A 44,766-nucleotide genomic window follows, 5' to 3' on the forward strand; every position below is an offset into this window, starting at 1 on the left:
GCTGATCGATGACGGGCTGCGGCGTGCCGGCCGGGGCCATGAAGCCGAGCCAGATCGTCGCCTCGTATCCCTTCAGCCCGGCCTCCGCCGCGGTCGGCACGTCGGGCAGCAGCGCCGAGCGGCTGGCGCCGGTGGTGGCGAGCGCCCTGACCTGCCCGGCCGCGATGCTCGGCGCCATGGTGGTGACGGAGTCGATCATCATCTGGACATGGCCGCCGATGACGTTGGTTCGTGCCTCGCCGCTGCCGCGATGGGGCACATGCACGATGTCGGTGCCGCTCAGCGCCTTGAAGCTCTCGCCGGCGAGATGATAGGGCGTGCCCACGCCGGACGAGGCGTAGTTGAGCTGCTTGGGCTTCGACTTGGCGAGCGCAATGAACTCCTGCAGCGTCTTCGCCTCGACCGCGGGATTGACCACGATCACCAGATCAGCCTCGTTGACCGGTGCGACCGGCACCAGATCCTTGGTGAGATTGTAGCCCTTGCTCGGGATCAGCGTCTCGTTGGCAGTGTGGGTGTTCGACATCATCAGCAGCGTGTAGCCGTCGGGAGCGGCGCGGGCAGCCTCCGTCGTGCCGATAACGGCGCCGGCACCCGGCTTGTTCTCGATGGTGAAGGGTTGCTTCAGCGCATCCTGCAGTTGCTGGCCGACGGCTCTCGCGTAGATGTCGGCCGGGCCGCCCGCGCCGAAGGGCACGATCACCCGGACGCCGCGGCTCGGATAGGACTGCGCCAGGGCGGAGGTCGCGAGTGCGGCCGACGCCATGGCGGCGAGACAGAGAAGCTTGATCCTCGACACCGTTTCCTCCTCCTGATGGGCCGCTTTGGCGCGGCTCCCTTATGGTTTGATCGTCAGCCTCACGGATGTTCAGCCGACCGGGTTTTCGAGCACGCCGATCCCGTCGATCTCGATGCGCACGAGATCGCCGGCGACGAGGAATTTCGGCGGGTTGAAGCCGATGCCGACGCCGACGGGCGTGCCGGTGGCGATGATGTCGCCCGGCTCCAGCGTGATATAGGCCGAGATCGTGCTGATCAGCGTCGGGATGTCGAAGATCAGGTCCGCCACCGTCGCGTCCTGGCGCAGCTCGCCATTGACCCAGGTGCGCAGGCGCAGAGTGCGCGGGTCGGGCACCTCATCCGCCGTCAGCACGGCCGGACCCATCGGGCAGAAGCCGTCGATGCCCTTGCCGAGCACCCATTGGCGGTGCTTGTGCTGGAGTTGGCGCGAGGTGACGTCGTTGACGATGGTGTAGCCGAAGACATGGCCGAGCGCGTCGGCGGCGGCGATGCCGCGCCCGCCCTTGCCGATGACGACCGCGAGTTCCCCCTCGTAATCGACGGATTTCGTCGGATCGAGATGGCCGGGAATGGTCTCGCCCGGGCCGATGACCGCGGAAGGCGGCTTGGTGAAGACCACCGGCGCCTCGGGCACGACATCCTTGGTGCTGGCGTCGAAGCCGCTCTGGGCGAACTCCTTGGCATGCTCGTGATAGTTCTTGCCGACGCAGAAGACATTGCGGGCCGGGCGCGGGAAAGGTGCATGCAGCGTGACATCCGCAAGAGGCAGCGTCGGTGCCGCCTCGGCCATGCCGGCCAGCCGGGCCGCCGCATCCGCTCCGAGGGCGCAGCAGGCCGCCATCGTCGCGGGAGCGCCTTCGAGCCCGGACAGATCGGCGATGCGGTCGCCCTGGATAACCCCGAGGCGGCCCTGGGCGGCCGGCTCGTGGCCCTGCGTGAAGATGGCGAGTTTCATGAAGACGGCCCGATGCTGGCGCCCGTGCGGCGCGATGCCCCAGAGCTAGAGCAGGCCGCGGCAAGCTGTCAACCAATCAGACAGAATGACCTCATTTTCACCGTATTGGTCAACCAATATGGTGCTCAGCGCCCCAGCAGATTGCCGCGCACGCGTTCGAGATGGCCGAGCAGCGCGGCCTCGGCGGCACCGGCATCCCGCGCCTTCAGCGCCACGACGATGGCGTGATGCTCGCGGCGATAATGGTCGCGGCGCTCGACGCTGAGGCTGCGGCGCTTGAGTTCACCCCAGGCGGTGAGATCGCGGGCGCGCGTGATCATCGCATAGAGCTCGATGACGAGGCGGTTATGCGTCGACCGGGCGATCGCCTCATGAAGGGCGGCATCCCAATGCTCGAAGGCCTCGAAGTCCTCGGCCGCGTCGCCTTGCTGGATGCACTCGTCGAAGCGCGCGAAATCGTCCTGATCGGCGTTGATCGCGGCGAGCTCGGCTAGGCGGGGCTCGACCAGCAGGCGCGCCTCCATGATTTCGGCCGGGCTGGCCGAGGGCGGCGTCGGCTCTGCGGGCGGCGGCTCGCTCGCGGCCGCGCGGACATAGGTCCCGCTGCCGATGATCCTCGTGACGGCGCCGCCGCACTCCAGCACGGCGAGCGCATCCCGGACGGCCGATCGCGGCACCGCGAGCTGTTCCGACAGGGCCCGCTCGGTCGGCAGCTTGCTCCGTGCCCCATAGACGCCCGCGCGGATCCCATCGGTGATGAAATCGCGAACCCGCTGGGCGTGTCCCGTCGTCGTGCTCATCGTGCTCTCATCGCGTGCGCCAAACCTGATCATGGCCGTGATTTGGTTTACCAATTTTCGCGCCGCTGGCAAGACGCTGCCATTGGCGCAGCCGCCTCGCCGCGATTCCAGCCGGATCAGCCGCTGCGCGAAGCCTCGCTCGTCCCGCTAAAAAGCAGACCCAGCGCAATATACGCGGTCTTGGCAGCGTCCGGCGCTATGTTACCGTGTGTTCAGAGCGGATCCAAAAGCCGCCACCGGCTTCGCCGTCGGAACCTTCGGCGCGGCCAGCACGCAGGGAGGACTACGATGCGCAAGACGCTTGCGGCCGCTGTCGCGGCCTGTTTCGTCGCGGCTGTACCGGCCGCGCATGCCCAGGAAAAACTCAAGATCGGTGTGATGGCGACGCTGTCGGGCGCTTTGACGTCCGGCGGTGAAGACGGCGTCCGCGGCGTCCAGATCGCGGCCAAGGAACTCGGCAACAAGATGGCCGGGCGCGAGTTCGAGTTCATCATCACGGCGACCGACGCCAGCCCGGATTCCGCGCTCCGCGCGGCCCGCAAGCTGGTCGAGCAGGACAAGGTGCAGCTCATCATCGGGCCGCTCTCCGGCTCCGAAGGCATCGCCATGCGCGACTACAGCAAGACGGTGCCGAACCTCGTCATGGTCAACGGCTCGTCGGGAGCGCTCGAGACGACCTTCGTCAATCCCTCGCCGAATTTCTTCCGCTTCAACAGCGACGGCGCGATGTGGATGGCCGGCCTCGGCGAGTACGTGCTGAAGGACAAGGGCTTCAAGAAGATCTCGGTGATCGCGGAGGACTACTCCTTCCCCTACACACAGGTCTTCGGCTTCGCGATCGGCTATTGCCGCGCCGGGGGCGAGATCGTCCAGCGCCAGTGGGTGCCGCTCGGCACCAAGGATTTCGGCTCGGTGATCGCCAACATCCCCGATGATGTCGACGCCGTCTTCCTCGGGCTGGGCGGCGGCGACGCGGTCAACTTCCTGAACCAGTACAGCCAGACCGGCGGCAAGGCGAAGTTCATCGGCGGCTCGATCATGGTCGATCAGACCGTGCTCTCGTCGAAGGGCGCCGCCAAGCGCCTGCTGGTCGGCACGCCCTCCTCCGGCGGCGTCGCCGACGCCTGGGACGATCCGCGCTGGAAGGCTTGGGTGAAGACGTATCAGGAGGCTTTCCCGGCCGACAAGCGCTTCGCCAGCCCCTCGCTCTTCGCGACCAACTACTACAACGCCGTGATGGCGCTCTCGATCGCGATGGACAAGGTGAAGGGTGATCTCTCGGACGGCGGCGCCAAGCTGCGCGCCGAGTTGGCCAAGGTCGAGCTGAATGCGCCCAACGGCAAGATCCGGCTCGACGACAACCGTCAGGCGATCGCCACGACCTTCATCACCGAGGTCGCCGAGCTGCCGAATGGCGACCTGACCAACAAGTTCGTGCGCGCCGTGCCGGACGTGACGCAGACGCTGGGTCTCTCGCTGGAGGCGTTCAAGGCGATCGGCCTGCCGTCCCGCACCAATCCGGAATGCAAGAAATAGCGCGCCCGAGCGCTCGATGGAGGGGACCCGCATCGTGCGTGCCCCCTCCGCTTCCGTCACGTACCGACTCCCGGCGCCTGCGAGCGGATCTCGCGGTGCCAAGGCGGTGGCTTGCCTGACGAGGCCCAGCTTCCTGCGTCGGACCTACTTTCGCGAGGCATCATGAGTCGCGCAGTTGCGGTCTGCCACGGCCCCTTCGGCCGCGTCGCGATCTACGATCTCGACCGCCCGCTGGTGCTGCACGCCCACCGCGAGGCCCATCTGATCTTCTTCCTCGAAGGATCGCGCGGCCTCGTGACCGTGAATGGCCGCACCACCCTGGTCGACCCCTTCATGGGGGTGGCGATCAACCCCTGGGAGCCGCACAACTTCCAGCCGCTGCGGCCCGGCGCGCTCGGCCTCTTCCTCGTCGTCTATCTGAAGCCCGAATGGCTGGCGGCCCAGACCATGACGCCGCCCGGCGCGCTGGCCTTCCCCGCCTCCGAACTCGTGGTCACCCGCGAACTCGCCGCCTGGCGCGACGAGGCGGTCGAGATGCTGCTGTCGGCTCATCGCGATCTCAACCTCGCGCCCGTGCTGATGGCCTTGGCCCAGGCGTCGAGCGAGCCGATCGGCCAGGACCTCGCCTCCGCCCTGCTGCACGTCGCCCCGGGAAGCATGCTCGACCGGCGGGTGGCGCGGGCGCAGCGGCTGATCGAGGCCCATCCCGCCCATGAAGGCGCGCTCGCCCGCGTCGCCCGGGAGGCAGGACTGTCGCGAGCGCATTTCTTCAAGCTCTTCCGCGAACAGGTCGGCGTGACCCCGACCGTCTTCGCCAACACGGTCCGGCTCGACGCCGCCCTCGATCGCCTCGTGCTCTCGGGCGATCCGGTGACGCGGATCAGCCAGACGCTCGGCTTCTCCTGCCAGAGCGTCTTCACACGCTTCTTCACCGCCCATATGGGCATGGCGCCGCGTGATTATCGCCGCGTGCTGCGCCGTATCGGCCAGGGACCGCAGCTGTCCGGCCCGTCGCTGCGGACCTGCCATGTCTGATTTCGTTGCGCGCCGCCCGATCTGGTCGCTGATCATCCTGCTGGCGCTCGCCATCCTGGCCTGGCTCGTCTTCTCGATCTGGACGCCCGGGATGGAGGCGATGTTCGGGCGCAAGCGCGTCTTCCTCAGCGCGCTGTTCAACGGCATCACGCTGGGGGCGCTGTATTTCCTGGTCGCGAGCGGGTTCACGCTGATCTTCGGGCTGATGCGCAACGTCAACCTCGCGCATGGCTCGCTTTATCTGTTCGGCGGTTATGTCGGCTACAGCGTCGGCGAATGGTCGGGCTCCTGGCTGGTGGCCCTGCTCGCGGCGTTCCTCCTCGTCGCGATCGTCGGCATCCTGATGCAGCTGCTGCTGTTCCGCTGGATGGAGGGCCAGGATCTCCGCCAGACGCTCGTCACCATCGGGCTCTCGATCATCTTCGCCGACCTGCTGTTGTGGAGCTATGGCGGCGATACCTTCCAGGTCACGGCGCCGGAGTGGCTGTCGGGCCCTGTCACCCTGCCCTTCGCCGTGGCTTTGCGCAGCAATGGCGAGGCGGTGATGATGACCTATCCGCTGGTGCGCATCGCCATCTTGATCGGGGCGATCATCGTCGGCGTGCTGATGTGGCTGGCGCTCAACCGCACGCGGGTCGGCATGCTGGTGCGCGCCGGGGTGGACGACCGCGACATGCTGTCGGCGACGGGCGTGCGCGTGCAGCTCGTCTTCGTCATGGTCTTCGCCTTCGGGGCCGGGCTCGCCGGCCTCGCCGGCGTCGTCGGCGGCACCTTCCAGTCGCTGCAGCCGGGCGAGGATACGCGCATCCTGCTGTCCTCGCTCGTCGTCGTCATCGTCGGCGGCATGGGTTCGATCCCGGGCGCTGCGGTCGGGGCGCTGATCGTCGGCCTCGCCGAGCAGTTCGGCTCGGTCTACATGCCGACCTATGCGGTGATGCTGACCTTCCTGATCATGGTCGCGGTCCTGGCAGTCAGGCCCGAAGGCCTGGCGGCGAGGCGCTGACCATGGCTATCGCCGATCTCGAGCTGGAGCAGCGTGCCCGCCCCCAGGAGGGTTTCGGGGACTGGGTCGCGCGGCGGGGGACCGCCTTCTGGGTCGTCGCCGCCCTGCTGCTGGTCATGCCCGCCATCGCAAGCCCGTTCTGGCTCGTACAGATCATCGCCTATGCGATGATCCTGGGCATGATCGCGCTGAGCCTGATGTTCCTGGCCGGCTATGGCGGCATCGTCAGCCTGATCCAGATGACGGTGGCGGGCTTTGCCGGCTATCTGGTGGCGATCCTCGGCGGCAGCGCGATCACCCAGATCAGCCTGAACTGGCCGTGGTGGACGGCGGTGCCCGTCGCGATGCTGGTCGCGACGCTGTTCGGCACGCTGAGCGGGGCGCTCTCTGTTCGGACCGAGGGCATCTACACGATCATGATCACGCTCGCGATCGCCTCGGCCTTCTACTACCTGACGCTGCAGAACTACACGATCTTCAACGGTTTCAGCGGCTTCAACGGCATCCTGCCGCCGGTCTTCCTCGGGATAGACTGGGGGCAGAGCCTGCCCTTCTACTATTTGACGCTGGCCTGTGCGGCGCTGGCCTATGGCGCGGTGATCTACGTCTCGCGGGCCCCCTTCGGACTCGCCTTGCAGGGCACGCGCGACAACCCCCGCCGCATGGCGGCGCTCGGCTTCGACGTCGTCGCGCATCGCATCGCCGCCTATACCTTCGCCTCGCTGATCGCCGCCTCGGCCGGCGTGCTGCTGGTCTGGTACCAGCGTCAGATCTCGCCCGGCACGGCCGGCGTCGGGCCCGTCGTCGACATGCTGATCATCGCTGTCGTCGGGGGCCTGAGCCGCCCGATCGGCCCCTTCATCGGCGCGCTCGTCTATGTGCTGCTGCGCACCTTCGCGCTCGACGTGCTCGAGGGTGTCGGCCTCGACGGGCGGCGCTACCAGCTGCTGATCGGGCTCGGTTTCCTCGTGATCGTGCTGTTCTCGCCCGACGGGCTGATCGGCATCTTCCAACGCTTGCGCGAGCGCTATCGCCGCGGCCGCGACGCCCGCGACAGCCAGATGGGCACAGGCGGAGGCACGCCATGAGCGCCGTCGTCTCCCGCGAGCGGCTGACGGCAGCGGGCTCCGCCAATGCGCTGGAACTGCGCGGCGTCTCGCGGCTGTTCGGCGCGCTGGCGGCTCTGACCGACATCACGCTCTCGGTGAAGCCCGGCGAGCGGCGGGCGGTGCTGGGCTCGAACGGAGCCGGCAAGACGACGCTGTTCAACTGCGTGACGGGCGATTTCGCGCCGAGTTCGGGCGTGATCCGCTTCTTCGGCGAAGACGTCACCGCCTTTCCGCCGCAGGAGCGCATCCGACGGGGCCTGCGCCGGACCTACCAGATCTCATCGCTCTTCACCGGGCTTTCGGTGCTCGACAACGTCTATCTCGCCTGCCGGGGCGTCTCGCGGAACCGCTTCTCGCTGCTGCGCCCGCGCCGGGACGACGCACTGGTCCAGGCAGCTGAAACCCTGGTCGAGGCGGTGCATCTCTCCGCCGTCAAGGACAGGCTGGTCGGCGAACTCGCCTATGGCCAGCAGCGCCAGCTCGAGATCGCGCTCGCCTTGTCGGGCGCGCCGCGCTTCATTCTGTTCGACGAGCCGGCGGCGGGGCTGTCGCCGACCGAGCGGCGCGACCTCGTCCACATCCTGACCTCGCTGCCGAGCCATATCGGCTACATCATCATCGAGCACGACATGGATGTGGCGCTGCGCGTCGTCGAGAGCGTGACGATGATGCACAACGGCCGCATCTTCAAGGAGGGCGCGCCGCAGGAGATCGAGAGCGACCCGGAAGTCCAGGAGCTCTATCTCGGCGGCGGACATGTCGGAGGCGGGCATGGCTGAGCGCCTCAAGGCCCCGCCCGGCGTCGGCGTGCCGATCCTCCAGATCGCCGGCCTCAACGTGTTCTATGGGCGCTCCCATGCGCTGCAGGGCGTCGACCTCACCCTCCAGAGCGGCGTGCTCTCGGTGGTCGGCCGCAACGGCATGGGCAAGACGACCATGTGCAAGGCGATCATGGGGCTGGTGCCGGTCAGCTCCGGCTCGATCCGCTTCTTCGGCGAGGAGATCGCGGGGCGCAGCCCGGCCGAGATCGCGCGGCTCGGCATCGGCTATGTGCCGCAGGGGCGTCGGCTCTGGCGCTCGCTCACGGTCGACGAGCATCTGCGGCTGATGCAGCGCTCCAAGCGCGGGGCCTGGACGCCGGAACGGATCTACGAGGCCTTCCCGCGGCTGGCGGAGCGCCGCAACAATGGCGGCGCGCAGCTTTCGGGCGGCGAACAGCAGATGCTGGCGATCAGCCGGGCGCTGCTGATGAATCCGCGCCTGCTGATCATGGACGAGCCGACGGAGGGGCTCGCGCCGGTCATCGTCGCCCATGTCGAGGAGATGCTGGTGCGTCTCGCCGATCAGGGCGACGTGGCCATCCTCGTCATCGAACAGAATATCGGCGTCGCGACCGAAATGTCGGACCCGGTCGCCATCATGGTCAATGGCCGGATCAACCGCATCATCGCCTCCGCGACGCTGGCCGGCGACCGCGACCTGCAGCAGCGCCTGCTGGGCGTCGGCCGGCACAGCCACGACGAAACCGATGGCGCACCCGAACCCGCGGAGACGTCGGAGAGCGGGACGGTCCCTGCCCCGCCGAGCGGTCCGATGCGGGTCTACAACGCCAATCCGGTCATGCCGACGCGCTGGTCGCAGCCCGTCCCGGCGGCGCGGATCGAGGCGCAGGCGCGAACGATCTCGCGCCCGACGCTGGCGACGCGCGACGGCGCCCGGGTCGCGGACGGCCGGCGCCATGCGCCCTCGGGCAGCGGCGAGCCGCATGTCGTCGTCGTCGGCACGCTCGACACCAAGGGTGAAGAGCTGCGCTTCATCCGCGATCTCGTCCAGGCCGACGGCGTGCGTGCGCGGCTCGTCGACATCTCGACCTCGGGCCGCAGCGCCGGGGGCGACGTCACCCCGCAGGAGATCGCGCTCGCCCATCCGCGGGGCTCGACCGGCATCGCGTCCGGCGACCGCGGGGCGGCCGTGGCGGCGATGACGGAGGCGTTCAAGGCCTGGCTGCCGCGCCAGCAGGGCGTTCTCGGCGTGATCTCGGCCGGCGGCTCGGGGGCGACCGCGATGGTGACGCCCGCGATGCAGGCCCTGCCGATCGGCCTGCCGAAGCTGATGATCTCGACCATGGCTTCGGGCGATGTCGCTGCTTATGTCGGCGCCGCCGACATCACCATGATGCCTGCCGTCACCGATGTGCAGGGGATCAACCGGGTCTCGCGGCTGGTGCTCGGAAACGGGGCGCGGGCAATGGCCGCCATGGCCAAAGCGCGGCTGGCGGAGCTGACCAGGCCCGCGACGACGCGGCGCACCGAGCCCGAAAAGCCGCTCGTCGGGCTCACCATGTTCGGTGTGACGACGCCTTGCGTGCAGCAGGTCTCGCGGCTGCTGGAGGCCGACTGGGAGCCGCTCGTCTTCCATGCCACCGGCACGGGCGGGCGGGCGCTGGAGAAGCTGGTCGATTCCGGGCTGGTCGGCGCCATCATCGACGTTTCGACCACCGAGATCTGCGACATGATGATGGGCGGCTTCCTGCCGGCGACGGAGGACCGCTTCGGCGCGATCATCCGCACGCGCATCCCCAATGTCGGTTCCGTCGGCGCGCTCGACATGGTCAATTTCTTCGCGCCGGAGACGGTGCCGGAGCGCTATCGCGGCCGCAATCTCTACCCGCACAACCCGCAGATCACGCTGATGCGAACGACGGCGGACGAGAATGCGCGGATGGGGCGGTGGATCGGCGAGCGGCTGAACCTGATGGAGGGGCCGGTGCGCTTCCTCCTGCCCGAGCGCGGCGTGTCGGCGCTCGATGCGCCCGGCCAGCCGTTCCATGACCCCGCTGCCGACGCCGCCCTGTTCCAGGCGCTGGAGCAGACCGTGCGGCAGACGCCGACGCGGCGGCTGATCCGCTGTCCCCATCACATCAACGACCCGGCCTTCGCGGCCGCCCTCGTGCAGCAGTTCCGCACGCTGCATGCCGGGCGCCGGCGCGAGCGGGCCAATGGAGGCCGGGCATGAGCACCTCTGCAACCGTTCCGTCATTGCGAGCGCAGCGAAGCCAGCCAGGGGCGGCAGCGCTCGACGTCCCCCTGGATGGCTTCGCTGCGCTCGCAATGACGGCGAGACAATCGCGCCGCTTCATCGATGGGGAACCGAGCGCATGACGTTCGACAAGAAGAGCCTGCTGAAGCGCTTCCGGACGATGGTGAAGGCGGGCGAGCCGATCGTCGGCGGCGGCGCGGGCACCGGGCTTTCCGCAAAATGCGAGGAGGCCGGCGGGATCGACCTCATCGTCATCTACAATTCCGGCCGCTACCGCATGGCCGGCCGCGGCTCGCTGTCGGGCATGATGCCCTATGGCGACGCCAATGCGATCGTCATGGAGATGGCGGCGGAGGTGCTGCCCGTGGTGAAGGCCACCCCGGTGATCGCCGGTGTCTGCGGCACCGATCCGTTCCGCCGGATGGACGTCTTCCTCGACGAGGTCGCGCGGATCGGCTTCGCCGGCGTGCAGAACTTCCCGACCGTCGGGCTGATCGACGGCGTCTTCCGCAAGAACCTCGAAGAGACCGGCATGGGCTACGGCCTCGAGGTCGAGATGATCCGTCTCGCCAACGCCAAAGGCCTGCTGACGACGCCTTACGTCTTCTGCGAGGCGGATGCGCGCGCCATGGCCGAGGCCGGAGCCGACATCATCGTCTGCCATCTCGGGTTGACCATGGGCGGCGCGATCGGCGCCGAGACGGCGCTCAAGCTCGCCGACTGCCCGGCGCTGGTCGATGCCTGGGCCGCCGCCGCGCTCGCGGTCAAGAAGGACGCGCTCATCCTCGTGCATGGCGGCCCGGTCGCCGAGCCGGCGGATGCCGACTTCATCATGAAGCACACGCAGCACTGCCACGGCTTCTACGGGGCGTCCTCGATGGAGCGCCTGCCGGTCGAGGTCGCGATCCGCGACCAGACGCGGGCCTTCAAGCGCATAGGGCGGGCGGGTGGAGCCAGCAAGGCGAAGGCGACAAAGCCGGCGCGCAAGACCGGCAAGGCAGCAAAGCCATGAGAAGGCGGCCACCACTCTCAGCCCTCATCCTGAGGAGCCGCGAAGCGGCGTGTCGAAGGACGATCCAGGAGGCTCCGGAGATAGCTGGACCATCCTTCGAGACGCGCTCCTGCGGAGCGCTCCTCAGGATGAGGGCTCAGGGGCAGGCGCCGGCCGAGCGTGACACCGACGGGAGGATGAGGACATGACGGGACAGCTGATCGGATCGCTGATCCTCTGGCTGATCGTGGCGGTGATCGTCATCGCCATTGTCGTCTATCTGGTGAACTGGCTGTATCGGCGCTCGTCGAAGGAGGTCTCCTTCGTCCGTACCGGCCTGTTCGGCGAGCGGGTGGTGATCAATGGCGGCGCCTTCGTGCTGCCGATCATCCATGACGTCACGCCCGTCAACATGAACGTGCTGCAGCTCGCGGTGACGCGCGCCAGCAACGATGCGCTGATCACGCGCGACCGGATGCGCGTCGACATCGACGCGGAATTCTATGTCCGCGTGAAGCCGGAGCGGGATTCCGTCTCCATCGCCGCCGCGACGCTGGGCCGCCGCACGCTCCAGCCCGACCAGCTCCACGCGCTTCTCTCCGGCAAGTTCATCTCGGCGCTGCGCACCGTCGCCTCCGAAATGACGATGGAGGAGATGCATGAGCAGCGCGGGATGTATGTCCAGCGCGTCAAGGAAGCGGCCGCCGAAGCGCTCGATCAGAACGGCCTGCTGCTGGAGTCGGTCGCGCTCACCGACCTCGACCAGACCGACCTGCAGTATTTCAACCCGTCGAACCGCTTCGACGCCGCCGGCCTGACGCGGATCATCGAGGAGATCGAGGACAAGCGGAAGCTGCGCAACGACATCGAGCAGGACTCGATGATCCGCATCCGCACCCGCAATCTCGAGGCGGAGCGCCAGGCGCTCGACATCGAGCGCGACAGCGAGGCGGCGCGGCTCGAACAGCAGCGCGAGATCGAGATCAAGCGCGCCGTGCAGCGCGCCGAGGTGGCGCGCGAGCGCGCCGCGCGCGACACCGAAGCCGAGCAGGCGCAGATCCTCGCCCGCGAGGAGATCGAGAAGTCGCGCATCTCCAACGAGCGCGCGATCAGCGAGGCGCGCATCGCCTCCGAACGCGACATCCGCCAGCAGGAGATCGCGCGCACGCAGGCCGTGGAAGAGGCCGAGATCGCCTCGCGCGAGCTGATCGAGAAGGCCCGCATCGCCAATGAGCAGGCGATCAGCGCGGCGCGAATCGCCTCCGAGCGCGACATCCGCCAGAAGGAAATCGAGCGCGCGCAGACGCTCGAAGCCGCCGAGATCGCGGCGCGGGAGGCGACCGAGAAGGCGCGCATCCTGCAGGAAACCGCGATCAGCGCCGAGCGCATCATCCGTGAGCAGGAGATCCGCAACCGCGAGATCGAACGCACCCGCATGCTCGACCAGGAGGACATCGCCGCGCGGGAGGCGGTCGACACCGCCCGCATCGGCCAGGAGGAGCGCGTCCGCGCCCTCGGCATCGCCCGCAACCGCGCCCTCGACGAGGCCGAGATCGCCGCCCGAGAGGCGGTCGAGAAGGCCCGCATCGCCCAGGAGAACGTGCTGACGGCCGAGCGCATCGCGCTCGATCAGCGCAAGCGCCTGCTGGAGATCGAGCAGACCGAAACGATCGAGGCGGCCGAGATCGCGGCGCGCGAGAGCGTCGAGAAGGCGCGCATCAGCCAGGAGCGGACGGTCGCCAGCGAGCGCATCCGCCGCGACGAAGAGGTCCGCAATCTCGAGATCGCCCGCAACCAGGCGATCGATACCGCCGAGATCGCCGCCCGAGAGGCAACGGAAGCCGCGCGCATCGCCCAGGAGAAGGTCGTCGCCGCCGAACGGATCGCGGCGGAACTCGCCACGAAGGAGCTGGAGATCCGCCGCAACGCCGATCTCGACTCAGCCGAGCTGAAGCGCCGCGACACCGTCGAGCGCCAGCGCATCGCCACCGAACTCAAACTGGACGAGGAGCGCATCGACGCGGTCAAGTCGCGCGAGATGCTGCAGATCGCCCAGAAGAAGGCGGTCGAGGTCGCGGAAGAAGATCGCGCCATCGTGCTCGCCGCCAAGCGGGTCGAGCGCACCGACGCCGACAGCGCGCTGCGCCAGGCCGAGATCGCCGCGAAGCAGCAGGTCGAGTCCGTCGACATCGTCCGCGAGCAGGCGCTCGAGGCCGCCCGGATCGAGCGCCGGCGTGCGCTGGAGCAGCTCGAGATCGCCCGGACGCAGGCGCTGCAGGAAGCGCAGATCGCCTCCAACGAGGAGGTCGAGCGGGCGCGCATCTCGTCGGACCGCGGGCTCGACGAAGCCCGTGTCGGGCGCCAGCGCGAGCTGCGCAAGCTGGAGATCGCCCGCGAGCGCGATGTCGAGGCGGCCGCCATGGACAAGGCGATCGCGCTCTACACCAAGTCCCTGGAGGAATCCGCCGCCCAGGCCAATGCCGAGAGCGCCCGCGCCAAGGCTGTCGAGGCCGAGGAACAGGTCAAGACCATCCGAGAGAGCGAAGGCGCCAAGCGTCGCAAGACGGTCGAGGTGTTGCTCGCCGAGAAGGCGGCGGAGGAATCCAACATCGCCGCCGCGGCCGACAAGGTGCGCCGCACCGTCGAGGCCGAGGCCCAGAAGCTGCTCTACGAGGCCGAGAACGTGCTCAGCGACGGCGCCCGCTACGGGCTGTTCCGGCGCCGCCTGCTCGACAAGATCGAGGGCATTGTGCGCGAGAGCGTCAAGCCGATGGAGAAGATCGAGGGCATCCGCATCCTCCATGTCGACGGGCTCGCCGGGATCGGTGGCAGTGGCGGCGGGGTCGGCGGTGCCGCCCGCTCGCCGACCGACGAGGTCATCGAGTCGGCGCTGCGCTACCGCGTCCAGGCGCCGATGATCGACCAGGTGCTGAAGGAGATCGGCATCGAGGGCGGCAACCTCGCCAAGATGGGCGGGCTGATGCGCGAGGCTTCCGACATGCAGCGCGTCGCCAAGGATGCCCAGCCGGCGAAGCCGAAGGGCAGCGGCGATACGAAGGCCGGTGGTGAGGGCCCTGCCCCCGAAGCCGGCCCCGGCAAGACCTCCTGAGGCTTAAAGCTCATGGCCCGCGTCTACGTCTCCAGCGTCATCTCCGCCCCCGCCGCCAAGGTCTGGGCCCGCGTGCGCGATTTCAACGGCCTGCCGAACTGGCATCCGCGCATCGCCGAAAGCCGGATCGAAAACGGCGAGCCCGCCGACAAGGTCGGCTGCATCCGCGCCTTCTCGCTGCGCAGCGGCGATCGCCTGCGCGAGCAGCTGCTGGGTCTCTCCGACTACGACATGTTCTGCACCTATTCGATCCTGGATTCGCCGATGCCGCTGACGAACTACGTCGCGACGCTGCGGCTGACGCCGATCACCGACCAGGAGCGCACCTTCATCGAATGGTCGGCCGATTTCGACTGCGCGCCGGAGCGCGAGGCGGAACTGGTCGAGGGCATCGGCACCAACGTCTTCCAGGGCGGATTCGACGCCCTCAAGCGCGCATTCGGGGGATGAGGCATGCCTCACGTCGTCCGCAGCACGATCATCGACGCGCCCGTCGACCTGCTCTGGTCGGTGCTGCGCGACTTCAACGGCCATGACCGCTGGCACCCGATCGTCGCGAGGAGCGAGATCGAGCGCGGCCACCCGTCCGACAGGATCGGCTGCGTGCGCCGGTTCTGGCTGCAGGACGGTAGTGAATTGCGCGAGCAGCTCCTCACGCTCTCGGACCTCGAAATGACCTTCAGCTACTGCCTGCTGGACACGCCGATCCCGCTCTTCAACTACGTCGCCCATGTCCGGCTTTTACCGGTGACCGACGGCAACCGCGCCTTCTGGCACTGGGAGAGCCGCTTCACCACGCCGCGAGGCCGCGAGGCGGAACTGGCGCGCATCGTCGGCGACGAGGTCTACACCAACGGCATCGAGGCGGTTCGCCGCCTGCCGGAACTCGCGCGGGAGGCGGTCTGACATGCTGGCTGTGAGAAGCTGCGCGACGCTGTCAGAAGCCGCCAGCATCCTGTCCGGAGACCGGCAGGCGGTGCTGGTCGGCGGCGGCACGCTGGTGATGCGCGACGTCAATGAGGGCCGGCTGACCGAGGGCACGCTGCTGCGCGTCACCGATCCGGCCTTCCGGCGGATCGAGGCCCATGGGGCCCGCATCGAGCTCGGCGGCGGAGTCACGATGGGTCAGATCCTGGCCAGCCGCGAGCTCGCCTTCCTGCACGCTCCAGCGCGTGCGATCGGCGGCCCCGCCGTGCGCAACATGGCGAGCGTCGGCGGCAATCTCTTCGCACCCACGCCTTACGGCGATTTCACCGTGGCGCTGCTCGCGCTCGATGCGCAGGTCGTGGTGCAGTCCGGCTTCGGCAGCGGGCGGGCAACGCCGCTGGAGGAGTTCCTGGCGGCCCGAGAACGGATGGGGTCGGCGCTGGTCGGCGCGATCCAGTTTTCGCGACCGCCCAATCCGGCCGATTTCCACTTCCGCAAGATCAGCCGGATCAAGCCGAAGGGGATTTCGGTGCTGTCGATCGCAGCGCATCTTCCGCTGGCCGGCGGGCGGGTGAGCCAGGCGCGGGTGGCTTATGGCGCGATGGCGCCGATGCCGGTCCGCGCGCGCGGCGTCGAGCGGGTGCTGGACGGCAAGGCGCTCGATGCCGCGGCCATCGCCGCGGCGAAACAGGCGGCGCTCGAAGGCTGCCGTCCCGCGACCGATGCGATCGCCAGCGAATGGTATCGCCGCGAGGTGCTGCCCGTTCATCTCGGCCGGCTGCTTGCCGGCGAGCCCCGCTGAGGAGCGCGCCATGGCCAAGATTCCCGTCCAGTTTCGCCTCAACGGCACCGACCGCGCTGCCTTCGTCGATGCGCCGGAGACGCTGCTCAACACGCTGCGCCGGAGCCTGGGCGACTTCGCCCCGAAATATGGCTGCGGCCAGGGCGCCTGCGGCGTCTGCACCGTGCTGATCGACGGCGAGCCGTATCTCTCCTGCCTGACCCTCTCAGTGGCCTGCGAGGGCCGGCAGGTCGAGACGGCCTCGGGCATGGCCGATGGACCCGATCTGCACCCTTTGCAGGCGCAGTTCATGGAGCATTTCGCCGCGCAGTGCGGGTTCTGCACGCCGGGCATGCTGACCGCGGGGCGCGCGCTGCTCGACCGGAACCCCAACCCCACCCGCGACGAGGTGATCGAGGCGATCAGCGGCAACATCTGTCGCTGCACCGGCTACGAGCCCATCGTCGCCGCAATCCTCGCCGCCGCCGGCCCTCAAAGCGTGAGACGGGCATGACGATGACACCTCAGGTCTCATGCGCGCCGTCATCCCGGCCAAGCCGCCCCCGGGTCCTGCCTTCGGCAGGCCCGAGGACAGGCTCCACGGCGCAGAGCCGGGATCCATGCCTGAGCCGTTCCGGAATGGATCCCGGGTCTTCGCTTCGCTGCGCCCGGGATGACGGCGCGGTTGGGGCGAACGGACCAAGGAGAACCCGGCTATGCTAGAACTCCGCAAGGACCTCTTCGCCGATGAGCGCGACGACAACCTCAACGTCGTCGGCAAAGGCATCCAGCGTCAGGATATGCCCGGCCACGTCACCGGGCTGACGCGTTATTTCGACGACCATGCGTTCGACGGCATGCTGCATCTCAAGGTGGTGCGCAGCCCCCATGCCAGCGCCCGCATCCGCTCGATCGACGTCGCGGCCGCAGCGCGCGCGCCGGGCGTCAAGCGCGTGCTGCGCGCCGCCGACGTGCCGGTGAACAAGAATACGCTGCTCAGCCTGATCAATTTCGGCAAGGACGACGAGCCCTCGCTGGCGGTCGACAAGGTCCACTATGTGGGCGAGCCGGTCGTCGCGATCATTGCCGAAAGCGAGGCGCAGGCGCTGGCCGCCAAGGCGCTGGTGCGCATCGACTATGAACCGATGCCGGCCGTCTTCGATGTCGAGGAGGCGCTGAAGCCCGGCGCGCCGGTCGTCAACGAGACCTATCCGGCGAATTATTTCGAATACCACGAGCGCTTCGACCACCAGAAGCTGCGCTTCGGCGATGTCGAGCGCGCCTTCGGCTCGGCCGACATGGTGCTGGAGCACCGCTACCAGATGTCGCCGATCGAGCATGCGCCGACCGAGACCAACGGCTCGATCGCCGCACCCGAGCAGAACGGCCGCTTCGTCGTCCATTCCTGCGCGCAGGGGCTGTTCTTCGCGCTCGGCACGACGGCGAAGATCGTCGCGGTCGAGTCCAACCGCCTGCATTTCATCGGCGGCACGGTCGGCGGCGGCTTCGGCGGCAAGGTCGACTCGCTGACCGAGCCGCTGGCCGTGCTGGGCGCGATGGTGACGGGGCGGCCCGTCCGCTTCGTGCTCGATCGCGAGGAGGAGATGCTCTACGGCTCGCCGCGCGGAGCCGAGCGCATCTACATCAAGGACGGGCTGATGCGCGACGGGCGCATCGTCGCCCGCCAGATCCGCAGCTATTTCGACGCCGGCGCCTATACGCGGCTGTCGAGCTACGCCGCGATCAAGTGCACCGCGCATCTGCCGGGACCGTACTGGATCCCCAACGTCGCCTCCGACGTCCATGTCGCCTACACCAATCGCTGCCCCTCGACCGCCATGCGCGGCTTCGGCATTACGGCGGTGGATTTCGCGCTGGAGGTCCAGATGGACCGGCTCGCCGAAGCGGCCGCCATGGACCCGATGGAGTTCCGGATCCTCAACGCCTATCGCGACGGGGATATGAAGCCGCATCGGCGCAAGGCCTCGAACACGGCGCTGATCGAATGCGTCCAGGTCGCAGCCGGGAAGGCGAACTGGCCGATCTCGGAGCAGGGCAAGCGGCAATCCTCGCTGACAGGCGGCGGCGACGGCGAGCGGGGGCAGATTCCGGCGACCGTGCTCGATGCGCGCGGCCAGATCGGACGGCCCGACACACGGCAATCCGGCCCGACACAGACCCTGCCGGCCGGCACCTCGCGCATCGCGCCGAGCAAGCAGCCGGTGATGGAGGGCGCCCGCGATGGCCGCGCAACGCCGACGCAGGTGCCGCGCTACGAGGCGGCCCGGCCGACGGCGCAGCCGCTGGCACCTGCGGCGTATGCTCCGCCGCCCTCGCCCTACCAGCCGGTGGCGGGCCAACAGCCCCCGCCCTATCAGCCGCCCCCGGCGCCGCCCTCGCCCGCCCCGTCGACTCCGACCCAGACCCAGCATGGCGCGGTGCGCTTCTCATCCGTCTTCGGCACGAGGAGGCGCTGACATGGCCCGTCACGAAGGTCGCGGCATGGCGTCGGTGAACTACCCGATCGGGATGAATCTCGGGGGTGATCCGAGCCAGGCGCTGATCCATTCAAACCCCGACGGCAAGTTCACCGTCGCGCTCTCGGCGATCGATCTCGGCCAGGGCATGAAGCAGGTCTCGCGGCAGATCGCGGCGGAGACGCTCGGCGTGCCGGTCGAGGACGTCTATGTCGACACCGCCGACAGCGACACCGGCCCCCATGACATGGGCTCGTTTGCCTCGCGCGGCACGCATCGCATGGGCAACGCCATCATCGTCGCGGCGCGCGAGGCGCGCGGCGTGCTGCTGGAGGCTGCGGCCGAGGAGCTCGAGGTCGATGCCGGCGACCTCGTCACCGATGGGCGCGGCAACATCCATGTCCGCGGTGCGCCCTCGCGCTCGATCACGGTCAAGGCCACCGCCCAGGCGGCGCAGTTCAAGCAGGGCAAGACCATTGCCGGGCGCGGCATCTTCCTGATCCCGCTTTCGGCCGTCGATGCCGAGACCGGCGAGATGAACCCCAACACCGCCTTCGCTCATGCCTGCCTCGTGGCCGATGTCGCGGTGGACGACGAGACCGGCGAGGTCGAGGTGCTCCGAATGACCAGCGCCTATGAGCTCGGCCGGGTGATCAATCCGCGCATGGTCGAGCAGCAACTCGTTGGCGGGGCCTGGATGGGCATGAGCCACGCGCTCTACGAAACGCCCGAGCCCTATTACCCAGACCCGGCCCACGGCCCGCGCGACTTCAACGAGTATCTGATGCCGGGGCCGGGCGAGATCGCGCCCTATCATGTCACGGTGCTGGAGCGCCCGGCGCCGGACGGACCCTATGGCGGCAAAGGGCCCGGCGAGATGTGCGCCAATCCGGTCCTGCCGGCGATTGCCAACGCCGTCTACAACGCGGTCGGCGTGCGCGTCGACGAGCTGCCGATCACGCCCGAGAAGATTCTGCGCGGTCTCAAGGCCAATGGCGGGGTCAAGCCCGGCCCGCGCCGCGGCGGCCCCGTGAACTGGCGGTGATCGCATGGCGCTGCGCACCACCGTCGCCGGAATCTCGAGCCCCGAGGACCTCGCGCAGGCCCTCACGGGCGCGATGTATCTCGCCGATGACGGCATCGCTACCGCCGGCTATCTTTCGCTCGCGCTCGGCAAGCCGCTGCTGCTCGAGGGCGCGCCCGGCGTCGGCAAGACCGAGGCCGCCAAGGCGATCGCCGGGATCCTCGGGCGCCAGCTGATCCGGCTGCAATGCTTCGAGGGCATCGACGCGTCAGCCGCGCTCTACGAGTGGAACTATCCGCGCCAGATGTTGGCCATCAGGCAAGCCCGCGAAGGGGAAACGCTCGACATCTATCGCGACGATTTCCTGATCGAGCGGCCGATGCTGACGGCGCTGCGGCGGCCAGAGTCGACCGTGCTGCTGATCGACGAAATCGACCGCTCGGACCATGAATTCGAGGCCTTCCTGCTCGAATTCCTGTCCGATTTCTCGATCTCGATCCCCGAGCGCGGCACCCTGCGCGCCGCCGAGCGGCCGGTCGTGGTGCTGACATCCAACCGCACCCGCGAGCTGCACGAGGCGCTGCGGCGCCGCTGCGTCTATCACTACATCCCCTATCCGGAGCCCGAGCGGGAGGCGCAGATCATCATGCTGCGTTCTTCCGCCGTCGCGGAGGGCACGGCGCGCGCCGTCGTGCACGCTATCGGGCTCCTGCGGCAGGAGCCGCTGGCCAAGCCACCGGGCGTAGCGGAAGCCGTCGACTGGGCGGAGGCCGCGACCGCTCTCGCCCAGGCCGGCGCGCCCTGGCCGGAGGCGTTCCGCCGGTCGCTAGGCGCTGCGATCAAGGACGAGGAGGATTTCGTCCACCTACGCCCCCGCCTGCCGCTGATCATTCCGGGGCTGGCGGCATGAGGCGGCTCGTCCAACCCTCAGTCCTCATCCTGAGGAGCGCCGCAGGCGCGTCTCGAAGGATGGTCCAGGAGGTTCCAGCGTCCGCTGGAGCATCCTTCGAGACGCCGCTGGCGCGGCTCCTCAGGATGAGGGCGGAGTGTGAGCCGGAGGGTTGGCCATGATCGCCCCCCTCCCCGCCGCCGCGCGCCTGTTCGTCGCCTTCCCGACGCTGATGCGTGGGCATGGCTTCTCGGTCGCGCCCGAGCAGACGACGAGCTTCTTGATGGCGGTCGAGCTGCTGGGTCCGCGCAGCATCGAGCACATCCGCAAGGCTGCGGTGGCGACGCTCGCGCCCCATCCCGAACAGCGCGAGCTGTTCGATGCGCTGTTCGACCTGCACTTCCTCGGTGCCATCGCAGAGCCCGGCGACGAGGATTTCGCGCCCGACGAGGAGATGGCGGTGCAGGAGGATTCCGGCTCGCGCGAGATCCTGGTCGGCGAAGAGGTCAACGAGACCGGACAGGCCGCGACCGGGGCGGAAGCGCTGTCCGTTCGCGCCCTGCAACCGCTGGACGAGAGCGAGACCCTGCGGCGCTTCGCCCGGGCGCTGCCGGCCGCCCTGCCCCGCCGCCGCGGCTATCGCCATCGCGGCGCGAGGCGCGGGCCCAGCGTCGATCTCGCCCGCAGCCTGCGCGCCGCGATCCGCCATGACGGCGAGGTGATGAGCCTGAAGAAGCTCAGGCGTGTGACGCGGCCGCGCCCCATCCTGCTGATGATCGACGTCTCCGGCTCGATGAAGCAGCGCAGCGATGCCAATCTCGCCCTCGCGCATGCGATCGTGCAGGCGACGCCGCGGGTCGAGGTCTTCACCTTCGGCACACGGCTGACGCGGGTGACGCGCGCGCTGCGCCGCAAGCGCCGCGAACAGGCGCTGGCCGAGGCGTCGGGGCTCGTCGCCGACTGGGATGGCGGCACCCGGATCGGTGACGCACTGCAGGCCTTCCTCGCCGTGCCGCGCTTCGCCTCCTATGCGCGCGGCGCGGTCGTCGTGGTGCTGTCGGACGGGCTGGAGCGCGGCGATCCGGCGGCGCTGGTCTCGGCGGTCGCAAGGCTGGCCGCCCGGGCCCACCGTCTCGACTGGCTGACGCCGCTCGCCGCCGAACCCGGCTACCGACCCGAAACCGAGGCGCTGCGGCTGATCGCGCCGCAACTCGCCAGCCTCGGCAACGGCGCCAGCACGGCGCGGATCTGCCGGCACATCCTTTCGCTCGGAGGCTCGACCGCGGCATGAAACCCATCGTCGATTCGCATTTCCATATCTGGCGCCAGGCCGACCTGCCCTGGCTCGTCGGCCCGATGCAGCCGCGCATCTTCGGCCCCTATGAGCCGATCCGGCGCGACTATCCGGTTTCCGAGTACCTCGCGGATTGCCGCCCCTGCGGCGTGACCGAGGCCGTCTATGTCCAGGCCAACTGGGCTCCGGCGCGCCATCTCAACGAGGTCGCCTTCGTCTCGCAGGCCTCCGACGAATCCGGCTTCCCGATCGCCATCGTCGCCTATGCCGACATGCTGGCTGAGGACGTCCGGCCGCAGCTCGACGCGTTGGCTCAGAACCCGCGGGTGCGCGGCGTGCGGATGCAGTTGCACTGGCATGATAACCCACTCTATCGCTTCGCCAGCGGCCCAGATCTCTGTCGCGACGCCAGGCTGCAGGCCAATGTCGCGCGGCTGGCGGATTACGGCTTCAGCTTCGACCTGCAGGTCTTCGCCCCGCAGATGGACGGGGCGGCCGAACTCGCATTCAACTGCCCGAAGGTGACCTTCGTGCTGCAGCATGCCGGGATGCTGGAGGACCTCTCGCCGGACGGCGTCGAGCAGTGGCGCGACGGCATGCGGGCGCTTGCCGGCCAGCCCAACATCGTCAGCAAGCTCTCTGGACTCGGCACCTTTCTGCGCCGCAACGACCCGCAGCACATCGCCTTCATCGTGACGGAAACGCTCGCGCTGTTCGGCGCGGAGCGCTGCCTGTTCGGCTCCAATTTTCCGATCGAGAAGCTCTGGACCTCCTATCCCGAGCTGATCGACGCCCATCGCGCCGCCGTGCCGGACGGCGCGGCGGCCTCTGTTTTCAGCCAAACCGCGCGGCGGGTCTACCGCCTCGCCCAGCCCTGACGGGAGAGACTCCATGGCGCTCGAAATCAAGATCCTCGACTATGGCGACATCGAGCTGGAATCGAGCTTCCTCGTGCTCGGCCGCGATTGCGGCCGCACCCGCCGCGTCCCGACCTACGGCTTCCTGATCCTCGGCGGCCCCTGGCCGGTCGTCGTCGACACCGGCTACCGCCACAACCAGATCATGGAGACGCTGGGGATGCGCGGTCTCCAGTTCCACGAGAACATGATCGAGAACCAGCTCGCCAAATACGGCGTCCGGATGGGCGATGTGCGCTACGTGATGCACACCCATCTCCATATCGACCATGCCGGGAAGGACGAGCTCTTCCCGATGAACACGACGGTGATCGTCAACCGGCGCGAGCTGGAATATTCGGTTTCCGGCCTGATGCATCCGCAGTATCCGGCGCCCGACATCAAGCACCTGATCGACCGGCTGCATACGCGCGACGCGCTGCGCTTCGAGGATCTGGAGCTGTCGGGGATGATCGAGCTGTTCCCCGGCTGTTATCTGGAAGCCGCCGGCGCCCATACCGAGGGCTCGATGAACGTGCATGTCGACACGGTCGAGGGTCGCGCCATCATCTGCGGCGACGTGATCTACGATTTCAACGACCAGATCGTGACGCCCTTCCACGAGATCAGCGCCAACGAACCGCGCACCACCGGCAATCACGGCGTCTCCAAGCGCGAGGAAAAGGCCGCGATCAAGAAGCTGCTCTCGGTTGGCAAGTTCCTGCTGCCGGTCCACGACAAGCCGGCCAAGATCGCCCACGGCCAGGTCGTCGGCCGCATGGACATGGCGGTTCCCGGCCCGGTCGTGCAGTCGCTGCCGCCGCGCAACTGGTTTGCGGCTTAAGGGCCTGCCGCCATGACAACACACGTCGCCGTCCGCCCCGCCTTCGCCGACCTCGTCGATCTCTGGGCGCCGGTGCGCCAGCTCGGCACCGGCTTCGAATTCTGCGAAGGTCCGATCTGGCATCCGCGCGAGCAGCATCTGCTGTTCTCCGACATGCCGGGGGATGTGCGCCGACGCTGGGACGCATCCGGCGTGCGCGAGGTCCGGCGGCCGGCGAACAAATGCAACGGCATGACCTATGACGCGGACCTCGACCTGATCGTCTGCGAGCACGCGACCTCGTCGCTGATCCGCGAGCGGCCGGATGGCCGACGCGAGGTGCTGGCCTCGCATTTCGAGGGGCAGGAGCTCAACAGCCCCAACGATGTCGTGGTGAAGTCGGACGGGGCGATCTATTTCTCCGACCCCTGGTATGGCCGGATGCCGGTTTTCGGCGTCGAGCGGCCGCGGCAGCTGGGTTTCCAGGGCGTCTACCGGATACCTCCGGGTCGGGGCGAGCCGCAGCTCCTGGTCGACCGCTATCTCTTCGACCAGCCCAACGGACTGTGCTTCTGCCCGACCGAGGACCGGCTTTTCGTCAACGACACCGTGCAGCACAATATCCGCGTCTTTCCGATCCTGCCCGACGGGCGGCTCGGACCGGGCCGTGTCTTCGCCTCCGGCATCGTCTCGGCGAGCGAGCCCGGCGTGCCCGACGGCATGAAATGCGATGCGCAGGGCAATCTCTGGGTCTGCGGCCCCGGCGGCGTCTGGGTCTACACGATCAGGGGCGAGCTGATCGGCAAGCTGCGCGTGCCGGAACTCGTCGGCAACCTCACCTGGGGCGGGCCGGACTGGCGCACGCTGTTCCTGACCGCGACGCACTCGCTCTATGCCGTCGAGACCAAGGTCGGCCCGCAGATGGAGCCGTACATGAAGGCTGGCGGCCAGGCCGGTCGCACTGCCCAAAGCGGCTCTTCGCCGCCGCCTGTCTCGGGCGTCACGCCGGCCGCAACGATCGCCGCCAGCGGCGCGAAGAAGGCCGCATCAGGCTACCGGCTCGATCCGGCGCGCTGCGCGCTGATCATTCAGGACATGCAGAACGACGTCGTGATGGAGGGCGGCGCCTTCGCCTCGTCGGGCTCGCCGGAGCATTGCAAGCAGCAGAACGCGATCGCCAACGCGTCGAAGCTCGCGCAGGCGGCCCGGGCGCGCGGCATCCCGGTGATCCATGTCTGGTTTGTGGTCGAGCCGGGAGCGCCGGGCATGACCATGAATGCGCCGCTGTTCGAGGGGCTGGCCGACGCCAAAGCCCTGGTGCGCGGGACCTGGGGCTGCGCCGCCGTACCGGGCCTCGAGGCGCAGGCCGGCGACCATGTCGTCGAGAAATGCCGCATGAGCGCCTGGGAGGGAACGCGGCTGGAAACCGTGCTCAAGGCGCTCGGCCGCGACGTCGTCATCGTCACCGGAGCCTGGACCAACATGTCGATCGAGCACACGGCGCGCACCGGCGCCGACAAGGGCTACTTCATGCTCGTGCCGGAGGACGCCTGTTCGACCATGAACGCCGAATGGCACACGGCCTCGGTGAACTACGCGCTCCAGAACGTCGCGGTGGTCACCGATGTCGATGCGGTCATAGCGGCCACGACCTGACCGAGGGGCGGTCCTATTCCCCGGGGCCCGATACGACGAAACCGGGCGACCTCGGGCTGATGCGGCAGGCTTCGCGCGGCTGTATGGCGCCGGCGATGGGGCTCGGACCCGCCACATCCCGCGTGATAGGCCGGAAGCGGCCTCGTATCGCTCCGATGACTGCGCCGACCGCTGCCCTATGGTCCCCGCCGGCTTCGCTCAGATCTCCCTGTTGTCCAAGGCGCGATACAGCGGCAGCGCCAGCGGGGCGATGCGGCGGATGAGGCCACGCATCGGCTGGGCCTTCGGCTCCGACAGCGGCAGGCCGAGCGTCTGCAACGGCGCCCCTTGCGTCGCCCGCGCCAGTTCCCGCCCGAGCGAGACCGACAGCGCCACCGCCCGGCCATTGCAACCGACCCAGCCGAAGGCGTCCGGCCCCAGCCGGTGGATGCGCGGATAGCCCGGCACCTGGGGTTTCAGCACGTCGTCCGGCGTCATCCCGATATAGCCGGACCAGACATAGTCGAAGGAGACTTCGCCCAGCTGCGGCCACAGGCGCATCAACCGCTCGGCCACCGGCTTGCGCAGATTGTCGCCGCCGGCACCGGGAAACACTGCCGCGCCGCCCGTCACCAGTCGGTTGCGCGCGTCCCAGCGGGCGAAATAGAGCTCGCGATGGGTGTCGGACATGGCCTGGCGGTCGGGAATGACCGTCTTGGCGATGTTGTCGCTGATCGGCTTGGTCGCCATCTGCCAGGACAGGACGGGGACCACTTCGGCAGCGATCTCCGGAGCGAGACCGCTCTCGAATTCGTCCGTATAGGCGTTGGTCGCCAGCACCAGCGCCCGGGCCGTGACCGAGCCCCTGGCAGTCTTCACCAGCCAGCGGTCGCCCTGCCGCGTCATGCTGGCGACGGGGGAGCGGGCATAGATCACGGCGCCCAGCTTGAGCGCGACCACGGCGAGCCCCCGCGCCAGCGCGAGCGGGTTGATATGGCCGCCTGTGCGGTTCCAGAACCCTCCGAACCAGGCCTCCGAGCCCGTCATCCGCGCGGTCGCGGCCTTGTCGAGCAATTCGACCGGCGCGCCGATCGAAGACCATTCGCGCACCCGCTTCTCGGCCAGCTTGAAACGGCCCGGCGAATGCACCGGCTGGACCCAGCCCGCCTGCTCGGCTTCGGCGGGAATCTCGTATTTCCGGACGGTGTCGAACAGATATTGCGCGCTGTCGCGCAGCACAGCGTTGAAGCGCTCGCCGGCCTCGCCATGGCGCGCGACCATGGCGGAGGGATCGTGCCCCGCGAGCGTGGGAATGACCTGGCCGTTGTTGCGGCCCGAGGCGCCCCAGCCCGGCTCGGCCGCCTCGACCACCACGACCTCGACACCGGCCTCGCGCAGATGAATCGCCGTCGACAGGCCGGTGAAGCCGGCGCCGATCACCACCACATCGGCCTGAACATCGCCGTCCAGCGCGGAGAGCACCGGGCCGGCGGGCGCGGTCGCCGCCCAGAGCGAGGGCGGCCAGGTGACGGGGGCGGAGGCGGACATGGGCTGAACTTCCCGAGGCGGCGACAGGGGCGCCGAGCCGGCGCCTCGAGCCATCCTTGCCATCTCGCGGCGCGGGCGCAAGGGGCGCCTTCTCGCGTCGAGAACAAGTGGAGTTGGATTTTCTCCTGAAGCGCGGCCTGGCGAATACATTGTTCTAAAATTATCGATATATCATTCCGAGCTTGGAATATTCATCCACGTCTCGCTATGTTTGCAGCGCAGCAGGGGGCTGTCGGGACGAAGCGACCAGGCGATTGCGCCTCGACCGCGCTTCGGCTGAACTCTCGCCCCTGTCGGCTTTCGTCCAAGGGTTCCCCATGTCGCTTCAGCACATCCTCGGCCTCGACCATGTCGTGGTCACCGTCCGCGATCTCGACGCCGCTGCCGCGCAATGGCGCGCGCTCGGCTTCACCGTCTCGCCGCGCGGCACGCATTCGCCGATCCTCGGCACCGGCAACTACACGATCATGTTCGGCGAGGATTATGTCGAACTGCTCGGTATCCTGACCGAAACCGAGCAGAACAAGCCGACGCGCGACTATCTCGCCAAGCGCGAGGGCGTGGAGCGCGCCGCCTTCACCACGGATGATGCCGCCGCCGGCGCCGAGGAGTTGAAGAGCCGCGGCATCGAAGCGCTGGGACCGATCCATTTCGGCCGCCCGGTCGAACTGCCGGGAGGCGGCACGGGCGAGGCGCGCTTCAACGTCTTCCGCTGGCCGCTCGGCGAGCAGCCCGGAGGCCTGCGCATCTTCGCCTGCCAGCATCTCACCCGCGAGACGGTCTGGATCCCCGAGTTGCTGGAGCACGCCAACGGCGCACAGCGGATCATCCGTCTCGAAGTGCTGGCTGCCGATCCCTCGGCGGCCGCCGCCCATCTCGGCCGTCTGATCGACGAGCCAGCCCGCGCCGAGGGCGATGCCTGGCTGGTGCCGAGCGGCGGCAAGCGGGCCGACATCCTGTTCTACGATGCGTCAGCCTTCGCCAAGCGCTACCCGCAGGCCGTCCGTGACGGCGCTGCTCCGGAGGGCGCGGTGGCGCTGGTCGTGGCAACGACGGACATCGCCGCGGCGCAGGCCAGCCTCGGCGGAACCGCCACGGCCCATGACGGCGCGCTCAGCGTCCCGGCCAGCGCCGCCAACGGCATCGTCGTCAGCTTCCGCGCGCACTAGCCCACCGGCCGCTGCCGGGAGCGGCGCCGTTGACGCCCGCTTCCCCCGCGCCCATCGTTTCCCTTCCATGACCGCAGGACCGAGGATCTTCCCATGGACATGACCCGCCGCGCCGCGCTTCTGACCAGCGCCGCCATCGCCTCCAGCGTCGCCTTCCCGATGCGCTCGCTGTTCGCGCAGGAGACGCCGCGCAAGGGCGGGGTCTTTACCGTCCATTACGGCGCCGAGCAGCGCCAGCTGAACCCGAGCCTCCAGGCCTCGACCGGCGTCTACATCATCGGCGGCAAGATCCAGGAGCAGCTCGTCGATCTCGACGCCGCCGGCAACCCGGTCGGTGTGCTCGCCACCAGCTGGGAGGCCGCGCCCGACGGCAAGACCATCACCTTCAAGCTGCGCGACGGCGTGAAGTGGCATGACGGCCGCCCCTTCACCTCCGCGGACGTGCAGTTCACTGCGATGGAGATGTGGAAGAAGATCCTCAACTACGGGACGACGCTGCAGCTCTTCCTCACCGCCGTCGACACGCCCGACCCGCTGACGGCGGTCTTCCGCTATGAGCGGCCGATGCCGCTGAACCTGCTGCTGCGCGCCCTGCCCGATCTCGGCTACATCTCGCCGCGCCATATCTACGAGGGCAAGGGCGACATCCGCCAGAATCCGGCCAATCTCGCGCCGATCGGCACCGGCCCGTTCAAATTCGTCACCTATGAGCGCGGCCAGCACGTCATCGCCGACCGCAATGCCGACTACTGGCGCCCGAATGCGCCCCATCTCGACCGCATCGTCTGGCGGGTCGTCACCGACCGCGCCGCCGCGGCCGCCCAGATGGAGGCCGGCCAGATCCATTACAGCCCCTTCTCGGGCCTGACGATCTCGGACGCGGCCCGGCTCGGCAAGGACCCGCGCTTCATCGTCTCGACCAAGGGCAACGAGGGCAACGCCCGCACCAACACGATCGAGTTCAACTTCCGCCGCAAGGAGCTGGCCGACATCCGGGTGCGCCGCGCCATCGCGCATGCGCTCGACATCCCCTTCTTCATCGAGAATTTCCTCGGCGACTTCGCCAAGCGCGGCACGGGCCCGGTGCCCTCGGTCTCGACGGATTTCTACCCGGCCGACAACGGCCCGCAGTACCCCTTCGACAAGAAGCGCGCCGCAGCCCTGCTCGACGAGGCCGGCTTCAAGGCCGGCGCCGGCGGCACCCGCTTCTCCTTACGCCTGCTGCCGGCGCCTTGGGGCGAGGACATCACCCTGTTTGCCACCTTCATCCAGCAGTCGCTGGCCGATGTCGGCATCCGGGTCGAGGTCGTCAGGACCGATGGCGGTGGCTACCTGAAGCAGGTCTATGACGACCATGCCTTCGACCTCGCCACCGGCTGGCACCAGTACCGCAACGACCCGGCCGTCTCGACCACGGTCTGGTACCGCTCGGGCCAGCCCAAGGGTGCGCCCTGGACCAACCAGTGGGGTTGGGCCAACCCGCAGATGGACAAGATCATCGACGACGCGGCCACCGAGGTCGACGTCGCCAAGCGCAAGGCGCTCTATGGCGACTTCGTCCGCCTGGCCAACACCGAGATCCCGATCTGGACGCCGATCGAGCAGATCTTCCTGACCGCGATCAGCGCAAAGGCGCGCAACCACTCCAATACTCCGCGATGGGGCTCGAGCTCCTGGCACGATCTGTGGTTGGCAGAGTGAGAACCACGCCGTCATCCCGGGCTTGACCCGGGATCCATCGAAGGCCTCCGGAGCTCTACGATGGATCCCGGATCGGCGCGGCTCCGCCGCTTGTCCGGGATGACTCAGTGTTTCTGCGACAAATCGGAAAGCTGTAGGCTCCGCGAAATGAACTTCACGCCATGCGTATCCTGACCCTTGCGGGGCGGCGTCTGGCCGCCTCGATCCCGACGCTGCTGCTGATCCTGATCGGGGTCTTCGTACTGCTGCAATTCGCGCCGGGCGACACGGTCGATGCGCTGATGGCGCAGATGGGCGGCGGCGATGCCGAGACCGCCAAGCAGCTGCGCCAGTATTACGGGCTCGACGTCTCGGCCTGGGCGCAACTCGGCAACTATCTCTGGCGGCTGGTGCGGCTCGATCTCGGCTTCTCCGCGATCTACGGCAAGCCCGTCGCGACCGTCATCGCCGAGCGCCTGCCGGCGACGATCCTGCTGATGACGGCGTCGCTCTCGCTCGCCTTCTTCTTCGGGCTGATCTTCGGCGTCATCGCCGCGCGCGGCGTCAACCGCTGGCCCGACACGCTGATCTCGACGCTCGGCCTCGTGTTCTACGCCATGCCGACCTTCTGGTTCGGGCTCATGGCGATCGTCGTGTTCGCGATCTACCTGCAATGGCTGCCCGCCGGCGGCTTCGAGGATATCACGGTGGGTCTGACGGGCTTTGCGCGCACGCTCGACATCGCCCGCCATCTCGTGCTGCCGACGCTGACGCTCGGCCTGTTCTACATGGCGATCTACCTGCGCATCATGCGCGGCTCGATGCTGGAGGTGCTGACGCTCGATTTCGTCCGCACGGCGCGCGCCAAGGGCATGGACGAAACGCGCGTCGTCGTACGCCATGTCCTGCGCAACGCGCTCCTGCCGATGGTGACGCTGATCGGCCTGCAGGCCGGCACGATGCTCGGTGGCTCGGTCGTCGTCGAGAGCGTGTTCTCGCTGCCGGGGCTCGGCCGCCTCGCCTATGAATCGGTGATCCAGCGCGACCTCAACACGCTGCTCGGCATCGTCTTCGTCTCCGCGCTGCTGGTCATCACCGTCAATTTCATCGTCGACCTGCTCTACGCCCGGCTCGACCCGCGCATCACGACGGGGAGCTGACGCGATGTCCTTCCTGAAGCTCTATTTTCGCAGCCCGCCGGCGGTCATTGGCCTCCTACTCCTGATTTTCGTGCTCGCCATGGCCGTCAGCGCAGACTGGCTCTATCCGCGCGACCCGCTGGCGCTCGCCGGGCGGCCGCTGATCTGGCCGTTCGCCAATCCCCGCTTCCTGCTCGGCACCGACAATTCCGGCCGCGACATCGCCGCGCAGATCTTCCACGGCGCGCGCATCTCGCTGCTGATCGGCCTGGTCGCGACGATCATCTCCGTCATGATCGGCATCACCATCGGCGCCGTCGCCGGCTATTACGGCGACTGGGTCGACACCGTGCTGATGCGCGTCACGGAGGCCTTCCAGACCCTGCCGAACTTCATCCTGCTGCTGGTCCTCGTCGCCGTCTTCGGCTCCACCATCACCACGGTCACGGTCGCGATCGGCATCGTCTCCTGGCCGGCCTCGGCAAGGTTGACGCGGGCCGAATTCCTGTCGCTGCGCAACCGCGAATTCGTCCAGGCCGGCCGCACGCTCGGCTTGCGCGACGTGAAACTGATCTTCGGCGAAATCCTGCCCAACGCCCTGCCCCCCGTCATCGTCTATGCCAGCGTCGTCATGGCGATCGCGATCCTGCTCGAAAGCGCGCTCGCCTTCCTCAAGCTGTCTGACCCCAATGTCGCCTCCTGGGGCAATCTGATCGGCGCCGGGCGCGACGTCTTGCGGGTGCAATGGTACGTCTCCGCCATTCCCGGGGTCGCCATCCTCGTCACCGTGCTCGCCGTCTCGCTCGTCGGGCAGGGGCTGAACGATGCGCTGAACCCGAGGCTGAAGGGCCGATGAGCGCGATTCTCACCCTCGACGCCGTCAGCGTCAGCCTGCCCAGGAACGCCGACCGCCCCCATGCGATGAGCGAGGTCTCGCTCGCGCTCAACCCCAACGAGATCCTCTGCGTCGTCGGGGAATCCGGCTCCGGGAAGTCGATGACGGCCAATGCCGTGATGCGCCTGCTGCCGCCGGGCGTCGCCATCGATGGCGGGCGGATCCTGTTCGAGGGCCGCGATCTCGCGGGCCTGAGCGAGCCGGACATGCGCAAAATCCGCGGCGCCGGCATCGCCATGATCTTCCAGGAGCCGATGACGGCGCTGAATCCGCTGATCACCATCGGCGACCAGATCGGCGAGTTGTTTTCGCTCCATACCGATCTCGGCAAGGCGCAGATCAGGGACAAGGTTCAGGCCCTGCTCGAGGAGGTGCGGATTCCCGACCCCGTCGCGGCCGCGAAGGCCTATCCGCATGAGCTCTCCGGCGGGCAGCGCCAGCGCGCCATGATCGCGATGGCGCTGGCGCTCGACCCAAGAGTGCTGATCGCCGACGAGCCGACGACGGCGCTGGACGTGACCACCCAGGCCCAGATCCTCGAACTCATCCGCGACCTGCAGAAGCGCAAGGGCACCGCGGTCCTGTTCATCACCCATGATTTCGGCGTCGTCGCCGAGATCGCCGACCGCGTCGCGGTGATGAGCCAGGGCCGCGTCGTCGAGCAGGGCACGGCGGAAGCGATCCTCGGCAGCCCGCAGCATCCCTATACGAAGCAACTCCTCGCCGCGGTCCCGCCCCTTGACGCCCCACCCCCGCGTGAACTCAGCCCCGATGCGATCCTGACGATCGAGCATGTCTCGAAGACCTATCGCACCGGCGGTTTCCTCGGGCGCGGCCAGCGTGTCACGCATGCCGTGCGCGATGTCTCACTGGTCCTGCCCCGCGGCGCGACGCTCGGCATCGTCGGCGAATCCGGCTCTGGCAAATCGACGCTGGCGCGCTGCCTGGTGCGCCTGATCGATCCCGACAGCGGCGCAATCCGCATCGGCGGCACCGATCTCGCGAGCCTCTCCAAATCCGAACTGCGCGCCGAGACGCGCCATATCCAGATGGTCTTCCAGGACCCCTTCGCCTCGCTGAACCCGCGCCGCAAGGCCGGCGATGCGGTCGCCCAGGGGCTGATCGTCCACGGCACGCCGCGCGCCGAGGCGCGGGCGCGATCGCAGGAGCTCTTCGGGCTGGTCGGGCTCGACCCGGCGGCGACCGAGCGCTACCCGCACGAGTTCTCGGGCGGCCAGCGCCAGCGCATCGGACTGGCGCGCGCGCTCGCCCTGGAGCCGCGCGTGCTGGTCGCCGACGAGCCGGTCTCGGCGCTCGACGTCTCCGTCCAGGCGCAGGTGCTGAAGCTGCTCGCGGATCTGCGCGTGCGGCTGGGGCTGTCGATCGTCTTCATCACCCATGACCTGCGCGTCGCGGCGCAGGTCTGCGATCTCGTCGCCGTGATGAAGGATGGCGAGGTGGTCGAATCCGGACCGATCGGTCAGGTGTTCGGCGATCCGCAGCACCCGTACACGAGAGCACTGCTCGCCGCGATTCCCGGGCGGGGTTTCGGATCGCCCGTGTCTGCTTCCGCCGGCTGAGGGCACCGACGCGAGAGGCTGACGGGCAGCAGGCCGATTTGCGGTTCGCGCGATGCGCAAGCCGCACAATGTCCCGGCTTCCTCGTCGCCGCACGTTTCGATCGTCCTCGACCCTAGCCAAGACGTTCTTCGGGCGGCTGTGCGCCGGCGACGGACGCAACGGACTTGCCCGAAAACCACCTTCCTGCATCGACGGTTTCTCGAACGCGTCTCAAGACCACTGCTTCAATCGGCATTTGCCACAGCTTGCAGGACGAGGCGCGTTTGAGCGATTGCGCCGCTTTCGACTTGGCGATTGAATGGAGGTTTGTGAATCCAACGCTTGAGAAACGTGTCCGATTTGATCGATCCGAAGGGTGGCGCCCTTGTCATCGCCAACGCCCGCACGCCGAATGGGATGCCGCTCGATCTGTGTCTCGAAGGGGGGCTGATCTCTTCGTTCGCCCCCCGCGACGATCAGGGTTCCCCAGGCGTGGAGCGCCTCGACGCCGGCGGGCGTATCGCATTGCCTGGCCTGATCGAGGCTCACACCCATCTCGACAAGAATTTCATCGGCCTGCCCTGGGTCCGCAATGAAACGACTTCCGTGCGGGCCGAGCGGATCGTCAATGAGCGCAGGCTCAAGCGCGAACTGGGGGTCGACGCAGGTCTTCAGGCCGAACGTCAGCTCGCCTTGGCCCTCGCCCATGGCACGACGCATGTCCGCAGCCATGTCGATGTCGATCCCGAGGTCGGGCTCGAGAGCATCAAGGGGGTGATCGCGGCACGCGAGGCTTTCCGGGGCCGTGTCGATGTCGAGATCGTCGCCTTCCCGCAAAGCGGCTGCCTGGTCTGGCCCGGCGTGGCAGCGCTGATGGAGGAGGCTCTGAGGCTCGGGGCAGACGTCGTCGGGGGCATCGACCCCGGCACGATCGACCGTGATCCCGTCGCCCATCTCGATCTCGTCTTCGGCCTCGCCGCTCGCCATGGCAAGCCAGTCGACATTCATCTCCACGAGCCCGACGAACTCGGCGCCTTCTGCCTCGAACTGATGGCCGAGCGAACCAGGGCGCTCGGCATGCAGGGCCGCGTGATGGCGAGCCATGCCTATTGCCTGGGTGCGCTCCCAGAGAAGCGGCTCGCAACTCTGCTCGACACGATGGCACAGGCCGGTGTCGCGGTGATGACCGCCGGCCCTCCCGGCATGCCCGCCCCTTCCGTGCAGCGGCTGCGTGCAGCAGGCGTCGGGGTCTGCGTCGGCACCGACGCGGTCCGCGGCTTCTTCGTGCCCTATGGCAGCGGCGACATGATCGAACGGCTGGCGCGCGTCACCGAGCGCAACGGCATGAGCCGCGACGAGGATCTCGAAGCCGCCTTCGGCCTGATCACGACCGAGTCGGCTGCGGCGCTGGGCGTTCCCGATTACGGCCTGCATGTCGGCGCGAAGGCCGATCTCGTCCTTCTCGAGGCCGAAACCCTGGCGCAGGCTCTGATCGAGCCGCCGCGCGATCGCATCGTGATCAAGGGTGGTGCAATCGTTGCAGGGACGCCGGCATGAGCTTGGCTGCACCCTCAAACGGTCGGACGCTCGTCAGCGGCCGCTGGGTCGTCGGCCATCGCGGCGGCCGGCATGTGCTGATCGAGCGGGGCGAGGTCGTGTTCGAAGGCGGCGAGATCGTCTTCGTCGGGCACGGCTTCCCCGGAGAGGTAACCCGCCGCATCGAGCGGCCCGACGCCCTAATCGCGCCGGGCTTCATCGATCTCGATGCGGTCTGCGACCTCGACACCGCCGTGCTGAGCCTCGACAACACACCCTCCTGGCGCAAGGGCCGGATCTGGCCGACGAGCTATGTCGCGCGTGGCCCCTACGAGATGTACGGCCCCGAGGAACTCGCCTTCCAGAAGCGCTACGGGCTGGCGCAGCTGCTGCGCAACGGCATCACCACGGCGTTGCCCATCGCCTCCCTGTTCTATCGCGAATGGGGCGAGACCTCTGCGGAGTTCGCCGCAGCGGCGCAGGCGGCGGAGGAGCTCGGGCTGCGCGTCTATCTCGGCCCGGCCTATCGCAGTGGCCACACCCAGGTCGACGAGGCCGGCACGGTCAGCCTGTTCATGGACGAAGCGCGCGGGCTCGCCGGGCTCGACGAGGCGATCCGCTTCTGCCGCGACATGGAAGGTCGTGCCGGCGGGCGGGTCCGGACCATGCTGGCGCCGGACCGGATCGAGAGCTGCACGCCCGAGCTTCTGCGCCGCACCGCGGCCGCAGCGCGCGATCTCGACGTGCCGCTGCGGCTGCACTGCCACCAGTCGCGCTTCGAAGTCGAGACGGTGATGCGGCTGCACGGGCTCTCGCCGACCGCCTGGCTCGCCAGCCTCGCCGTGCTGGGGCCGCATGTGCTGCTGCCGCATTTCACCGATTTCCCGAGCGTCGGCGGGGTCTCGACGCGCGAAGCGGACCTCGCGACGCTCCTCGCCGCCGATGCGACGGTCGTCCATTGCCCGGTGGTGATGGCGCGCAACGGCGCGGCGCTCGCCGGGCTGTCGGATCTCGTTGCGCGGGGCCTGCGCATCGGGCTCGGCACCGACACCTGGCCGCCCGACATGATCCTCAACATGCAGGTCGGCCTGATGCTGGGGCGGGTGGTGGCCGGCTCGGTCAGCCAGCCGAGCAGCGCGCAACTGTTCGATGCTGCGACTTCGGCCGGGGCTGACGCGCTCGGCCGCCCCGATCTCGGGCGGCTGATGCCCGGCGCACGGGCCGATCTGATCGCGATCGATTTCGGGCATGACCGCATCGGGCAGGTGATCGACCCGATCCAGACCTTGATGCAGTCCAGCGCGGGGCGCGACGTCACAGATGCCTTCGTGGAGGGGCGCCATGTGCTGGTGGCGGGCGAACTCCCAGGCTTCGATGCGGCTGCCGGCCATCTCCGGGCCCAGCAGCAGTTCGACGGCCTGATCGCGAAGTACCCGGAGAGGACCTGGGGGCATCCGCCGGTCTCGGAGATCTTCCAGCCGACCTACCCCGTCGTGCCCGCGCCGTGACGGCGGCTGCGGCCACGATCCTCGGCAATGCCGTCGTGATCCCCGTCGACGGACGCCGCCGTATCCTCGACCGTGGCCATGTCGTCGTCGCCGATGGCGTGATCGGGGACGTGGCTGAGGGCCGCTGGCCGGAGATGGTGCCCGCCGACGCCGAGCGCATCGATTGCAACGGCGCTATCCTGATTCCCGGCCTGATCGACCTGCATCTGCATGCCGGGCACGGCCTGACGAAGAATCTCGGCGGCGGCGTCGACAACTGGATGGCCACCGTCGGCAACGTCTATGCGCTGCATTCGGACCTCGCCTTCTGGACCGCGGACGCCGAGCTGCAGGCGCTGGAGCGGCTGATGGGCGGAACGACGCTGGCCGTGCCCTTCTTCGGCGGCGGCGACAACGTCATGCGCAGCGAGGACCCCGCCTTCGCGGAGGCCCATCTCGCCGCCGTGGCGGCCAGCGGGCTGCGCGAGATCCTGGTGATGGGCATCGACCGCCCGCCCTTCCCCAAGCGCCGGCGCGACTGGGACCGTGGCGGGACCGGGCGCGCCATCGGGCTCGCGGACCAGCTTGCGACCATCGAGGCCGTCGCTGCGTCCTGGCGGGGCGCTGCCGGGGGCCGCATCGATGTCGCCGTCTCGGCGCCGGTCGTCAGCGCGGCCGATTTCGCAGCCGCCGATCCGCAGGCGCAGCGCGCCATCGCCGACAGTGTCATCGCCGCCTGGGACCTCGCGCGGCGCAGCGGCAGCCGCTTCGTGCAGGACGGCCATCGCAACGGCTCGGTCGCCTTCATGAAGGAGCGGTTTGGCGTGTTCGACGAACGCTCGGTGCTGGCCCATTGCATCGATCTCACCGAATCCGACATCGCGACGATGGTCGCGCGCGGCTGCGCGGCCGCCTACACGCCGAGTTCGCTGATGGCGGTGTTCGGCTACTGCCCGGCGCCCGCCATGCTCGCTGCGGGGCTGCGCGTCGGGCTCGGCACCGACGGACCGGCGCCCGACCGCTCGCTCGACCTGTTCCGGACGATGTTCATGGCCAATCGGCATCAGGCGATCCGCTGGAAAGACCCAGCCGCGATCGACGCCTGGACGATCCTCGAGATAGCGACCCGGGGCGGTGCCGCCGCGCTCGGTCTCGGCGACCGCCTCGGCTCGATCGAGCCCGGAAAGCGGGCCGATCTCGTTGTCGTGTCGCGCCGGGGCGCGCATCTCCACCCCGCCGATCTGCCGGTGGAACGGCTGGTTTTCTTCGCCAATGCGACCGATGTCAGCCATGTCATGGTCGACGGTCGGCTGCTGCTGCGCGACCGGGTGCCGCTTACTCTCGATGCCGACGCGGTTCTCGACCGGGCGGGCGCCGCCTATGCGCTGATGAAAGAACGGGCAGGAATCTGAGCGGCGCTCGGAATCGTCGCTTGACGCGATTGTATGCAGTTTGTCTATGATACGGCATGCAGTGATCTGCGCATGAAGGAGTGTCGGATGAACCGGGTCGTTACGCTTCTGGCCGCCGCTTCGGCGGTCGCTCTCGCCGCCACGGCAGCCGGCGCCAAGACGGTGCGCTGGTCCGCTCCGACCGACATCGCCACGCTCGACCCCTATGCCCAGACCGAGAGCTTCACCACGGCGATGCTCCACCACGTCTTCGATCCGCTGGTGCGGCGCGGCCGGACCATGCAGCTCGAGCCGGCGCTGGCGACGAGCTGGAAGACGGTGAAGCCCGACACCTGGCGCTTCGAGCTGCGCAAGGGCGTGAAGTTCCACAACGGCAACGCCTTCACCGCCGACGACGTCGTCGCCTCGGTCACCCGCCTGCTGGACCCCGGCGCACGGGCCCGCGGCAACCTCTCGCAGGTGATCCGGGCGGAGAAGGTCGACGACTTCACCGTCGATCTCGTCACCAAAGGCCCGTACCCGCTGCTGCTGAACGACCTCGCCGGCATCTACATCCTCGACAAGGAATGGATGGAGCAGACCGGTTCGCTCAAGCCCGGCAACATCGCCACCGGCGTCAGCACCGCCGCCTCCACCACCGCCATCGGTACGGGCCCGTTCAAGCTCGAATCCTTCAAGCCCGATGCCGGCACGACCATGGTCGTGAACCCGGACTGGTGGGACAAGCCCGAGCACAACGTCAGCCGGATCGAGTTCAAGCCGATCAAGTCGGACGCCACGCGCGTCGCCGCGCTGCTCTCGGGCGAACTCGACCTGATCGCGCCCGCGCCGCTGCAGGATCTCGGCCGGATCGGCGCCAACAGTTCCTTCAAGGTGATCGAGGAGCCGTCGCTGCGGCTGATTTTCCTGGGCCTCAGCCAGCGCGACGAACTCAAGTCGATGCCGGGGCAGAAGAACCCACTCAAGGAGCTGAAGGTCCGCCAGGCGCTCTGGCAGGGCATCGATCTCGACGCGATCCAGAAGCGCGTCATGCGCGGCAAGTCGCAGAACACCGGCACGCTCGTGGCGCCGCCGGTGCCGGGCTACGACAAGGCCAATGACACCCTGCCCGGCTACAGTGCCGACAAGGCCAAGGCGTTGCTCACCGAAGCGGGCTATCCCAACGGCTTCAAGCTCGGACTGAACTGCCCCAACGACCGCTACATCAACGACGAGGCCATCTGCGTCGCCATCGCCGCGATGTGGAGCCGCATCGGTGTGCAGACCGAGGTCAAGACGGAATCGCGCGCGACCTATTTCCCGAAGCAGGACCGCGGCGAGTTCGACTCCTTCATGCTGGGCTGGGCGACCCTGCCGCCGATGGACGGGTTCAGCGTGCTCTCGGCCCTGCTGACCGCGCCGAAGGACGGCTTCGGCGGTTCGAACCCGATGGGTTACACCAACCCCGAGATCGAGCGCCTGACGCGGGAGGCGGCGGTCGAGCTCGACGAGCCCAAGCGCCGCGCGATGATGGTGGAAGCGCTGAAGGTCGCGAAGGACACGATCGCCTATATCCCCCTGCATCTGCAGCCGGTCGCCTGGGCCTCGCGCCAGGGCCTCGATGTGCCGCAGTTCCCGGACGAATATGTCCGCCTCTGGTTCGCGCAGGTGAAGTGACGCGCTGACCGAGGCCGGACAGGCTGCCATGCTGGCTCTTCTGATCGCCCGTCTGGGACAGGCCGTGCTCGTGATGCTTGCGGTCTCGGCCGTCGCCTTCGGCATGTTCCGCTTCGTCGGCGACCCGGTCTCGGCGCTGTCGCGCGAGAACGCGACGGTGGAGGAAAAGCAGGAGTTGCGGGAGGCGCTCGGGCTCGAACGTCCGGTTCTGGTGCAATATGCCGGCTTTCTCGGCCGCATCGTCCAAGGCGATTTCGGGATCAGCTATCGCAACCAGCGCCCCGTTGCGGCGCTGATCGCGGAGCGGCTGCCGGCGACGCTTGAACTGGTGCTGGTCGCGACGGTCCTGTCGCTGGCGCTGGGCATCCCGCTCGGCGTGCTCTGTGCGCTGAAGCCGGACGGGATCGCGGCCCGGCTTGTCCAGGCGGTCTCGCTGATCGGGATCTCGACGCCGACCTTCGTCACCGGAATCGTCCTGATCCTCACCTTCGCGGTGACACTGGGCCTCCTGCCTTCCTTCGGCCGGGGCGAGACGGTGCAGATCGGCCCGTGGTCGACGGGCCTGCTGACGCTGAGCGGGCTGAAGGCGCTGATCCTGCCCTCGATCACGCTGGCGCTCTACCAGCTCACCCTGATCATGCGGCTCGTCCGCTCGGAGCTGATCGACGTGCTCTCCAGCGACTACATCCGCTTCGCCCGGGCGCGCGGGCTGTCCACGCGGCACATCCATTTCACGCTGGCGCTGCGCAACGCACTGATGCCGGTGATCACTGTCACGGGCCTGCAGATCGGCTCGCTGATCGCCTTCGCCATTGTCACCGAGACCGTCTTCCAGTGGCCCGGCATGGGGCTGCTCTTCATCCAGGCGGTCAGCTTCTCGGACGTGCCGGTGATGGCGGCCTATCTGCTGTTCGTCGGGCTGCTCTTCGTGCTTATCAACACCGCCGTCGACCTGCTCTATGCGCTGGTCGATCCGCGCCTGCGCGTGAGGAGCTGAGCGTGGCCGCTTCCCTGTCCCGGCGGCTGCGGCGTGTCCCCCTTTCGGTCTGGCTCGCGGGCCTGCTGGCGCTCGCGATCATCGTCGCGGCGGCGCTGGCCCCGTTGATCGCGCCCTTCGACCCCACCGACCTGACCAGCTTCAACCTGATCGACGCGGAGCTGCCGCCGCGCTTCTCGCCCGATGGCGACCCGCGCTTCCTGCTCGGCACCGACAACCAGGGCCGCGACCTGCTCTCGGCCATGCTCTATGGCGCGCGGGTTTCGATCCTGATCGGCGGCGGGGCGGTGATGGTGGCGGCCGTGGTCGGCGTCGGACTCGGCCTGATCGCCGGCTATTTCGGCGGCTGGGTCGATGCCGCGATCATGCGCTTCGGCGACGTCATCCTGAGCTTTCCGACCATCCTGCTCGCCCTGCTCGTCGCCGGCGTGGCGCGGATGCTGTTCCCGGCCGCGAGTTCGGCCGAATGGGCGCCGTTCATCCTGGTCGGCGCCATCGCGATCCATGAATGGGTGCAGTATGCGCGCACCGTGCGGGCCGCCACCATGGTCGAGAGCGCGCGCGACTATGTCCGCGCGGTCAAGGTCATCGGCCTGCCCTCCCGCCAGATCATGCTGCGGCACATCCTGCCCAATGTGATGGGGCCGGTGCTGGTGATCGCGACGATCAACCTCGCGGCTGCCGTACTGACGGAAGCCACCCTCTCCTTCCTCGGCGTCGGCATGCCGCCGACCTACCCTTCGCTCGGCACGCTGATCCGTATCGGCAACGAATTCGTCTTCTCCGGTGTCTGGTGGATCGCGCTGTTTCCGGCGCTGCTGCTGGTGCTGCTGGTTCTCGGCGTCAACATCGTCGGCGACTGGCTGCGCGACCTGTTCAACCCCAAGCTGCGGGGGCGCGGATGAGCGCGCCTGCCCCCATCCTCGCCATCGACCGGCTGCGGATCGAATACCCGCTGGCCGATGGCGGCGTTCTGACGGCCGTCGAGGGCGCCACGCTCTCGATCGCGCCGGGCGAGATTCATGCGCTGGTCGGCGAATCCGGCGCGGGCAAGACGACGATCGGCAATGCGGTGCTCGGCCTGCTCGAAAAGCCCGGCCGGATCGCCTCGGGCACGATCGCGCTCGACGGCCAACCCTTCGACCCGCAGAAGCCCGGCGCGGTCCGGCTCGGCCGCGACATCGGCGCGGTCTTTCAGGACCCGATGACGAGCCTGAACCCGCTCTTCACGGTCGAAAGCCAGATCGTCGAGACGCTGCGGGCGCATCTGCCGCTCGACCGAGCAGCGGCGCGGGCGCGGGCGCTGGAACTGCTCAAGGCGGTGGGCATTCCCGAGCCGGAGCGCAGGCTGTCGGCCTATCCGCACCAGCTCTCCGGCGGGCAGCGGCAGCGCGTCGTCATCGCCTGCGCGCTCGCCTGCGAGCCGCGGCTGCTCGTGGCCGATGAGCCGACGACGGCACTCGACGTCTCGATCCAGGCGCAGATCCTCGATCTGCTGCGCGGGCTGGCGGATGAGCGCGGCATCGGCATCCTGCTCGTCACCCACAATATGGGCGTGGTCGCGCAGATCGCCGATACGGTGACGATCATGCATCGCGGCCACATCGTCGAGAGCGGGCCGGTGGCGCAGGTCCTGCGCAATCCCCAGGCGGACTATGCCAAGGCCCTGATCGGCGCCGTGCCGCGCATCGACATCAGGCTCGACCGCTTTCCGATGCTCGACGGCGCGAACCAGGCCGAGGCCGGCGCCGCCCGGGACCAGCTTCGGGCGAAGGCCCTGGCCGTGGGGGACCCGTCGCCGGGTCGCGACGTCCCCCTGCTCAGCGTCGACGATCTCTGCGTCGACTATGGGGCGGGCTTCCTCGCCGGCCGTGGCGCCTGCGCCTTCCGGGCCGTCGGCGGGGTGAGCTTCGAGATCCGCCGGGGCGAGGTCTTCGGCCTCGTCGGCGAGTCCGGCTGCGGCAAGACCACCATCGCCAATGTGGTGGCGGGCCTGCGGGCGCCAACCGGCGGGACCATCCGCTTCGACGGCCAAGTGATTGCCGGTGCGGAGGCGGCTCCACGCAAAGGCAAGGCCCGGCGCGCGATCCAGATGATCTTCCAGGACCCCTATTCCTCGCTGAACGCGCGGATGCGGGTCGGCCGCATCCTGGCCGAGCCGATCCTGTTCTACGAACTGGCCCGCACGCGGGCCGAGGCCGAGGCCGATGTCGGTCTGCTGATCGAGGCCGTCGGCCTGCCGGCTGAAGCCGCGCAGCGCTTCCCGCACGCCTTCTCCGGTGGCCAGCGCCAGCGGCTCTCGATTGCGCGGGCGCTGGGCGCGCGGCCGCGGCTGATCGTCTGCGACGAGCCGACCTCCTCGCTCGACGTCTCCGTCCAGGCGCAGATCCTCAACCTGCTCAAGGATCTGCGCGACGCGACCGGACTGACGCTGCTGCTGATCAGCCACGACCTCGCGGTCATCCGCCAGATGTGCGACCGGGTCGCGGTGATGCGCGCAGGCCGGATCGTCGAGATGGCGGCGGCCGAGACGCTCTTCACGGCACCGCAGGCCGACTACACCCGCCAGCTGCTCTCGCTCGTGCCGACGCTCGAGCGCATTCGCGGCGAAGTCTGACTACCGGCTTCCCGCATCAAAAAACATTGGGCCTGAGGAGACGACCATGACCGACATCCTGATCCAGCACGGCGTGGTCGTGACCATGGACGGCAAAAGGCGCGTGATCGAGGACGGCGCCGTCGCGATCAAGGGCGATCGCATCGTCGCCGTCGGCACCAGCGCCGAACTCGCGGTCAGCCATAGCGATGCCGCCACCATCATCGACGCCGCCGGCAAGATCGTGATGCCGGGCCTGATCGACGCCCACACCCATGCCGGCCACGGGCTGATCAAGACCATGGGCGGCGGGCGCAGCGATGAATGGTACGAGGTCTGCCACACCGTCTACACCGTGGCCTCGACGCCGGAATGGTGGCGCGCGGAGGCGCAACTCGCCGCCCTGGAGCGGCTGCGCTTCGGCGTCACGACCGCGGTCGCGCTGCTCGGCGGCGGCGACACGATCATGCGCTGCGACGAGCCGGTTTATGGCGAGGCGCATCTCGACGGCGTCGCCGAGGTCGGAACCCGCTCGGTGCTGGCGGTCGGCGCGACGCGCCCGCCCTTCCCGCGCACCTATGCCCGCTTCGAGAACGGCGAGGCCAAGGAACACGCCACGCGTTTCGAGGACATGTTCGCGACCTGCCAATCGCTGGTCGAGACGCAGCATGGCCGGCTCGGGAAGCGGCTCAACATCGCGCTGATCACCCCGACGCTGCGGGCCGAGCACGAGGCCGGGCTGAGCGCCTCGGATCTGGCTGATGCCCGCGCCCAGGGCCGCCGCATGTCAGACTTCGCCAGGGAGGCCGGCCTCGTCTTCACCCAGGACGGGCACACCAAGGGCAGCGTCGCCTATGCCAAGGAGCTCGGCATTCTCGGGCCCCATGCGCTGCTCTCGCATTCGACCGCGCTGACCGACGAGGAGATCGCGATCGTTGCCGACACCGGCACGCATATCGTCCATAATCCTTCCGCCGTCGCCTCGATCCTGGCGCGGTGCCCGGTGACGGAGCTGCTGGAGGCCGGCGCCAATGTCTGTCTTGGCTCGGATGCGACAGCGCCCGACCGCTCGGGCGACATGTTCCGGCACATGCAGCAATGCATGCACTACCACCGCACCTTCCACCACGATCCGAGCTGGCTGCCGCCGGGCCGCGTGCTGGAGATGTGCACGGTCGATGCTGCGCGTGCGCTCGGCATGGCCGACGAGATCGGCTCGCTCGAGGTCGGCAAGAAGGCCGATGTCGTGCTGCTCGACTGGCGCCGGCCGCATCTCTACCCGGCCAACATGCCGCTGTTCCGGCTGGTCTACTTCGCCAACGGCAACGACGTCGACACCGTCATCGTCGATGGGCGGATTGCGCTGCAGGGCCGCAAGGCGATCTTCGTCAACGAGGACGCGGTCCTCGACAATGCCCAGGCGCAAACGGAATGGATGCTCGACTATTGCGGCTTCCGGCCCCTGCTGGAGACGCCGGCGAGCTTCTGGGGCCAGGTGCGCGCCATGGACCAGGTCGAGGCGCGCAGCCTGTCGGGGCTCAAGAAGAACTGAGCGTAGCGCCTCAGGGCGCCGGGCGCAGCGGCACGCCGTCACGGGCGACGATGCGGCCGCGCTTGAGGACGCGGCGGTTCGGCGAGCGGTCGACGACCGCTTCAGCCAGCGTCTCGCCGGGCAGGATCAGCAGGTCGGCGGCGCAGCCCTCGGCCAGCCCGTAATCGGCGACCTCCATCAGCTTCGCGCCCTCGACGGTGCAGGTGTCGAGCGCGAGCCGGACCTCGTCGTCACGGCGCAGATTGTTACGCAGGCCGACGAGCACGGCCCGCTCCAGCATGTCGCCATTGCCATAGGGGTTCCAAGTGTCGCGGATGCCGTCGGAGCCGGCGGCGATGCGGATGCCGGCGGCGAGCATGCGCTTGACGGCGGGAACCGGGCGGCTGGCCGGCGCCGTGGTGACGATGGCGATGTC

General features: G+C 68.6%; 37 protein-coding genes. 32 read left to right on the plus strand and 5 right to left on the minus strand.

The window, feature by feature from the left end:
• From Q8M82_RS02235 to Q8M82_RS02245, 3 genes are all read right to left on the minus strand, one after another.
• Positions 1–766: tripartite tricarboxylate transporter substrate-binding protein (locus Q8M82_RS02235; RefSeq protein WP_305689785.1), on the minus strand; the 766-nt coding region annotated here is incomplete at its 3' end.
• A 102-nt stretch (positions 767–868) separates the two neighbouring features.
• Positions 869–1,756, minus strand: a complete 888-nt coding sequence (locus tag Q8M82_RS02240; protein ID WP_305689752.1) for a fumarylacetoacetate hydrolase family protein — start codon at positions 1,754–1,756, stop codon at positions 869–871.
• A gap of 125 nt (positions 1,757–1,881) precedes the next feature.
• Complete coding sequence (locus Q8M82_RS02245; RefSeq protein ID WP_305689753.1) at positions 1,882–2,556, minus strand: FadR/GntR family transcriptional regulator; 675 nt, start codon at positions 2,554–2,556, stop codon at positions 1,882–1,884.
• A 288-nt stretch (positions 2,557–2,844) separates the two neighbouring features.
• Here Q8M82_RS02245 and Q8M82_RS02250 point away from each other — a divergent pair, with 288 nt between their 5' ends.
• The 19 genes from Q8M82_RS02250 (at position 2,845) to Q8M82_RS02340 (ending at position 25,145) form a co-directional block, all read left to right on the plus strand.
• Positions 2,845–4,092, plus strand: a complete 1,248-nt coding sequence (locus Q8M82_RS02250; RefSeq protein WP_305689754.1) for an ABC transporter substrate-binding protein — start codon at positions 2,845–2,847, stop codon at positions 4,090–4,092.
• Between the two features lie 162 nt (positions 4,093–4,254).
• Positions 4,255–5,127, plus strand: coding sequence for a helix-turn-helix transcriptional regulator (locus tag Q8M82_RS02255; RefSeq protein WP_305689755.1), 873 nt, complete (start codon positions 4,255–4,257; stop codon positions 5,125–5,127).
• On the plus strand, positions 5,120–6,130 hold the full coding sequence (locus Q8M82_RS02260) for a branched-chain amino acid ABC transporter permease (protein ID WP_305689756.1): 1,011 nt from the start codon (positions 5,120–5,122) through the stop codon (positions 6,128–6,130). The genes Q8M82_RS02255 and Q8M82_RS02260 overlap by 8 nt, the downstream gene beginning before the upstream one ends.
• A gap of 2 nt (positions 6,131–6,132) precedes the next feature.
• On the plus strand, positions 6,133–7,218 hold the full coding sequence (locus Q8M82_RS02265; protein ID WP_305689757.1) for a branched-chain amino acid ABC transporter permease: 1,086 nt from the start codon (positions 6,133–6,135) through the stop codon (positions 7,216–7,218).
• Positions 7,215–8,018, plus strand: a complete 804-nt coding sequence (locus tag Q8M82_RS02270) for an ABC transporter ATP-binding protein (protein ID WP_305689758.1) — start codon at positions 7,215–7,217, stop codon at positions 8,016–8,018. The genes Q8M82_RS02265 and Q8M82_RS02270 overlap by 4 nt, the downstream gene beginning before the upstream one ends.
• Entirely contained in the window at positions 8,011–10,254 is a 2,244-nt protein-coding gene (locus Q8M82_RS02275; RefSeq protein ID WP_305689759.1) for an ABC transporter permease, read from the plus strand. Before Q8M82_RS02270 ends, Q8M82_RS02275 begins: the two co-directional genes overlap by 8 nt.
• Before the next feature lie 142 nt (positions 10,255–10,396).
• On the plus strand, positions 10,397–11,290 hold the full coding sequence (locus tag Q8M82_RS02280; RefSeq protein ID WP_305689760.1) for a phosphoenolpyruvate hydrolase family protein: 894 nt from the start codon (positions 10,397–10,399) through the stop codon (positions 11,288–11,290).
• A gap of 184 nt (positions 11,291–11,474) precedes the next feature.
• Positions 11,475–14,378: a flotillin family protein gene (locus tag Q8M82_RS02285; RefSeq protein ID WP_305689761.1), complete on the plus strand. Its 2,904-nt coding sequence runs from the start codon at positions 11,475–11,477 to the stop codon at positions 14,376–14,378.
• A gap of 12 nt (positions 14,379–14,390) precedes the next feature.
• Complete coding sequence (locus tag Q8M82_RS02290; RefSeq protein WP_291821912.1) at positions 14,391–14,828, plus strand: SRPBCC family protein; 438 nt, start codon at positions 14,391–14,393, stop codon at positions 14,826–14,828.
• A gap of 3 nt (positions 14,829–14,831) precedes the next feature.
• Entirely contained in the window at positions 14,832–15,284 is a 453-nt protein-coding gene (locus Q8M82_RS02295) for an SRPBCC family protein (RefSeq protein WP_069054938.1), read from the plus strand.
• Between the two features lies 1 nt (position 15,285).
• The gene (locus tag Q8M82_RS02300) at positions 15,286–16,107 is read left to right on the plus strand and encodes an FAD binding domain-containing protein (protein WP_305689762.1); all 822 of its coding nucleotides are present in this window, start codon (positions 15,286–15,288) and stop codon (positions 16,105–16,107) included.
• Between the two features lie 10 nt (positions 16,108–16,117).
• Positions 16,118–16,600 carry a (2Fe-2S)-binding protein gene (locus Q8M82_RS02305; protein ID WP_305689763.1) on the plus strand — a complete coding sequence of 161 codons (483 nt, stop codon included), beginning with the start codon at positions 16,118–16,120 and terminating at the stop codon, positions 16,598–16,600.
• Positions 16,601–16,802: 202 nt separating this feature from the next.
• Positions 16,803–18,563 (plus strand): xanthine dehydrogenase family protein molybdopterin-binding subunit, encoded by a 1,761-nt coding sequence (locus Q8M82_RS02310; protein ID WP_305689764.1) that lies wholly within the window; start codon positions 16,803–16,805, stop codon positions 18,561–18,563.
• A 1-nt stretch (position 18,564) separates the two neighbouring features.
• Positions 18,565–19,608, plus strand: a complete 1,044-nt coding sequence (locus tag Q8M82_RS02315) for a xanthine dehydrogenase family protein molybdopterin-binding subunit (protein WP_305689765.1) — start codon at positions 18,565–18,567, stop codon at positions 19,606–19,608.
• A 4-nt stretch (positions 19,609–19,612) separates the two neighbouring features.
• Positions 19,613–20,497 carry an AAA family ATPase gene (locus Q8M82_RS02320; RefSeq protein WP_305689766.1) on the plus strand — a complete coding sequence of 295 codons (885 nt, stop codon included), beginning with the start codon at positions 19,613–19,615 and terminating at the stop codon, positions 20,495–20,497.
• 151 nt (positions 20,498–20,648) lie between these two features.
• Positions 20,649–21,767, plus strand: a complete 1,119-nt coding sequence (locus Q8M82_RS02325; protein ID WP_371126203.1) for a vWA domain-containing protein — start codon at positions 20,649–20,651, stop codon at positions 21,765–21,767.
• Positions 21,764–22,648, plus strand: coding sequence for an amidohydrolase family protein (locus Q8M82_RS02330; protein ID WP_305689768.1), 885 nt, complete (start codon positions 21,764–21,766; stop codon positions 22,646–22,648). The genes Q8M82_RS02325 and Q8M82_RS02330 overlap by 4 nt, the downstream gene beginning before the upstream one ends.
• Positions 22,649–22,661: 13 nt before the next feature.
• Positions 22,662–23,510, plus strand: coding sequence for an MBL fold metallo-hydrolase (locus Q8M82_RS02335; RefSeq protein WP_305689769.1), 849 nt, complete (start codon positions 22,662–22,664; stop codon positions 23,508–23,510).
• Positions 23,511–23,522: 12 nt separating this feature from the next.
• Complete coding sequence (locus Q8M82_RS02340; protein WP_305689770.1) at positions 23,523–25,145, plus strand: isochorismatase family protein; 1,623 nt, start codon at positions 23,523–23,525, stop codon at positions 25,143–25,145.
• Between the two features lie 198 nt (positions 25,146–25,343).
• Here the strand turns inward: Q8M82_RS02340 and Q8M82_RS02345 are convergent, their stop codons facing one another.
• Entirely contained in the window at positions 25,344–26,672 is a 1,329-nt protein-coding gene (locus tag Q8M82_RS02345) for an NAD(P)/FAD-dependent oxidoreductase (protein WP_305689771.1), read from the minus strand.
• 317 nt (positions 26,673–26,989) lie between these two features.
• Here Q8M82_RS02345 and Q8M82_RS02350 point away from each other — a divergent pair, with 317 nt between their 5' ends.
• From Q8M82_RS02350 to Q8M82_RS02410, 13 genes are all read left to right on the plus strand, one after another.
• The gene (locus tag Q8M82_RS02350; protein WP_305689772.1) at positions 26,990–27,841 is read left to right on the plus strand and encodes a VOC family protein; all 852 of its coding nucleotides are present in this window, start codon (positions 26,990–26,992) and stop codon (positions 27,839–27,841) included.
• A gap of 93 nt (positions 27,842–27,934) precedes the next feature.
• The gene (locus tag Q8M82_RS02355; RefSeq protein ID WP_305689773.1) at positions 27,935–29,542 is read left to right on the plus strand and encodes an ABC transporter substrate-binding protein; all 1,608 of its coding nucleotides are present in this window, start codon (positions 27,935–27,937) and stop codon (positions 29,540–29,542) included.
• A gap of 161 nt (positions 29,543–29,703) precedes the next feature.
• Positions 29,704–30,681: an ABC transporter permease gene (locus tag Q8M82_RS02360; RefSeq protein ID WP_305689774.1), complete on the plus strand. Its 978-nt coding sequence runs from the start codon at positions 29,704–29,706 to the stop codon at positions 30,679–30,681.
• Between the two features lie 4 nt (positions 30,682–30,685).
• Entirely contained in the window at positions 30,686–31,516 is an 831-nt protein-coding gene (locus tag Q8M82_RS02365) for an ABC transporter permease (RefSeq protein WP_305689775.1), read from the plus strand.
• On the plus strand, positions 31,513–33,135 hold the full coding sequence (locus Q8M82_RS02370; protein ID WP_305689776.1) for an ABC transporter ATP-binding protein: 1,623 nt from the start codon (positions 31,513–31,515) through the stop codon (positions 33,133–33,135). Before Q8M82_RS02365 ends, Q8M82_RS02370 begins: the two co-directional genes overlap by 4 nt.
• Before the next feature lie 331 nt (positions 33,136–33,466).
• Complete coding sequence (locus Q8M82_RS02375) at positions 33,467–34,672, plus strand: amidohydrolase family protein (protein WP_305689777.1); 1,206 nt, start codon at positions 33,467–33,469, stop codon at positions 34,670–34,672.
• On the plus strand, positions 34,669–36,159 hold the full coding sequence (locus tag Q8M82_RS02380) for a chlorohydrolase family protein (RefSeq protein WP_305689778.1): 1,491 nt from the start codon (positions 34,669–34,671) through the stop codon (positions 36,157–36,159). The genes Q8M82_RS02375 and Q8M82_RS02380 overlap by 4 nt, the downstream gene beginning before the upstream one ends.
• Entirely contained in the window at positions 36,156–37,550 is a 1,395-nt protein-coding gene (locus Q8M82_RS02385; protein ID WP_305689779.1) for an amidohydrolase family protein, read from the plus strand. Before Q8M82_RS02380 ends, Q8M82_RS02385 begins: the two co-directional genes overlap by 4 nt.
• A gap of 87 nt (positions 37,551–37,637) precedes the next feature.
• The gene (locus Q8M82_RS02390) at positions 37,638–39,206 is read left to right on the plus strand and encodes an ABC transporter substrate-binding protein (RefSeq protein ID WP_305689780.1); all 1,569 of its coding nucleotides are present in this window, start codon (positions 37,638–37,640) and stop codon (positions 39,204–39,206) included.
• A 28-nt stretch (positions 39,207–39,234) separates the two neighbouring features.
• Positions 39,235–40,203 carry an ABC transporter permease gene (locus Q8M82_RS02395; RefSeq protein WP_305689781.1) on the plus strand — a complete coding sequence of 323 codons (969 nt, stop codon included), beginning with the start codon at positions 39,235–39,237 and terminating at the stop codon, positions 40,201–40,203.
• Complete coding sequence (locus tag Q8M82_RS02400; RefSeq protein ID WP_305689786.1) at positions 40,200–41,108, plus strand: ABC transporter permease; 909 nt, start codon at positions 40,200–40,202, stop codon at positions 41,106–41,108. Before Q8M82_RS02395 ends, Q8M82_RS02400 begins: the two co-directional genes overlap by 4 nt.
• Positions 41,105–42,820, plus strand: a complete 1,716-nt coding sequence (locus Q8M82_RS02405; protein ID WP_305689782.1) for a dipeptide ABC transporter ATP-binding protein — start codon at positions 41,105–41,107, stop codon at positions 42,818–42,820. The genes Q8M82_RS02400 and Q8M82_RS02405 overlap by 4 nt, the downstream gene beginning before the upstream one ends.
• Positions 42,821–42,866: 46 nt before the next feature.
• Positions 42,867–44,351, plus strand: coding sequence for an amidohydrolase family protein (locus Q8M82_RS02410; protein ID WP_305689783.1), 1,485 nt, complete (start codon positions 42,867–42,869; stop codon positions 44,349–44,351).
• Between the two features lie 10 nt (positions 44,352–44,361).
• Here Q8M82_RS02410 and Q8M82_RS02415 read toward each other — a convergent pair.
• Positions 44,362–44,766: amidohydrolase family protein (locus tag Q8M82_RS02415; RefSeq protein WP_305689784.1), on the minus strand; the 405-nt coding region annotated here is incomplete at its 5' end.

This window comes from Allobosea sp. (assembly GCF_030694325.1).
Lineage (GTDB): Bacteria > Pseudomonadota > Alphaproteobacteria > Rhizobiales > Beijerinckiaceae > Allobosea.

Bases quoted from the DNA above. Each gene is read 5' to 3' on its own strand.
- Q8M82_RS02355 (WP_305689773.1), top strand. From the start codon at position 27,935: ATGGACATGACCCGCCGCGCCGCGCTTCTGACCAGCGCCGCCATCGCC.
- Q8M82_RS02265 (WP_305689757.1), top strand. From the start codon at position 6,133: ATGGCTATCGCCGATCTCGAGCTGGAGCAGCGTGCCCGCCCCCAGGAG.
- Q8M82_RS02270 (WP_305689758.1), top strand. From the start codon at position 7,215: ATGAGCGCCGTCGTCTCCCGCGAGCGGCTGACGGCAGCGGGCTCCGCC.
- Q8M82_RS02280 (WP_305689760.1), top strand. From the start codon at position 10,397: ATGACGTTCGACAAGAAGAGCCTGCTGAAGCGCTTCCGGACGATGGTG.
- Q8M82_RS02300 (WP_305689762.1), top strand. From the start codon at position 15,286: ATGCTGGCTGTGAGAAGCTGCGCGACGCTGTCAGAAGCCGCCAGCATC.
- Q8M82_RS02365 (WP_305689775.1), top strand. From the start codon at position 30,686: ATGTCCTTCCTGAAGCTCTATTTTCGCAGCCCGCCGGCGGTCATTGGC.
- Q8M82_RS02330 (WP_305689768.1), top strand. From the start codon at position 21,764: ATGAAACCCATCGTCGATTCGCATTTCCATATCTGGCGCCAGGCCGAC.
- Q8M82_RS02315 (WP_305689765.1), top strand. From the start codon at position 18,565: ATGGCCCGTCACGAAGGTCGCGGCATGGCGTCGGTGAACTACCCGATC.
- Q8M82_RS02345 (WP_305689771.1), bottom strand. From the start codon at position 26,672: ATGTCCGCCTCCGCCCCCGTCACCTGGCCGCCCTCGCTCTGGGCGGCG.
- Q8M82_RS02335 (WP_305689769.1), top strand. From the start codon at position 22,662: ATGGCGCTCGAAATCAAGATCCTCGACTATGGCGACATCGAGCTGGAA.
- Q8M82_RS02290 (WP_291821912.1), top strand. From the start codon at position 14,391: ATGGCCCGCGTCTACGTCTCCAGCGTCATCTCCGCCCCCGCCGCCAAG.
- Q8M82_RS02240 (WP_305689752.1), bottom strand. From the start codon at position 1,756: ATGAAACTCGCCATCTTCACGCAGGGCCACGAGCCGGCCGCCCAGGGC.
- Q8M82_RS02340 (WP_305689770.1), top strand. From the start codon at position 23,523: ATGACAACACACGTCGCCGTCCGCCCCGCCTTCGCCGACCTCGTCGAT.
- Q8M82_RS02320 (WP_305689766.1), top strand. From the start codon at position 19,613: ATGGCGCTGCGCACCACCGTCGCCGGAATCTCGAGCCCCGAGGACCTC.
- Q8M82_RS02370 (WP_305689776.1), top strand. From the start codon at position 31,513: ATGAGCGCGATTCTCACCCTCGACGCCGTCAGCGTCAGCCTGCCCAGG.
- Q8M82_RS02405 (WP_305689782.1), top strand. From the start codon at position 41,105: ATGAGCGCGCCTGCCCCCATCCTCGCCATCGACCGGCTGCGGATCGAA.
- Q8M82_RS02305 (WP_305689763.1), top strand. From the start codon at position 16,118: ATGGCCAAGATTCCCGTCCAGTTTCGCCTCAACGGCACCGACCGCGCT.
- Q8M82_RS02250 (WP_305689754.1), top strand. From the start codon at position 2,845: ATGCGCAAGACGCTTGCGGCCGCTGTCGCGGCCTGTTTCGTCGCGGCT.
- Q8M82_RS02295 (WP_069054938.1), top strand. From the start codon at position 14,832: ATGCCTCACGTCGTCCGCAGCACGATCATCGACGCGCCCGTCGACCTG.
- Q8M82_RS02255 (WP_305689755.1), top strand. From the start codon at position 4,255: ATGAGTCGCGCAGTTGCGGTCTGCCACGGCCCCTTCGGCCGCGTCGCG.
- Q8M82_RS02260 (WP_305689756.1), top strand. From the start codon at position 5,120: ATGTCTGATTTCGTTGCGCGCCGCCCGATCTGGTCGCTGATCATCCTG.
- Q8M82_RS02410 (WP_305689783.1), top strand. From the start codon at position 42,867: ATGACCGACATCCTGATCCAGCACGGCGTGGTCGTGACCATGGACGGC.
- Q8M82_RS02360 (WP_305689774.1), top strand. From the start codon at position 29,704: ATGCGTATCCTGACCCTTGCGGGGCGGCGTCTGGCCGCCTCGATCCCG.
- Q8M82_RS02310 (WP_305689764.1), top strand. From the start codon at position 16,803: ATGCTAGAACTCCGCAAGGACCTCTTCGCCGATGAGCGCGACGACAAC.
- Q8M82_RS02390 (WP_305689780.1), top strand. From the start codon at position 37,638: ATGAACCGGGTCGTTACGCTTCTGGCCGCCGCTTCGGCGGTCGCTCTC.
- Q8M82_RS02245 (WP_305689753.1), bottom strand. From the start codon at position 2,556: ATGAGCACGACGACGGGACACGCCCAGCGGGTTCGCGATTTCATCACC.
- Q8M82_RS02285 (WP_305689761.1), top strand. From the start codon at position 11,475: ATGACGGGACAGCTGATCGGATCGCTGATCCTCTGGCTGATCGTGGCG.
- Q8M82_RS02275 (WP_305689759.1), top strand. From the start codon at position 8,011: ATGGCTGAGCGCCTCAAGGCCCCGCCCGGCGTCGGCGTGCCGATCCTC.
- Q8M82_RS02380 (WP_305689778.1), top strand. From the start codon at position 34,669: ATGAGCTTGGCTGCACCCTCAAACGGTCGGACGCTCGTCAGCGGCCGC.
- Q8M82_RS02350 (WP_305689772.1), top strand. From the start codon at position 26,990: ATGTCGCTTCAGCACATCCTCGGCCTCGACCATGTCGTGGTCACCGTC.
- Q8M82_RS02395 (WP_305689781.1), top strand. From the start codon at position 39,235: ATGCTGGCTCTTCTGATCGCCCGTCTGGGACAGGCCGTGCTCGTGATG.